We start from the raw sequence: 57,671 nt of genomic DNA on the forward strand, positions 1-57,671 counted from the left end.
TCAGAAGTGATTTTTGAAGGACCGCAAGAAAATTTAACATTAACGACAAATGCGCAGCCGGCACTATTAACAACGAGCTTTGCAATTTTAACAGCTTTGAAGGAGTATGATATTACACCTGATTTTGTCGCAGGACATAGTTTAGGTGAATATAGCGCTCTTGTAGCTGCTGGTGCATTAACATTCGAAGACGCTGTATATGCTGTAAGGAAACGTGGGGAATATATGGAAGAAGCTGTTCCAGGCGGGGAAGGTGCAATGGCAGCTATTTTAGGTGCGGATCCGGATATGCTGAAACGAGTTACAGAAGAAGTAACAAGTGAAGGATACGCAGTACAAATTGCTAATATGAATAGTACGAAGCAAATTGTTATTTCTGGAACAAAGCAAGGAGTAGAACTTGCTTCTCAAAGAGCGAAAGAAAATGGTGCTAAAAGAGCAATTCCGCTCAAAGTAAGTGGACCGTTTCATTCCTCGCTTATGAAACCAGCTGCTGAGAAATTCCAAAGTGTTTTAAATGAAATTACAATTCAAGACACGAATATTCCTGTTATTGCAAATGTTACGGCAGATGTTATTACGCGTGGTACAGATATTCAAGAAAAGCTAATTGAACAGCTCTATTCGCCTGTATTATGGTACCCATCTATTGAGTATATGGTGAATCAAGGGGTAGATACATTTATTGAAATCGGACCTGGAAAAGTACTTGCTGGTCTTATGAAGTCGATTGATTCTTCAGTGAAAGCATATGCGGTATATGATGAAGAGACATTAAAAGATACCATTTCAAATTTGAGAGGAGAAAGCTGATGTTAAAAGGGAAAGTAGCATTAGTAACTGGTGCTTCACGTGGGATTGGTCGTGCGATTGCTATTGATTTAGCGAAACAAGGGGCAAATGTTGTAGTAAATTATGCTGGTAATGAGCAAAAGGCGAATGAAGTAGTTGATGAAATAAAGAAATTAGGTTCAGATGCCATTGCAGTAAGAGCAGATGTTGCAAATGCTGCTGATGTTACTGCAATGGTGAAACAAACTGTAGATACGTTTGGACAAGTTGATATTCTTGTAAATAACGCTGGTGTAACAAAAGATAATTTATTAATGCGTATGAAAGAAGAAGAATGGGATACAGTTATTAATACAAACTTAAAAGGTGTTTTCTTATGTACGAAAGCAGTATCGCGCTATATGATGCGTCAACGTCATGGACGTATTATTAATATCGCTTCTGTTGTTGGTGTAACAGGAAACCCAGGACAAGCAAATTATGTTGCTGCTAAAGCTGGTGTAATTGGATTAACAAAAACATCAGCAAAAGAATTAGCGAGCCGAAATATTACTGTAAATGCAATTGCTCCAGGGTTTATTGCGACTGATATGACGGATGTATTAGATGAAAATATAAAAGCCGAAATGTTAAAATTAATTCCTGCAGCTCAGTTTGGAGAAGCACAAGATATCGCAAATACTGTAACGTTTTTTGCTTCTGATCAAAGTAAATATGTTACAGGTCAAACGTTAAATGTTGATGGCGGTATGGTAATGTAATAAAAGAATCGATTTCACCTAGTTTTTTTGGACAATATTTTATATAATATTTGAGGGGAGGTGAATAGAATGGCAGATGTTTTAGAGCGTGTAACCAAAATTGTCGTTGATCGTTTAGGAGTAGAAGAAACTGAAGTAGTACCAGCTGCAAGCTTCAAAGAAGATTTAGGCGCAGACTCCCTAGATGTAGTAGAACTTGTAATGCAATTAGAAGATGAATTTGAAATGGAAATTTCTGATGAAGATGCTGAAAAGATTGCTACTGTTGGCGATGCTGTGACTTACATAGAGAGTCATCTATAATGCTTAAGTGAAGTCCCGTTTTTTAACGGGGCTTCTCGGCTTATATCTGGAGGGACCTATGCCGTACCGAAAACATAAAGAAAAAAAATACGAAGCAAAATATCGTGAAGCTTTTAAAGTATTTCAAGAAAAGATAGGTATTACGTTTACAGATGAAAAATTATTGATTCAAGCATTTACGCATTCATCGTATGTGAATGAGCATCGAAAAAAACCGCATGAGGACAATGAGCGTCTGGAGTTTCTTGGCGATGCTGTATTGGAACTCACTGTATCACAGTATCTGTTTCAAAAATATCCGACAATGAGCGAAGGAGAGTTAACAAAACTACGTGCAGCTATTGTATGTGAGCCATCTCTTGTTCGTTTTGCAAACGAAATGTCATTTGGTAGCCTTGTTTTATTAGGGAAAGGTGAGGAAATGACGGGTGGACGTGAACGACCAGCTTTATTAGCGGATGTCTTTGAAGCGTTTATTGGTGCCCTTTATCTTGATCAAGGGCTAGAAACAGTTTGGGGATACTTAAAAGAAGTTGTATATCCAAAAATTAATGAAGGTGCTTTTTCTCATGTGATGGATTATAAGAGTCAATTGCAAGAATTGATTCAGCGTGATGGTAGTGGCAATATTGAGTATCAAATTTTGCAAGAAAAAGGACCGGCCCACAACCGAGAATTTGTGTCCCGTGTAACTTTAAATAATGAGGCATTAGGTCTTGGTAGTGGTAAGTCAAAAAAAGAGGCAGAGCAACAAGCTGCTGCAGAAGCATTGAAAAAATTAAAAGAACAATCATGAGGAATCCCCCTTTGAATGAGGGGGATTCCTTATGCATAGAATGAAACTTTCCTTTTATTTATAAATAAAAGGAGTGGGAAATCCGTATAGTAGTTTGTTTTCGTACAGACAACGTTTACAACAACGGAGAATAGGAGGAAGGCCTTTCGTGTTTTTAAAAAGATTAGAAATAGCAGGATTTAAGTCTTTTGCTGAGCGTGTATCTGTCGATTTTGTTCCAGGTGTAACTTCTGTAGTAGGACCTAACGGGAGCGGGAAAAGTAATATTACTGATGCAATTCGCTGGGTACTTGGTGAACAATCTGCAAAGTCATTACGCGGTGCAAAGATGGAGGATATTATTTTTGCCGGCAGTGATACGAGAAGAGCGGTTAATGTTGCTGAAGTTACATTAACTTTAAATAATGAAGACCAACGCTTACCGATTGAGTATAACGAGGTGTGTGTAACGCGTCGTGTATCTCGTTCGGGTGATAGTGATTTTTATATTAATAAACAATCTTGTAGATTAAAAGATATTATTGATTTATTTATGGACTCTGGTATGGGAAGGGAAGCTTTTTCGATTATTAGCCAGGGGAAAGTCGAAGAGATTTTGAGTAGTAAATCAGAAGAACGTCGTGGTGTATTTGAAGAAGCTGCGGGTGTGCTGAAATACAAACTTCGTAAAAAGAAAGCTGAAGGGAAATTGGCGGAAACACAAGAAAACTTAAATCGTGTACAAGATATCATTCACGAATTAAGTAGTCAAGTAGAACCACTAGAAAGACAAGCTTCTATTGCGAAAGATTATCTTGAGAAAAAAGAAGAATTAGAGAAAGTAGAAGCTGCGCTTATTGTACATGAAATTGAAGAATTACATGAAAAGTGGGAAGCGCTTCGAAATCAATTTGGGCATAATAAAGATGAAGAAGCTAAAATGTCGGCGAACTTACAAAAAAGTGAAGAAGAGCTTGAGGAATTACGCGGGCAATTACAAGCCGTTGATGAATCTGTAAATTCCTTACAAGAAGTTCTACTTCTGTCTAGTAAAGAACTAGAAAAACTAGAAGGGCAACGCGAGCTGTTAAAGGAAAGAAAGCAAAATGCAACGACACATTGTGCGCAGCTTGAAAAGCTAATTGTTGAGTTAACAGAGAAAACTACAAGTTATGATGGCGAAATTGAAACAAGTACAGAAGCTTTAATGCAATTTGTGAATCAAGTAAAAGAATTGGAGAAGAAATTGCATGATAACGAGCAATTACTTGCGACTTTTGCTGAGAATTTAGAGGAACAAATTGAGAATTTAAAAGGTGACTATATTGAACTTTTAAATCAACAAGCAAGTCTTCGTAATGAATTATCTATGATTGAAGAACAATCAAAACAGCAAAACTCTAAAAACGAACGACTTGATGAAGAAAATGAAAAGTATGTACAGATGCGTGTGGAAATTACAGCGAAAAAGGCGAAACTTGTAGACAGTTATGAGCAAGCGAGGGAGAAAATAGCTGACATTATTTCTAACATACAGAAGACAGAAACGGCACTTGGGAAATGTAAGTCACAGTATAGTGAAAATGAAACGAAACTGTATCAAGCGTATCAATTTGTGCAACAGGCGCGCTCTCGGAAAGAAATGTTAGAAGAGATGCAAGAGGACTACTCTGGCTTCTATCAAGGGGTACGTGAAGTATTAAAGGCTAGAGAAAATAGACTACAAGGTATTGAGGGAGCTGTTGCAGAACTTCTGACTGTGCCGAAAGAATATGAAATCGCAATGGAAATCGCCCTTGGGGCAGCGATGCAACATATCGTAGTACAAACAGAAGAGCATGCTCGTAATGCAATTGCATTTTTAAAGCAAAATAAACATGGACGTGCAACGTTTTTACCTCAAGCTGTTATTAAAAGCCGATCGCTATCATTTGATCAATTACGCATTGTGAATCAGCATCCATCGTTTGTCGGTGTAGCGGCAGAACTTGTGCAGTACAATAATAAATATGAGAATGTAGTTTCAAGTTTATTAGGTACAGTTGTTGTTGCGAAAGATTTACGCGGAGCAAATGAGTTAGCGAAACAACTGCAATACCGCTATCGTATTGTAACACTCGAAGGTGACGTAGTGAACCCGGGTGGTTCTATGACGGGTGGAGCTGTAAAACAGGCGAAATCCTCTTTATTGGGACGTCAACGTGAACTTGAAGAGTGGACTAAAAAACTAACTGACATGGAAGAAAAAACAACAAAGCTAGAAAACTTTGTTAAAGCAGTAAAGCAAGAGATTCAAGAAAAAGAAGTACAAATACGAGAGCTACGCCAAGGTGTAGAGACCGAACGTGTAGATGAACAGAAGCTAAGAGAAGAAATTAATCGTTTAGAATTAGATGAACATCGTATTAATGATCGTTTATCGATTTACGATTTAGAGATTGAAGGATTTTTACAAGATCAAGTAAAAATGCAAGGGCGCAAAGAAGAGTTAGAAAAGATTTTAGCGAATCTTCAAGCTGAGATTGGGGAATTAGATAGTAAAATCGTCGTTTTAACGAAACAAAAAAGTGAACAATATTCTTCAAAAGAAAAAGTTCAGAAGGAAATGACGGAGCTAAAAGTACAAGCTGCTGAACAACAACAACGATTGTCTAATCAAAAAGAAAAAGTCGAACGATTGACGAAGGAAAAAGAAGAGACTGATGCGACGCTTGTAAAAACGAAAGAAGATTTAGCGTTCTTAAAGCAAGAGATGACATCTAATTCAAGTGGCGAAGAACAAATTACGAATATGATTGAGAAGAAAGCGTATGATCGTAATCAAACTTCGGAGTTAATTCGTTCTCGTCGTGAACAACGCGTATCATTGCAAGAAAGAGTCGAGCATTTAGAGCGCGGTGTGAAAGAAACAATAGGTAAACATAAATATATTCTTGAGATGCTGAAAGATCAAGAAGTGAAAATTAACCGACTTGATGTAGAGCTGGAAAATAGATTGCAACATTTACGTGAAACATATACTATTTCATTTGAAGCAGCAAAACTTAAGTATACAATGATGATGCCTGCAGAAGATGCACGTAAAAAGGTGAAACTAATTAAACTATCCATTGAAGAATTAGGCGCAGTAAATTTAGGGGCAATTGATGAGTATGAACGTGTAGCAGAGCGCCATACATTCTTATTAGAGCAAAGAGATGACCTAGAAGAAGCGAAATCGACATTGCATCAACTTATTACGGAAATGGATGAAGAGATGAAAAAACGCTTTTCTACTACGTTCGAAGGGATTCGAACAGAGTTTCAATCTGTATTCTCTGAATTATTCGGAGGTGGAAGAGCGGATTTAGTAATGACAAACCCAGAAGATTTACTAAATACGGGTATTGATATTGTAGCGCAACCACCAGGGAAGAAACTACAAAATTTAGGTTTACTTTCAGGGGGAGAGCGTGCTTTAACTGCAATTGCGCTCTTATTTGGTATTTTAAAAGTACGCCCAGTTCCATTCTGTGTTCTAGATGAAGTGGAAGCAGCTCTTGATGAGGCAAACGTTGCTCGTTTTGCGCAGTATTTAAAGAAATTTAGTGATGAAACGCAGTTTATTGTAATTACACACCGAAAAGGTACAATGGAAGAGTCTGATGTATTGTACGGTGTAACAATGCAAGAATCAGGGGTGTCGAAGCTTGTTTCTGTTCGTTTAGATGATGGCGAAGAACTTGTTGCAAGTAGATAGGAAGGATGGGAAGTATGAGCTTTTTAAAAAAATTAAAAGAAAAAATTTCAAAACAAACGGATACGGTAACAGAGAAGTTTAAACAAGGATTAGAAAAAACGAGAAATTCATTTGCTGATAAAGTAAATGAATTAGTGTACCGTTACCGCAAAATAGACGAAGATTTCTTTGAAGAATTAGAAGAAATTTTAATTAGTGCGGATGTCGGAGTTTCGACAGTGATGGAATTAATTGATCAGTTGAAAGAAGAAGTGCAACGTCGTAACATTCAAGATCCGAAAGAAGTACAGGCTGTTATTTCTGAAAAGCTAGTGGGCATTTACAAAGGTGACAGCGATTTTAGTAATGAAGTTAATATACAAGAGGATCAATTAACAGTAGTTTTATTTGTTGGTGTGAATGGTGTGGGGAAAACGACGACGATTGGTAAGCTTGCACATAAATTTAAATCAGAAGGTAAGTCTGTCCTATTGGCGGCAGGAGATACATTCCGTGCTGGGGCGATTGAGCAATTAGAAGTATGGGGCGACCGTGTTGGTGTAGAAGTAATTAAGCAAGGATCAGGATCTGATCCAGCGGCTGTTATGTATGATGCTGTACAAGCGGCAAAGGCCCGTAAAGTGGATGTATTGCTATGTGATACAGCGGGACGCTTACAAAATAAAGTAAACTTAATGAATGAGTTAGAGAAAGTGAAGCGTGTAATTGAGCGTGAAGTACCAGGGGCTCCTCATGAAGTATTACTTGTTATTGATGCAACAACAGGGCAAAATGGTTTAAGCCAAGCGAAAACATTCCGTGAAGCAACGAATGTTACTGGTATTGTTTTAACGAAGTTAGATGGAACTGCTAAAGGTGGTATCGTCTTAGCGATTCGTAACGAAATGGATGTTCCGGTGAAATTTGTTGGGCTAGGAGAGCAAATGGATGATCTGCAACAGTTTGATCCAGAACAATATGTTTATGGTTTGTTTGCGAACGTAGTAGAAACAGAAGAAGTGTAAGTGAAAGAAGTGGTATTTCCGCTTCTTTTTTTATAAAAATATGTGATGTTAAGAAAAAAACTTGACACTCTTTTATACTCCATGTAAACTAAGTCATGTAAAGGGAAATCACTTAACAAAGGATGATCCAACATGCTCGAGAAAACAACGAGAATGAACTATTTATTTGATTTTTATCAATCGTTGTTAACGCAAAAACAAAGAAGTTATATGTCGCTTTATTATCTAGATGATTTATCTCTTGGTGAAATTGCGGAAGAATTTGATGTAAGTCGCCAAGCCGTGTATGATAACATTAAACGGACTGAAGCGATGCTTGAAGAATATGAAGATAAATTAGTATTACTTCAAAAGTTTCAAGAGCGACAGCGACTTGTTGCAAAGCTAAAACAGCTACTCAGCGAAGAAGAGCATGTGAATGAAGAAATGAAACAAGTTGTTGAAGCTATCGAAAAATTAGATTAGGAGGGCGGCAATATGGCATTTGAAGGATTAGCCGACCGACTTCAACAGACAATGCAAAAAATCCGCGGCAAAGGAAAAGTTTCTGAAGCCGATGTAAAAGAAATGATGAGAGAAGTTCGTCTAGCTCTTTTAGAAGCGGATGTTAACTTTAAAGTAGTAAAAGATTTTATAAAGCGTGTGTCTGAGCGTGCTGTCGGACAAGATGTAATGAAAAGTTTGACACCTGGACAACAAGTAATTAAAATCGTACAGGAAGAACTTACAGAACTTATGGGCGGAGAGCAAAGCAAAATTGCTGTTGCTAATAAGCCACCTACTGTTATAATGATGGTTGGTCTGCAAGGTGCGGGTAAAACAACGACGACAGGTAAGCTTGCAAATTTGCTTCGTAAAAAGCATAATCGTAAACCGATGCTTGTTGCAGCGGATATTTACCGTCCAGCAGCGATTAAACAGCTTGAAACATTAGGGAAGCAATTGGACATGCCTGTTTTCTCTTTAGGAGATCAAGTAAGTCCGGTTGAAATTGCGAAACAAGCGATTGCGAAAGCAAAAGAAGATCATCACGATTACGTTTTAATCGATACAGCGGGTCGCCTGCATATTGATGAAGAACTAATGGGTGAATTAGCGAAAGTCAAAGAAGTTGCGAAGCCGGATGAAATTTTCCTTGTTGTCGATGCGATGACAGGACAAGACGCGGTAAATGTAGCACAAAGTTTCCATGAACAGTTAGGATTAACAGGTGTTGTACTAACGAAATTAGATGGTGATACGCGCGGTGGTGCGGCATTATCTATTAAGGCTGTAACAAATACACCAATTAAATTTGCTGGTATGGGTGAAAAACTAGATGCAATTGAAGCGTTCCATCCAGAACGTATGGCATCCCGTATTTTAGGGATGGGCGACGTCTTAACATTAATTGAAAAAGCGCAAGCTACAGTTGATGAAGAGAAAGCAAAAGAACTTGAGCAAAAAATGCGTACGCTTTCGTTTACGCTTGACGATTTCCTAGAACAACTTGGACAAGTGCGTCAACTTGGACCACTTGACGAATTGTTAGGAATGCTTCCTGGTGCAAATAAAATTAAAGGGCTGAAAAATGCACAAGTTGATGAAAAACAAATTGGGCATATTGAGGCAATTATTCGTTCTATGACTAAAGTAGAACGAGAACAACCGGAAATAATCAATGCTAGTCGTAAAAAGCGCATTGCCAAAGGTAGCGGTACAACGGTACAAGAAATCAATCGTCTAATCAAGCAATTTGATGATATGAAAAAAATGATGAAGACGATGACGGGAATGCAAAAAGGTAAGAAAAAAGGACTAGGTGGATTGAAGTTTCCATTCATGTAAGGAAAAAAGATGGCTCTGTTAAGAAAAAATACTTTACAAAGCAATAGTCTTTTTGCTAATATAATTATCTGTGTGAAATAAATTCGGAGGTGCTTTATAAATGGCAGTTAAAATTCGTTTAAAACGTATGGGAGCTAAAAAAACTCCTTTCTATCGTGTAGTTGTTGCAGATTCTCGTTCTCCTCGTGACGGACGTTTCATTGAGGAAATCGGTACTTACAATCCGGTTGCTCAACCAGCGGAAGTTAAGATCAACGAAGAAGCAGCATTAAAATGGTTAGGAAATGGTGCTAAACCATCTGATACAGTTCGTAACCTTTTCTCTAACCAAGGTATCATGGAGAAATTCCACTTATCTAAACAAGGTAAGTAATTGAGGCAATGACAATGAAAATGTTAGTCGAGACAATTGTTAAACCTCTTGTGGATCATCCTGGAGATGTAAAAGTTACACAGGAACTTTGCAACGGAGAAATAAAGTATCGATTAACTGTACATCCTGAGGATGTTGGAAAAGTCATTGGAAAGCAAGGGAAAGTTGCGAAAGCGATTAGAATGCTCTTGTATTCAGTGGGACATCATAATGATGAGAACGTCACACTGGAAATTCAATAAACGTAAAAAGGGCGAGGAGTTATTTCCTCTCCCTTTTTTAACATTTAAAGAGAAATTGCATGTTCCATATATAAAATGGAAATGCTTAATTTATATAGAAACCAGGGGTGACATACTATTTATGACAAAGTGGTTTAATGTAGGGAAAATTGTAAATACTCATGGCGTAAAAGGAGAAATTCGTGTTATTTCTCGTACTGATTTTCCAGAAGAGCGATATAAAGTAGGGAACACGTTATACATATGGGATGAGAAAGGTACAGACTATCTTACAGTGAAGGTAACTTCTCATCGTCAACATAAGACATTTGATTTATTAACACTTGAAGGATACAACAATGTAGATGAAGTAGAGAAGTTAAAAGGTTCTTTAATAAAAGTACCAGAAGAGCAGTTAGGCGAACTAGCTGAAGGCGAATACTACTACCATGAAATTATTGGTTGCAACGTTGTAACGGAAGAAGGAGAAGCGTTAGGGACAATCAAAGAGATTCTATCTCCTGGTGCGAATGACGTTTGGGTGATTAAACGTCCAAAGGGTCAAGATTTGTTAATTCCTTATATTGATGACGTTGTACTTCAAGTTAACATTGAAAATAAATTAGTAACCATTCATGTAATGGAAGGGCTATTATAATGAAAATTGACATTTTAACATTGTTTCCAGATATGTTTACGGGTGTATTTGGGTCTTCAATTTTAAAGAAAGCACAAGAAAAAGAAGCGGTAGAGCTTCGTGTTGTCAATTTTCGTGAGTATACAACTAGTAAGCATAATAGTGTAGATGATTATCCGTATGGTGGGGGCGCTGGTATGGTATTAACCCCACAGCCTATCTTTGACGCAGTAGAAGAGTTAACGAAGGAAACAGACCGTAAGCCGAGAATCGTCTTAATGTGTCCACAAGGAGAGCGTTTCACGCAGAAGAAGGCAGAAGAGCTTGCTGGAGAAGAGCATGTTATTTTTGTATGTGGCCATTATGAAGGATACGATGAACGAATTCGTGAGCATCTTGTAACAGATGAGATTTCTATTGGGGATTACGTATTAACGGGTGGAGAATTGGCTTCTATGGTAGTCACTGACAGTGTTGTACGTCTTTTGCCAGGAGTGCTTGGGAATCAAACGTCACAAGTGGAAGACTCTTTTAGCACAGGTTTGTTAGAACACCCACATTATACACGTCCTGCTGATTTTCGTGGTATGAAGGTACCGGATGTACTAATGTCAGGAAATCATAAAAACATTGATGAATGGCGCCATAAAGAGTCACTACGTCGTACGTACACACGTAGACCGGATTTACTGGAAGAACGAGAATTATCTAAGCAAGAAGAGAAATGGCTGGAACAGATTAAAGAAGACCGATAAGGGCTTGATATATTTTCTATTGCAACAGTCCTAGCAATATGCTATTATAACATTTGTGCTACTGAAATCAGTAGCCGTATTAACGATGTTCCGCTGTAATTTAATAAGACTTTATAAGAGCATCTGTTTAAAGGAGAGAATTTAATATGCAACAATTAATCACAGAAATCACAAAAGGCCAATTGAAAACTGACCTTCCTTCATTCCGTCCTGGAGACACTTTACGTGTACACGTAAAAGTAGTTGAGGGAACTCGTGAAAGAATTCAGCTTTTCGAAGGTGTTGTAATTAAACGTCGTGGTGGCGGAATCAGTGAAACATTCACAGTTCGTAAGATTTCTTACGGTGTAGGTGTTGAGCGTACATTCCCAGTTCACACGCCAAGAATCGCGAACATCGAAGTACTTCGCCGTGGTAAAGTACGTCGTGCTAAGTTATACTACTTACGTAACCTTCGCGGTAAAAAAGCACGTATTAAAGAAATTCGATAAGACATGTATGGGAGCTTGTAAATACACAAGCTCCCTTTTTCCAATCTATATGAAATTTTGGTATAATACGAGCAGCTTACATAACAGTGGAGGGGAAAGCATGAAGAAAGAGAAGAGCTCACTTTGGGAATGGATCAAAGCAATTTTGATTGCTGTTGTATTAGCGGGCGTAATTAGACAGTTTTTCTTTGCCCCAATTCTCGTAGACGGTGTATCGATGTCGCCGACTTTACATGACCGTGATCGAATGATTGTTAATAAAATTGGCTATCACATAGGTGATCCGAAACGCTTTGATATTATTGTATTCCGAGCGACGGAAGAAAAAGATTATATTAAGCGTATTATTGGCCTGCCAGGCGACGAAATCGAATACCGTAATGATAAACTATATGTTAACGGGAAACCTTATGAGGAGCCGTATTTAGATAAGCAGAAAAAACAACTTGCTGACGGACCGCTTACATATGATTTTACTCTTGAAGAAATGACAGGAAAGAAAACTGTTCCAGAAGGTCAATTATTTGTTTTAGGCGATAATCGTCGTTTTAGTAAAGATAGCCGTTCGATTGGTACAATTTCAATGGACCAAATGATAGGTAAAGCAAATATGCTATATTGGCCGTTAAAAGATGCACGTATTGTGAAATAAAAGAAAAAGAAGGTGGCAACATGGTAATTCAATGGTTCCCAGGACATATGGCAAAGGCTAGACGCCAAGTAACAGAAAAATTAAAGTTAATTGATGTTGTAATTGAGCTTGTAGATGCTCGATTACCTTTATCTTCTCGTAATCCAATGATTGATGAAATTATTACACATAAACCAAGGCTTGTTGTTTTAAATAAAGCGGATATGGCGGATGATCGTCTTACAAAGCAGTGGATTGCATATTTTGATGAAAGAGGTCAAAAGGCAATTTCAATTAATGCGCAAGCTGGACAAGGTATGAAAGAAATTGCAGCAGCTTGTAAAGTTCTTGTCAAAGAAAAATTCGATAAAATGGTTGCTAAAGGTATTAGACCAAGAGCAATTCGTGCTTTAATTGTAGGTATTCCAAACGTTGGTAAATCTACACTGATTAATAAATTAGCGAAGAAAAATATAGCAAAAACAGGAGATCGTCCTGGTGTGACAACGGCCCAGCAGTGGATTAAAGTTGGGAAAGAAATGGAATTATTAGATACACCAGGTATTTTGTGGCCTAAATTTGAAGATGAATTAGTTGGTCTTCGTTTAGCGACGACTGGTGCAATTAAAGATTCTATATTAAATTTACAGGATGTAGCTATTTATGCGTTACGTTTTATGGAAAAACATTATCCAGAACGTTTAAAAGAGCGATATAATTTAAATGACATTCCAGAAGAAATTGTGGAGTTATTTGATGCGATTGGAAAAAACAGAGGTTGCTTAATGGGCGGCGGAATGATTGATTATGATAAAACATCTGAGCTTATACTTCGTGAGCTTCGTGGTGGAAGATTTGGAAAAATGACGTTTGAAACACCAGAAGAGTTTGCAGAGCAGGTAGAAGATGTGGAAAAAGTAGAAGAAGTATAAGACGTGCGTTTGTACGTCTTTTCTTTTTGGTTACGTTTAAAAGGAGTGTAAATAGATGCAAAAAATGACTATTCAAGAAACTGAATGTTTGCTGCAAGAAATTATGAATGAAGAAGACGAGCGTTTTCAAATGTTAGTGAAAGATGAGCGAAAAGGTGTTCAAAAACTAATTTTGAAGTGGTATAAACAAAAAGAGTTAGCGCAAAAAGAAAGAGAAAAATTTCTAGAAATGTCAAAGTACGAAAATGAGTTACGTGAAAAAGGGCTCACATACATTGCTGGTATTGATGAAGTGGGTCGTGGGCCGTTAGCAGGACCGGTTGTGACGGCGGCTGTCGTCCTTCCGGAAGATTTTTATATTCCAGGATTAAATGACTCGAAAAAATTAAGTGAAGCGAAACGTGAGCGTTTTTATGATGAAATTAAAGAGCATGCAATTGCGATTGGAGTTGGAATTATATCACCACAAGTTATTGATGAAATAAATATTTATCAAGCGACGAAGCAAGCGATGTTAGATGCGGTTGCTAATTTATCGTGTACACCAGAATATTTATTAATCGATGCGATGAAGCTTCCTACATCAATTCCGCAAACATCAATCATTAAAGGTGATGCGAAAAGTGTCTCTATTTCAGCTGCATCTATTATTGCGAAAGTGACGAGAGATCGTATGATGAAAGAGTTAGGAGGAAAGTATCCTGCATATGGATTTGAACAACATATGGGATATGGGACGAAACAGCATTTAGAAGCGATTGAAGTACATGGAGTATTAGAGGAACATCGAAAATCATTTGCGCCAATTAAAGATATGATTAAAAAATAAGCTGTATATTCACAGCTTATTTTTTATTTTGGTATATAAACATTATTATTTTCGAAAAAGAATAAAGCGATTTCAGTTTTCTGACACTTTATTGTAGACAGCGTGCCAATCATCTTATACAATGGCAATGTAATGTTTTTTAAACATTAAAAAACTTTTCGAGTAAAACAGGAAAACAGGGGAGGATGGGACCATGAATATCCATGAGTACCAAGGTAAGGCAGTCCTTAGAAGCTATGGGGTTAGCGTTCCGAACGGGAAGGTTGCATTTACAGTAGAAGAAGCTGTAGAAGCAGCGAAAGAATTAGGAACGGAAGTATGTGTAGTTAAAGCGCAAATTCACGCTGGTGGACGCGGCAAAGCTGGCGGTGTAAAAGTTGCGAAAAATTTAGAAGAAGTTCGTACATATGCAGAAAGCATTTTAGGAACTACACTTGTGACGCATCAAACAGGTCCTGAAGGTAAGGAAGTAAAACGCTTACTTATCGAAGAAGGTTGCGATATTAAAAAAGAATATTATGTAGGTCTTGTATTAGATCGTGCAACTTCTCAAGTTGTTTTAATGGCATCTGAAGAAGGTGGAACAGAAATTGAAGAAGTAGCAGAAAAAACGCCTGAAAAAATCTTTAAAGAATATATTGATCCAGCAGTAGGTTTACAAGGTTTCCAAGCGCGTAGAATCGCGTTTAACATCAATATTCCAAAAGAACTTGTAGGACAAGCTGTGAAGTTTATGATGGGCTTATACAGTGCGTTTATCGAAAAAGATTGCTCTATCGCTGAGATTAATCCACTTGTTACAACAGGTGACGGTAAAGTTATGGCGTTAGATGCAAAATTAAACTTTGATTCTAATGCGTTATATCGCAATAAAGATATTTTAGAACTTCGTGATCTTGAAGAAGAAGATTCAAAAGAAATTGAAGCTTCTAAATATGACTTAAACTACATTCCTTTAGATGGAAATATCGGTTGTATGGTTAATGGTGCAGGTTTAGCAATGGCTACAATGGATATCATTAAACATTACCATGGTGACCCGGCTAACTTCTTAGATGTTGGTGGCGGCGCAACAGCTGAAAAAGTTACAGAAGCATTCAAAATTATCCTTTCTGACAAAAATGTAAAGGGTATCTTCGTTAACATTTTTGGTGGCATTATGAAGTGTGATGTTATCGCAGAAGGTGTTATTGAAGCGACGAAGCAGGTAGGTCTTGAGTTGCCTTTAGTTGTACGTCTTGAAGGTACAAACGTAGAGCTAGGAAAGAAAATTTTAAATGAGTCTGGTTTAAATATTGTTGCAGCAGAATCTATGGCAGACGGTGCACAAAAAATTGTTTCACTAGTGGGCTAATAGAAAGCGGGGGAGAAAAATGAGCGTATTAGTTAATAAAGATACAAAAGTTATTGTTCAAGGTATTACAGGTTCTCAAGGGTTATTCCATACAAAGCAAATGATTGAATACGGTACGAAAATTGTAGGTGGTGTAACACCAGGTAAAGGTGGCACTGATATTGAAGGCGTACCAGTATTTGATACAGTAGAAGATGCTGTGAAAGCAACAGGCGCAAACGCTTCAGTTGTATACGTTCCACCCGCTTTTGCGGCTGATGCAATTATGGAAGCAGTTGATGCAAAGGTTGATTTAGTAGTATGTATTACTGAAGGAATCCCTGTATTAGATATGGTAAACGTAAAGAGATATATGGCGGGTAAACATACACGTTTACTTGGACCAAACTGCCCTGGTGTCATTACACCTGACGAATGTAAAATTGGTATTATGCCAGGATATATTCACAAAAAAGGTCATGTTGGTATCGTATCTCGCTCTGGTACATTAACGTATGAAGCTGTACATCAGTTAACGCAAGAAGGTATTGGCCAATCTACTGCTGTAGGTATCGGGGGAGACCCTGTTAACGGTACGGACTTTATTGATGCGTTAAAAGCATTTAATGAAGATGAAGAAACGCATGCTGTAATTATGATTGGTGAAATCGGCGGTACGGCAGAAGAAGAAGCAGCAGAATGGGTACAAGCTAATATGACAAAACCAGTTGTAGGCTTCATTGGTGGTCAAACAGCGCCTGAAGGCAAACGTATGGGTCATGCTGGGGCGATCATTTCTGGCGGCAAAGGAACTGCTGCTGAAAAGATTAAAACTATGGAAGCTTGTGGTATTAAAGTAGCGGAAACACCAGCTGTTATGGGTGAAACATTAATCTCTGTTTTAAAAGAAAAGGGATTATTTGAGACTTGTAAAAACTACTAATCTTTTTGAAAGACACCTTCTTATTAGAGGGTGTCTTTTTACACATTTTTTGTTTACATAATAAAAATTATGGGTAAGGAGAATTGAGATGAAAAGAGAACGTTTATTGCACCTTCATTACATGTTGGCGGATCATTGGAAGGCGATGGAGAAACTACTATATGTTGATCCAGAACTGAAGGAAATATACACTTTTAGTCCGAAACAATTTGAATATTACGCTGGAATATCCTCGAAAAAATCTTTAGAACTAGTAAATTTTCTTCAAATTTCAAATCTCCAACAATATGTATCCCAGTTAGAAAAAAAGAGAATATTTTATATAACAATATGGGATAAGGACTATCCACAATTACTGCGAGAAATACAAGATCCCCCTTTTGTTTTATACGGAAAAGGAGAAAGAGATTTTCTAAATAAAGTAAATAAATTAGCGATTGTTGGAACGAGAGAACCGTCTTTATATGGAAAGGAGAGTATGAAGTTTATTTTACAACCTTTACTTGAAAAAGAATGGCTTATTGTTAGTGGGTTTGCAAGAGGGATAGATACAATTGCTCATGAAGTTACAGTAAGGCAGCATTGCCCGACCATTGCAATATTAGGACACGGATTATCTTATATGTATCCAAAGGAGAATAGAGGTTTATATGACACGTGGAAAGATTATATATTGTTATTGACAGAGTATCCGCCCCATTATGTGCCGAAAAAATGGTATTTTCCAAAAAGAAATCGAATTATTAGCGGTATAAGTAAAGGTGTTTTAGTTGTAGAAGCAAAAACGAGAAGTGGATCCCTTATTACTGCAGACCTTGCGCTAGAACAAAATAGAGAGGTGTTTGCGCTTCCTGGACCTATATTTATAGAGAGTGCAGCAGGAACGAATCATCTAATTCAACAAGGCGCCAAGCTAGTAAGAAATGCGGAGGATATCCTTGAAGAAATTTTAAATTAATCATATATTTTTATGTTTTTATTAAACAATTATTGACAAATGGTAGATTGTCGCTGTATGGTATATTCATTCTTGATTGACAAAAACAAGAGAAATCAATAAGATTGATGAAGACTTGAATCCACCTCTTAAGGAGGCACTAGCATGTCAGATTACCTCGTAATCGTGGAGTCGCCTTCTAAGGCGAAGACCATTGAAAAATATTTAGGGAAAAAATACAAAGTCGTCGCGTCCATGGGACATGTCCGCGATTTACCTAAAAGCCAAATGGGGATAGAAGTAAAGAATAACTTCACTCCGAAGTATATTACCATTCGTGGTAAGGGTCCCGTTTTAAAAGATTTAAAATCAGCGGCAAAAAAAGCAAAGAAAGTCTATCTCGCGGCCGATCCGGATCGTGAAGGAGAAGCAATTGCTTGGCATTTAGCAAATACGTTAAATGTGGACGTTGGATCAGATTGCCGAGTTGTATTTAATGAGATTACAAAAGATGCAATAAAAGAATCATTTAAATATCCTCGTGCAATTAATATGGATTTAGTAGATGCACAACAGGCAAGGCGTATACTCGATCGTCTTGTTGGTTACAATATTAGTCCTTTATTATGGAAGAAAGTAAAAAAAGGATTAAGTGCAGGACGCGTACAATCTGTAGCAGTTCGTTTAATCATCGAACGTGAAAAAGAAATTCAAAGTTTTGAACCTGAAGAATTCTGGACAATTAAAACAGAATTTGTCAAAGGGAAAGACACATTTGAAGCAAGCTTTTACGGTGTAGATGGTGAAAAAGTTCAATTAACGAACGAAGCACAAGTGAACGAAATAATCGAAAAGATGAAAGATAATGCGTTTTCGGTTGAAAATGTAACGCGAAAAGAGCGAAAGCGTAACCCTGCATTACCGTTTACAACATCTTCCTTGCAACAAGAGGCAGCGCGTAAGTTAAATATGCGAGCAAAGAAAACAATGATGCTTGCACAGCAGCTGTATGAAGGGATAGATCTTGGAAAACAAGGGACTGTAGGTCTTATTACGTATATGAGAACTGATTCAACACGTATCTCAGAAACAGCTCAAACAGAGGCTCGTGATTACATTACTGAGGCGTTTGGTGCGGAATACATAGGAACAGAGAAGAGGAAAGAAACGAAAAAGTCGAAAGCACAAGATGCGCATGAGGCGATTCGTCCTACTTCGGTAATGAGAAAGCCAGAGGAACTAAAAAGTTTCTTAAGTCGTGATCAACTCCGTTTGTATAAACTGATTTGGGAGCGATTTGTTGCAAGTCAAATGGCATCTGCTATAATGGATACTGTTACAGCGAAACTCATTAATAACAATGTTCAGTTCCGTGCAAGTGGATCAGTTGTAAAGTTCCCAGGATTTATGAAAGTGTACGTAGAGTCGAAAGATGATGGTGCGGAAGAAAAGGATAAGATGTTGCCACCGTTAGAAGTAGGTGAAACTGTATTTTCAAAAGATATAGAACCAAAGCAACATTACACACAGCCTCCGCCGCGTTATACAGAGGCTCGTCTAGTAAGAACACTTGAAGAGCTTGGAATTGGGAGACCGTCTACTTATGTACCGACACTTGAAACAATCCAAAAACGAGGATACGTTGCTTTAGATAATAAACGCTTCGTTCCGACTGAGCTTGGTGGAATAGTAATCGAACTTATTTTAGAGTTTTTCCCAGAAATTATTAACATTGAATTTACTGCCAATATGGAGCAAAGCCTTGATGAAGTAGAAGAAGGAAATGCAAATTGGGTGAAAATTGTTGATGATTTCTACGTAGGATTTGAACCGCGCTTAGAAAAAGCGGAAAAAGAAATGCGTGAAGTGGAAATTAAAGATGAACCAGCTGGGGAAGACTGTGAATTATGTAGTCACCCGATGGTCTTTAAAATGGGTAAATATGGGAAGTTTATGGCTTGTTCAAATTTCCCGGAATGTCGTAATACAAAACCGATTGTAAAAGAAATCGGTGTTACTTGTCCGAAGTGTGATAAAGGGCAAATTATTGAACGCCGTAGTAATAAAAAGAAACGTCTTTTCTACGGATGCGGTACGTATCCAGAATGTGACTTTGTATCTTGGGATAAGCCGATTGGTCGTAAATGTCCGAAGTGTGAAGGTATGCTCGTAGAGAAAAAGTTAAAAAAAGGCGTGCAAGTACAATGTATTTCGTGTGATTATGAAGAAGAACAACAAATGTGAGCGTAACTGCTCACATTTTTTTCGGGAAGAAAAGGAAAGGTGATATATATGACAACACAAGTAGTAAACGTCATTGGCGCAGGTCTTGCAGGAAGCGAAGCAGCTTACCAAATTGCAAAGCGTGGTGTCCAAGTAAAATTATATGAAATGAGACCAGTAAGGCAAACACCAGCTCATCATACAGATAAATTTGCTGAATTAGTATGTAGTAACTCACTTCGTGCAAACACATTAACAAATGCTGTTGGTGTTATTAAAGAAGAAATGCGTCTAATGGATTCTGTCATTATTCGTGCAGCTGATGAGTGCTCTGTACCAGCAGGAGGTGCTTTAGCTGTAGACCGTCATGAATTCGCGGCGAAAGTGACTGAATATGTGAAAAATCATCCGAACGTAACTGTAATGAATGAGGAAATCACTGAAATTCCAGAGGGACCAACTGTTATTGCGACAGGTCCACTTACGTCTCCGGATCTTTCTGCACAATTAAAAAAACTAACAGGTGAAGATTATTTTTATTTCTATGATGCTGCAGCGCCAATCGTTGAGAAAGACAGCATTGACATGAATAAAGTATATTTAAAATCCCGTTATGATAAAGGTGAAGCGGCATATTTAAACTGTCCAATGACAGAAGAAGAGTTTGATCGTTTTTATGAGGCTTTAATTGCTGCTGAGACAGTGCCTTTAAAAGAATTTGAAAAAGAAATTTTCTTTGAAGGTTGTATGCCAGTAGAAGTTATGGCAAGTAGAGGAAGACAGACGTTAGTATTTGGACCGATGAAGCCTGTTGGGTTAGAAGATCCGAAAACAGGGAAAACACCGTATGCGGTTGTTCAGTTACGTCAAGATGATGCAGCAGGAACATTATACAATATTGTAGGCTTCCAAACACATTTAAAGTGGGGACCACAAAAAGAAGTGTTACAGCTAATTCCAGGACTAGAAAACGCAGAGATTGTACGTTATGGTGTAATGCATCGTAATACGTTTATTAATTCGCCTAATTTGCTTCGTCCAACATATCAATATAAACAACGTGATGATTTATTCTTCGCTGGTCAAATGACTGGTGTAGAGGGTTATGTTGAATCAGCAGCATCAGGATTATTAGCGGGTATTAACGCTGCTCGACTTGTACAAGGTGAAGAGCCAGTTGTATTACCACCTGTAACTGCAATGGGAAGTATGGCGAATTATATTACTGCGACAAATGCGAAAAACTTCCAGCCAATGAATGCAAACTTCGGTTTATTTACACCGTTAGAGAAGAAAATTAAAAAGAAACAAGAGCGAAATGAAGCATATGCTACACGCGCTTTGGAAACAATTCAAAATTTTGTAAATATTTAATTAAATTTCTTGCAAAGGCTACTAAGTTGTGATACAATTTAGTAGCCTTTATTGAGGTGAATTATATGGATGTGAATGTGAAGAAATTGTTACAATTATTCGTTGGATATTTACAAATTGAAAGAAATTATTCAAAATATACAATTGCAAGTTATCAAAATGATTTAGAACATTTTGTGCAATTTATGGAGCGAGAAGGCATATCCTCTTTTTTAGATGTTACATACGCGGATGTTCGTTTATACTTGACGACGTTGCACGATCAGAAGTTAGCCCGTAAATCTGTCGCAAGGAAAGTATCAAGCTTACGAAGTTTATATCGTTTTTTGATGCGTGAAGGTTATCAAAAAGATAATCCGTTTGCACTTGCGTCACTTCCCAAGAAAGAATTGTCAATCCCAAAGTTTTTATATGCTGAAGAGTTAGAGGAATTGTTTGAAGTTTCTGATACAGGGGCACCATTAGGTCAAAGGAATCAAGCTTTATTAGAGTTGATGTATGCAACTGGGATTCGTGTAAGCGAATGCGTTAATTTGCAACTTACCGACATTGACTTTGCAGTGGGAACAATTTTAGTGATGGGAAAAGGGAAAAAACAAAGATATATTCCGTTCGGAAGCTATGCACAAGATGCTTTAATTACTTATATAGAGAACGGGAGAAAACAGTTAGCTCAAAAGACTGAAGAACAATCTCATATGGTATTTTTAAATGCGAAAGGTAAGCCGTTAACAGATCAGGGTGTACGTTATGTTTTGAACGAACTCATTAAGAAAGCTTCACTTACAATGCGGATAAGTCCCCATATGTTAAGGCATACATTTGCTACACATATGTTGGATGAAGGAGCGGATTTACGTACTGTGCAGGAGCTATTAGGTCATGAGAATTTGTCAACCACACAAATTTATACGCACGTCTCTAAAGAAAGATTGCGTTCTGTGTACATGAAGCATCACCCGCGGGCATAAATTGCTTTTAAGGCTATAAAAACATATAAAGGAGTTTTTTCTATGGGAAATTTCCACGCTACAACGATATTTGCAGTTCATCATAATGGAGAATGTGCAATGGCTGGAGATGGTCAGGTAACGATGGGGAATGCTGTTGTAATGAAACATACAGCTCGCAAAGTTCGCAAACTTTTCCAAGGGAAAGTTTTAGCTGGTTTTGCAGGATCAGTTGCTGATGCATTTACTCTTTTTGAAATGTTTGAAGGAAAATTAGAAGAGTATAATGGCAACTTGCAGCGCGCTGCAGTTGAGATGGCGAAACAATGGCGTGGTGATAAAATGCTACGTCAGCTAGAAGCAATGCTCATTGTCATGGATAAAACAACGATGCTCCTTGTTTCAGGTACAGGAGAAGTGATTGAACCAGATGATGGTATTTTAGCAATTGGTTCAGGGGGACATTATGCACTTGCTGCTGGTCGTGCTTTAAAGCAACATGCAAGTGAACATTTAACAGCGAAACAAATTGCGAAGGCCAGTTTAGAAATTGCAGGCGATATTTGTGTTTATACGAACCACAACATAATTGTTGAAGAATTGTAGAATCGTAAGGGAGGCATTTTATATGCATTTACATTTTACTCCGCGTCAAATTGTGGAAAAATTAGATCAATACATCATCGGTCAAAAAGATGCAAAGAAAGCGGTTGCTGTAGCTCTACGAAATCGATACCGTCGCAGTAAATTAGTTGAAAATTTACGTGATGAAATTGCACCTAAAAACATTTTAATGATTGGACCGACAGGTGTTGGTAAAACAGAGGTAGCACGGCGAATGGCGAAACTCGTTGGAGCACCTTTTATTAAGGTTGAAGCGACGAAATTTACAGAAGTTGGATATGTGGGTCGAGATGTAGAGTCGATGGTCCGCGACCTTGTTGAAACGTCTGTTCGTATTGTGAAAGAGGAAATGGTAGTTAAAGTTCAAGATAAAGCAGAAGAGCAAGCGAATCAACGTCTTGTTGAAATTTTAGTGCCGAGTCCGGAGAAACAATCTGGATTTAAAAATCCATTAGAAATGCTTTTTGGTGGTAATCAAAATTCAAACCAAACATCTGATGCGCAGGAAGATGATGAAATCGAAAAGAAACGTCAAGATGTGGAAAGAAAGCTTGCGGCAGGCCTTCTTGAAGATGAAGTGATATCGATCGAAGTGACGGAACAACAGTCTTCTATGTTTGATATGTTGCAAGGAACTGGCATGGAGCAAATGGGAATGAATTTCCAAGATGCACTAGGAAGTATCATGCCGAAAAAAACGAAAAAACGTAAACTTTCTGTAAAAGAAGCAAGAAAACTCTTGACAAATGAAGAGGCACAGCGCTTAATTGATATGGATGAAGTTACACAAGAGGCTGTTTATCGTGCTGAACAGCTCGGGATTATTTTTATCGATGAAATTGACAAAATTGCTGGTAAGCAGTCGAATAGCGTAGATGTATCGCGTGAAGGTGTGCAACGTGACATTTTACCGATTGTAGAAGGGTCGAATGTAGCAACGAAATACGGATCAGTAAAAACGGATTATATTTTATTTGTTGCAGCTGGAGCGTTCCATATGTCTAAACCGTCGGATTTAATTCCGGAATTGCAAGGGAGATTTCCGATTCGAGTAGAATTAACAAAATTATCGGCGGATGATTTTGTTAAAATATTAATCGAGCCTGACAATGCGCTAATTAAACAGTACACGGCGTTATTAGCGACTGAAGGTATAGAAATTGAATTTTCAGACGAAGCTATTCGTAAGATTGCTGAGATTGCTTATCAAGTTAATCAGGATACAGATAATATTGGAGCGAGAAGACTTCATACTGTTATGGAGAAGCTCCTTGAAGATTTATCGTTTGAGGCATCTGAAATTACGTTAGAGAAAATAACGATAACACCTCAATATGTTGAGGAAAAATTAGCGACAATAGCTAAAAATAAAGATGTGAGCCAGTTTATTTTGTAATAGTGTCATCAGGTGACTCGCCCTAGTTTCCAAGTGATGAAAAAATATGTAAGTAACATGTAGGAGGAAATTTTGAAATGGAATTATTAGCAAAAACGAGAAAATTAAATGCGTTATTACAGAGCGCAGCAGGAAAGCCTGTAAACTTTAGAGAGATGTCTGACACAATGTGTGAAGTAATTGAAGCGAACGTGTTCGTTGTAAGTCGTCGCGGTAAATTATTAGGATATGCGATTCACCAACAAATCGAAAACGAACGTATGAAGCACATGCTTGCAGAGCGTCAATTCCCAGAAGAGTATACGCAAAGTTTATTCAATGTTACAGAAACATCTTCAAATTTAGGTGTGGATAGTGACTACACAGCATTCCCAGTAGAAAATAGAGAATTATTCGGTCAAGGTTTAACTACAATCGTACCAATCGTTGGTGGCGGTGAGCGTCTAGGTACACTAGTGTTAGCTCGTCTTGGTCAAGAGTTCTTAGACGATGATTTAATTCTTGCTGAATACAGCTCAACTGTTGTAGGTATGGAAATCTTACGTGAAAAAGCAGAAGAAATCGAAGAGGAAGCACGTAGTAAAGCTGTTGTTCAAATGGCGATTAGCTCATTATCTTACAGTGAGTTAGAAGCAATCGAGCATATCTTCGAAGAATTAAATGGAACAGAAGGTTTACTTGTTGCAAGTAAAATTGCTGATCGCGTAGGAATTACTCGTTCGGTAATCGTAAATGCACTACGTAAATTAGAAAGTGCTGGTGTTATTGAGTCTCGCTCTTTAGGTATGAAAGGAACATACATTAAAGTGCTAAACGACAAGTTTCTACAGGAACTTGCTAAATTAAAAACAAACTAATTTATAAAAAAACTCTCCTCGCTTGAGGAGAGTTTTTTTGTTTTTTCAAGTGAATGATTTTGCTTACGTAAGGCGTCATGACAACATTCATTAGAAAACTATTAATTAACCTTCAATTCCTTGCTTAAAGGAATTGAAGGTTGGTAATACTAGGATTTGAGCGTGAAAAAAAGAAAGTTTTACATTGTTCGCATTTTCGACTTGATTGTAATATTTCAGTATGATATAGTAAGCAGTGGTGTCAGTACAAAGTACACACGTTTACTGATTTAAGTGTTGGTGCTACGTTCGTAGTTTCGCTTAGAGATGAAGTAAACGGAGGATATCAAAAAAACCATTTAGGAGGAACTAAATTATGTCAGTAATTTCTATGAAACAATTGCTTGAAGCTGGTGTTCATTTCGGACATCAAACTCGTCGTTGGAACCCAAAAATGAAGCGTTACATCTTCACAGAGCGTAACGGTATCTACATCATCGACTTACAAAAAACTGTGAAAAAAGTTGAGGAAGCTTACAGAACGATGCGTGACATCGCTGCTGAAGGTGGAGACATTTTATTCGTAGGTACTAAAAAACAAGCACAAGAAGCTATTAAAGAAGAAGCAACTCGTGCTGGTATGTACTTCGTTAACCAACGTTGGTTAGGTGGAACTTTAACAAACTTCCAAACAATCCAAAAGCGTATCAAGCGTCTTAAAGATATCGAAAGAATGCAAGAAGATGGTACTTTCGAAGTACTTCCTAAGAAAGAAGTTGTTCAACTTAAAAAAGAGTTAGAGCGTCTTGAGAAATTCTTAGGCGGTATTAAAGATATGAAAGGTCTTCCAAGTGCATTATTCATAGTAGACCCTCGTAAAGAGCGTATTGCAGTTGCTGAAGCACGCAAATTACACATTCCAATCATCGGTATCGTTGATACAAACTGTGATCCGGACGAAATCGATCACGTTATTCCAGCAAACGATGATGCAATTCGTGCTGTAAAACTTCTTACATCTAAAATGGCAGACGCGATCCTTGAAACAAAACAAGGTGAAGAAACTGTTACTGCGTAACAAATTTGGAAAGGTGATAAGGGGTTCGGCCTTTTATCACCTTTTTTAAGGTATAAACACCTTTATAAAAGGTATAAATACATATTTTAGGAGGATGAAAAATATGGCAATCACTGCACAAATGGTAAAAGAACTTCGCGAAAAAACTGGCGCAGGTATGATGGACTGCAAAAAAGCTTTAACAGAAACTAACGGCGACATGGAGAAAGCAATTGACTTCTTACGTGAAAAAGGTATTGCGAAAGCTGCTAAAAAAGCAGATCGCATCGCTGCTGAAGGTTTAACTTTCATCGAAACAAACGGTAACGAAGGTTTAATCTTAGAATTAAACTCTGAGACTGATTTCGTTGCGAAAAACGAAGGTTTCCAAGCGTTAATTAAAGAATTAGCTGCTCACTTATTAGCTAACAAACCTGCTAACGTTGAAGAAGCTATGGCTCAAACAATCGAAGGCGGCAAAACAGTAGAAGAGCACATCAACGAAGCAATCGCTAAAATTGGTGAAAAACTTACACTTCGTCGTTTCGAAATCGTATCAAAAACTGATGCTGATGCATTCGGCGCTTACCTACACATGGGTGGACGTATTGGTGTATTAACAGTTCTTGAAGGTTCTACTGACGAAGCAGCTGCTAAAGATGTAGCAATGCACATCGCAGCAGTTAACCCTAAATACATCGACCGCGATGCTGTAACAGCTGAAGAAGTTGAGCATGAGCGTCAAGTATTAACACAACAAGCTTTAAACGAAGGCAAGCCTGAAAAAATCGTTGCGAAAATGGTAGAAGGCCGTCTTGGCAAATTCTTTGAAGAGATTTGCTTACTTGACCAAACATTCGTTAAGAATCCTGACATGAAAGTTCGTCAATTCGTTGAGTCTAAAGGCGGAACATTAAAAGGATTCGTTCGCTACGCTGTTGGTGAAGGTATCGAAAAACGCGAAGACAACTTTGCTGAAGAAGTAATGAACCAAGTAAAAGGTAACAACTAATACAGATTAGGGAACACATTGTGTTCCCTTTTTTAAAATAAAGATGTAAGCAATTGGAGGTTCATTATGAATAAACCGAAATATAATCGTGTCGTTTTAAAGCTGAGCGGAGAAGCTTTAGCTGGCGAGCAAGGATTTGGAATTAACCCAGCTGTTATTAAGTCAGTTGCGGAACAAGTGAAAGAAATTGCAGAACTTGATGTAGAGGTTGCTGTTGTTGTTGGTGGCGGTAACATTTGGCGTGGGAAAATTGGAAGCGAAATGGGCATGGATCGTGCAGGAGCAGATTACATGGGCATGTTAGCAACAGTTATGAATTCATTAGCTCTTCAAGATAGCTTAGAGAATATTGGAATTCAAACTCGCGTACAAACTTCAATTGAGATGCGTCAAGTGGCAGAGCCTTACATTCGTCGTAAAGCAATTCGTCACTTAGAGAAAAAACGTGTTGTTATCTTTGCTGCAGGTACAGGTAACCCATACTTCTCTACAGATACAACAGCAGCATTACGTGCAGCTGAAATCGAAGCGGACGTTATTTTAATGGCGAAAAATAATGTGGATGGCGTATATAGTGCAGATCCATCTATTGACCCAACAGCTACGAAATACGAAACACTTACTTACTTAGATGTATTAAAAGCAGGTTTAGGTGTAATGGATTCTACAGCTTCTTCTTTATGTATGGATAATGATATTTCATTAATTGTATTCTCGGTTATGGAAAAAGGTAACATTAAACGTGCCGTTTTAGGCGAAAATATTGGAACAGTTGTAAGGGGGAAATAAATTATGGGACAACAAGTATTGAAGTCTTCAAATGAAAAAATGGAAAAAGCAGTTGCTGCTTATTCTCGTGAATTAGCAACAGTTCGCGCTGGTCGTGCAAGCTCGTCTGTATTAGATAAGGTACAAGTTGATTACTATGGTGCACCAACACCAGTTGTGCAATTAGCGAACATTACAGTTCCAGAAGCACGTTTGCTTGTAATTCAACCTTATGATAAAACTTCTATCGGTGATATTGAAAAAGCAATTTTAAAAGCAGATTTAGGCTTAAACCCTTCTAATGATGGAACTGTAATTCGTATTGCATTCCCTGCATTAACAGAAGAGCGTCGTCGCGATCTTGTAAAAGTTGTGAAAAAATATGCTGAGGAAGCAAAAGTTGCTGTTCGTAACGTACGTCGTGACAGTAATGATGACCTTAAGAAGCTTGAAAAAGCTGGCGACATTACAGAAGATGATTTAAGAGGATATACTGAAGATATCCAAAAAGAAACAGATAAATATATTGCAAAAGTTGACGAAATCGCAAAAAACAAAGAAAAAGAAATTATGGAAGTGTAATAGCGATAATTTCGCAAATATGACCCTCTTCTTAAGGGGGTCTTTTTACACTTTTAGGCATACGTCTGCTTGTTGGAGGGTATGAATGATGTTTAAAAAGTTTCCTTTTTTTAAAAGTAAAAAGGTCACATCGTTTGATCATCTCATTGAAAAAGTGAAAAAAGGATATATCCCAGAACATATTGCTATTATTATGGATGGTAATGGAAGATGGGCAAAGAGAAGAGCCATGCCTCGCATTGCTGGTCATCATGAAGGTATGCAAGTTGTGAAGAAAATCACAAAATTTGCAAGTAAGCTTGATGTGAAAGTATTAACTCTTTATGCTTTTTCGACTGAGAACTGGAAAAGACCGAAAAAAGAAGTTGATTATTTGATGAAGCTTCCAGAAGAATTTTTAGGTGCATTTTTACCAGAGTTGATTGAAGAAAACGTACAAGTCCGAGTAATAGGGCAAAAAGATCGTCTTCCTACGCATACGCGCAGAGCGATGGAAAAAGCCATGGAAGATACGAAAGAGAATACGGGATTAATTCTTAATTTCGCGTTAAACTATGGAAGTCGAGATGAAATCGTTTCTGCTGTGCAACATATGATGAAAGATAGTGAGGAAGGAAAAATTCGTTCGGAAGAAATAAGTGAAGAAAAGATTTCTTCTTACTTAATGACGAGTTCTTTACCTGATCCAGAGTTGTTAATCCGTACAAGCGGAGAGCTACGTATTAGTAATTTCATGTTATGGCAAATTGCTTATTCGGAATTTTGGTTTACAGATGTGTATTGGCCAGATTTTACCGAGGAACATTTGCTAAATGCGATTACAGACTTTCAACATAGAGGGCGCAGATTCGGAGGCGTGTAGAAAGAGAGGGTTTGGTAGTGAAACAGAGAATTATTACTGGAGTGATTGCTGCCGCGCTATTCATTCCCATCGTAATTTACGGTGGCGTGCCTTTTACAGTTTTAGTGTATGCACTTGCTTCTATAGGTTTATATGAATTAATTCGTATGAACAAGCTTACGCTTATTTCGGTACCAACAGTTTTAGCTGCAGTATTATTGTGGATTATTTTAATTCCGAGTAGTGCATCAGAACTGTTTACGTGGATTGGATTAGGTAAATTAGAAATCACATTTGTGATTGTTTTATTACTTTTATCATATACAGTCCTTTCTAAGAATACATTTACTTTTGACAATGCTTCATTTTTACTTATGGCAACGACATATGTTGGAATGGGATTCTTATATTTAAATGAAACGAGAATATTAGGAATCAAATATGTGTTCTGTGCACTATTTGTCATATGGGCAACTGATTCAGGTGCATATTTCATAGGGAAAGCATTTGGAAAAAGAAAATTATGGCCAGAAATTAGTCCGAATAAAACGATTGAAGGTTCATTAGGCGGTATTGTTTGTGGAATTGTTGTTGCACTTGTTTACAATATGTTCTTCCCAGTTGAAGCGAATGTAGGAGTTTTAATCGTTCTGACGATTATCATTTCTATTTTTGGACAAATTGGTGATTTAGTGCAATCTGCATTTAAACGCCATTATTGTGTAAAGGATTCAGGTACAATTTTACCTGGACATGGTGGTATTTTAGATCGAACAGATAGTTGGTTATTTGTGTTACCAATTCTATACTTCTTATTACAATACAATTAATAAATGAACGAGGGGTTGGAGTCATGAAAAACATTAGTTTACTAGGTGCAAGCGGATCAATCGGTACACAAACATTAGATGTGTTACGCTCGCACCCAGACCAATTCCGTCTCGTTGCTTTTTCTGTAGGGAAAAATGTTGATTATGCAGTAAAGGTAATTCAAGAATTTTCCCCGCAAATTGTCTCTGTGCAAAGAGAGGAAGATGTTTTAAAATTACAAGCTGTTTCTGGTAATACAAAAGTAGTATATGGTAGCGAAGGCTTATTAGAAGTAGCGCTGCACCCAGATACAGAAATTGTAGTGAATGCTGTTGTAGGTAGCGTAGGGTTGTTACCGACACTCCGCGCAATTGAGGCGAAAAAAACAATTGGAATTGCAAATAAAGAAACGTTAGTAACTGCAGGGCATCTTGTAATGGAAGCAGCACGAAAACATAATGTATCGTTACTTCCAGTAGACAGTGAACATTCAGCTATTTTTCAATGCTTGAATGGTGAAAATGAAAAAAGAATCTCTCGCTTAATTATAACTGCTTCAGGCGGAAGTTTTCGTGATAAAACGAGAGATGAATTGCATCAAGTGACCGTAGAAGATGCACTTCGTCATCCAAACTGGTCAATGGGTTCGAAAATTACAATTGATTCTGCTACAATGATGAATAAGGGGCTAGAAGTAATTGAAGCACACTGGCTTTTTGGTATCCCTTATGAGCAAATCGATGTTGTTCTACATAAAGAAAGTATTATTCATTCTATGGTTGAATTTGAAGATCGTAGTGTAATGGCACAGCTTGGCTCACCTGATATGCGAGTACCGATTCAATACGCGCTTACATATCCTGATAGATTACCTCTTTCAGACACGAAACAGTTAAATTTATGGGAAATGGGAACATTGCATTTTGAGAAAATGAATCAAGAGCGTTTCCGTTGTCTACGTTTTGCGTATGAAGCTGGAAAGACAGGTGGAAGTATGCCGGCTGTAATGAACGCGGCAAATGAAGTAGCTGTTGAAGCTTTTTTACAAAAGAGAATTGGTTTCTTAACAGTGGAAGACCTCATTGAAAAAGCAATGCACCATCACACTGTCATTGCACGTCCGAGCTTAGAGGAAATTCAGGAAATTGACGCAGCCACAAGACGGTTTGTGATGGAACAAATTTAGCAAAGGTGGTTATGGAATTGAATACAGCGATTGCCTTTATATTAATTTTCGGTGCACTCGTATTTTTCCATGAGCTAGGGCATCTATATTTCGCAAAAAGAGCAGGTATTTTGTGCCGCGAGTTTGCGATTGGTTTTGGTCCGAAAATATTCTCATTTGAAAAGAATGAAACGGTGTATACGATTCGATTACTGCCCCTTGGTGGCTATGTAAGAATGGCTGGCGAGGATGCGGACACAGTTGAGTTAAAACCTGGAAAAAAGGTTGGACTTGTATTAAATGAAAAAGACGAAGTTGTGAAATTAGTTTTTGATGGACATGAAAAATATCCAAATGTTCGTGTCATTGAAGTCGAACAAGCTGATTTAGAGCATAATCTTACAATTTTGGGTTATGAAGAGTACGAGGAAGAGCTGCAAACATTCCGAGTGAATGAAAAAGCTCGTATCATTTCTGCGGGAGAAGAAATTCAAATCGCTCCGTACAATAGACAATTTGGCTCTAAAAAATTGGGCCAACGTGCTCTAGCAATCTTTGCAGGTCCTGCAATGAACTTTATTCTAGCATTTGTTATTTTTGTGATTCTTGGATTTGTACAAGGAGTTCCTGTTGACAAACCGATGGTCGGAAAAGTAATGGAGAATAGTGCTGCAGAACAAGCTGGATTAAAAGAAAATGATACAATTCAAGCAATCAATGGGAAGAACACTAGTACATGGAAAGATGTTGTAACGATTGTACGTGAAAACCCAAATAAAGAAATTACGTTACATGTAAAGCGTGATAGTGAGCAATTTAATGTGAAAGTAACACCAACGCTTGATAAAGAAGGAAAAGACGAAGTTGGTAGAATTGGTGTTTATTCTCCTGTAGAGAAAACAGTGATGGGTTCTATTAAATCAGGGTTTGAACAAACATACGAATGGACGAAACTAATTTTTGATTCTCTTGTGAAATTAGTAACGGGTCAATTTTCTATTAATGAGTTGTCAGGTCCAGTAGGAATTTATAATCTAACAGATCAAGTTGTAGATTATGGATTTACGCGTGTACTAAGTTTAGCGGCAGTTTTAAGTATTAACCTTGGTTTATTTAATTTATTACCAGTCCCAGCTTTAGACGGTGGACGTTTGTTCTTCTTCTTAATTGAAGCGTTACGAGGAAAACCAATTGATCGTCAAAAAGAAGGAATGGTTCACTTTATTGGGTTTGCATTATTAATGTTGCTTATGTTAGTTGTAACATGGAATGACATCCGTAAGTTTTTCTTGTAAAATAAGAAGAAGGTTATAATGAAATAGAGCTCATAGAATAAAATCCCTCACCTAACTCGAGGTGAGGGGTTTTATTGCGTGTAAGAGTAAAATGAAGAGGTGCGAATAAATGAAACAAAGTATGGTATTCAGTCCTACATTACGTGAAGTTCCAGCAGATGCTGAAATTAAGAGTCATCAATTATTACTTCGCGCAGGGTTTATGCGTCAAAATGCTTCTGGTATTTATAGTTTTCTACCATTTGGTTTAAAAGTGTTACACAAAGTAGAACGTATTGTTCGTGAAGAAATGGAGCGCGCAGGGGCAGTAGAACTATTAATGCCAGCTATGCAAGCTTCTGAATTATGGCAAGAATCAGGCCGTTGGTATTCTTACGGATCAGAATTAATGCGTATGAAAGATCGTAATGCTCGCGAGTTTGCGCTAGGGGCAACTCATGAGGAAGTAATTACAGATCTTGTACGTGATGAAATTAAATCATACAAAAAATTACCATTAACATTATATCAAATTCAAACAAAATTCCGTGATGAGCAAAGACCACGTTTCGGTTTATTACGCGGAAGAGAATTTTTAATGAAAGATGCGTATTCTTTCCATGCAACACAAGAAAGTTTGGATGAAGTATATAGCGGTTTATACAAAGCGTATTCTAATATCTTTGCTCGTTGTGGTTTGAATTTCCGTGCAGTTATAGCTGATTCTGGAGCAATGGGTGGAAAAGATACACACGAATTTATGGTGTTATCTGATGTAGGTGAAGATACAATTGCGTATTCTAATACATCTGATTATGCGGCAAATATTGAAATGGCTCCTGTTGTTGCTACGTATACGAAGAGTGATGAAGCCGAAAAAGCACTTGAAAAAGTAGCAACTCCAGATCAAAAAGCTATTGAAGAAGTATCTGCATTCTTAAATATCGCAGCGGAAAAATGCATTAAATCTATGGTGTTTAAAGTAGATGCGAAATTAGTAGTAGTACTTGTTCGTGGCGATCATGAAGTCAATGATGTAAAAGTGAAGAATGTATACGGAGCTTCAGTCGTTGAGCTTGCTTCACATGAAGAAATAAAAGAGTTATTAAACTGTGAAGTGGGTTCTTTAGGACCGATTGGTGTTACAGGGGATATCGAAATTATCGCTGACCATGCTGTAGCATCAATTGTCAACGGATGTTCAGGAGCGAACGAAGAAGGGTTCCATTATGTAAATGTAAATCCAGAACGTGACTTTAAAGTAAGTCAATATACAGATTTACGCTTCATCCAAGAAGGAGACCAATCTCCAGATGGAAATGGAACAATTCTTTTCGCACGTGGAATTGAAGTTGGTCATGTATTCAAATTAGGAACTCGTTATAGTGAAGCGATGAACGCAACGTTCCTAGATGAAAACGGAAAAACAAAACCACTTATTATGGGTTGTTACGGTATCGGTGTATCTCGTACAGTGGCAGCAATTGCAGAGCAGTTTAATGATGAGAATGGTTTAGTTTGGCCAAAATCTGTTGCACCGTTCCATGTGCATGTAATTCCAGTGAATATGAAATCTGATGCACAACGTGAAATGGGTGAAAATATCTATAACTCATTACAAGAGCAAGGATACGAAGTATTACTAGATGATCGTGCAGAACGTGCAGGTGTTAAATTTGCAGATGCAGATTTATTCGGCCTTCCAGTTCGTGTTACAGTTGGTAAAAAAGCAGATGAAGGTATTGTAGAAGTGAAAGTACGTGCTACAGGCGAGTCTGAAGAAGTGAAAGTAGAAGAACTTCAAACATATATTGCTAATATTTTAAAATAAGAAGAGGTACCTCGTAATGAGGTACCTTCTCTTTCTTTGTAAACGTATTTTGTAAAAGAAGAAGGAAGAAATCTTTCTTTGTAGTACGTTTCAATTTATAATAGCAAATGGAAGGAGAGTGCTTATGTCATTAACAAATGAACACCAAGAGCGATTTCAAATTTTGCTCCAACAGTTGCAAATACCAGAAGACCTTATAAATCAATATTTACATGGCGGTGGTATTGAAAAGCTAGTTATTGATAAAGCGAATAAAAGTTGGCATTTTGACTTACAAGTGCCACGTATTTTGCCGACAGAATTATATGAGTTGCTAGAAACAAAGCTTAAGCAATCATTTTCTCATATTGCAAGAACAACATTTGCATTAGAAGCAGAGAATAAACAATTTACAGAAGAAGAAGTGAAGGCATATTGGCCGCTTTGTACAGAACGAATTACATTTTCACCTATGTTCGCGTACTTAAAGAAGCAACTTCCGCAGGTCAATGGCGTGAAGTTGCTATTAAATGTGAATAATGAGCTGGAATCTACTACTTTAAAGAAAAACGTTGCGAAACCAGTAGGTGATCAATACGAAGCTTTTGGATTCCCGCGTTTTCAGTTAGACACACATATAAAGCAAAATGCAGAAGAAATGCAAAAGTTTCGTGAGCAAACACAGGAAGAAGATCGTCAACGAGTTATACAGGCTATGGAAGAGATGGCTAAAAGGCAAGCTGAAGAAAGTGATGTTGTTCATGAAGGACCAGTTGTGCTTGGTTATCTTATTAAGCCAGATGAAGAGATTACGCCGCTGCGTGAAATTCAAGATGAAGAAAGAAGAAAAACCGTTCAAGGGTATGTTTTCCATGTAGAGACGAAAGAACTTCGTAGTGGACGTACATTATTAACTTTAAAGATAACTGACTATACGGACTCTATTATGATTAAGATGTTCTCACGTGATAAAGAAGATATCCCGATGTTACAATCCTTGAAAAAAGGAACTTGGGTAAAAGCGCGTGGTTCAGTTCAAAATGATACATTCGTGCGCGATTTAGTTATGATCGCAAATGATATAAATGAAATAACGGGACCTTCTCGTAAAGATAAAGCAAAAGAAGGGGAAAAAAGAGTAGAACTTCATCTTCATACTCCAATGAGTCAAATGGATGCTGTTACTTCTGTTTCTAAGCTCGTTGCCCAAGCCGGAAAATGGGGGCATGAGGCTATTGCAGTTACAGACCATGCTGTTGCACAGTCGTTCCCAGAAGCATATTCTGCTGGTAAAAAGGCTGGAGTTAAAGTTCTATATGGTGTAGAAGCAAATTTAGTTAATGATGGTGTGCCGATAGCATATAACGAAGCGCATCGTCTACTTGCAGAAGAAACATATGTTGTCTTTGACGTTGAGACAACAGGGTTATCTGCTGTATATGATACAGTCATTGAGTTAGCTGCTGTAAAGATAAAAGGTGGAGAAATTATTGATCGCTTTGAATCTTTCGCAAACCCTCATCAACCATTATCGGCGACGATTATTGAATTAACAGGCATTACAGATGATATGTTAACTGATGCACCAGAAGTGGACGAAGTGTTTAAAAAGTTTGAGGAATGGATGGGTGACCATACACTTGTTGCTCATAACGCAAGCTTCGATATGGGCTTTATTAACGTAGGTTTTAAAAAGGCTGGGATAGAAAAAACGAAAAATCCAGTTATTGATACGTTAGAACTTGCACGGTTCTTATTCCCAGAAATGAAAAATCATCGATTAAATACGATGTGTAAAAAGCTTGATATTGAATTAACGCAACATCACCGTGCGATTTATGATACAGAAGCAACGGGATATTTACTTGTGAAGATGTTAAAAGATGTGATTGAAAAGGGATTTGAATATCACGATCAACTAAACGATAGTATGGGACAAGGGGATGCGTATAAACGTGGGCGTCCAAGTCATATGACGTTACTTGCCACATCAGATGTTGGGTTGAAAAACTTATATAAACTTGTTTCATATTCTCACCTGAATTACTTTTATCGTGTACCACGTGTACCACGATCACTATTAAAAAAATATCGCGAAGGCATTTTAGTAGGAACAGCTTGTGACAAAGGTGAAGTATTTGAAGCTATGATGCAAAAAGCGCCTGAAGAAGTAGAAGAAATTGCACAGTTTTATGATTACATTGAGGTTATGCCTCCAGAAGTGTTACGTCATTTAGTGGAACGTGAACTCGTTCGAGATGAAGGACAGTTAAAAACAATAATTTCTAACTTAGTAAAACTAGGTGAGAAGTTAGATAAGCCAGTTGTTGCTACTGGGAATGTGCATTATTTAGATCCAGAGGACGCGATATATCGGAAAATTTTAGTCAGTTCGCAGGGAGGAGCTAATCCGTTAAATCGCCATTCATTACCGCCTGTACATTTCCGTACAACAAATGAAATGCTAGATTGTTTTTCATTCTTAGGTGAAGACAAAGCAAAAGAAATTGTTGTGACAAATACAAACAAGATCGCATCATTAATTGGTGATGTTCGTCCAGTAAAAGATGATTTATACACACCGAAAATTGAAGGTGCTGATGATGAAACACGTGATATGAGCTATGTAATGGCACGAAGTATCTATGGAGATGAACTACCGGAAATTGTAGAAGCTCGTTTGGAAAAAGAATTGAAAAGTATTATTGGACATGGATTCGCTGTTATTTATTTAATTTCACATAAGCTTGTGAAAAAATCGTTAGTGGACGGTTATCTAGTAGGTTCGCGTGGATCGGTAGGTTCATCATTTGTTGCAACGATGATGGAAATTACAGAAGTAAACCCATTACCACCGCACTATGTATGTCCAAAGTGTAAACAATCAGAGTTCTTTAATGACGGTTCTGTAGGTTCTGGTTTTGATTTACCAGATAAAGAATGCCCAACATGTAATGTTCCATATGTGAAAGATGGGCATGACATTCCTTTCGAAACGTTCCTTGGATTTAAAGGGGATAAGGTACCGGATATCGATTTGAATTTCTCCGGAGAATACCAACCACGCGCCCATAACTATACGAAATTACTGTTCGGTGAAGATTATGTATACCGCGCAGGAACAATTGGTACGGTTGCGGAAAAAACCGCTTATGGGTATGTGAAAGGTTATGCTAATGATCATAACTTAACAATTCGAAATGCAGAGATTGATCGCTTAGTTGCGGGATGTACAGGTGTAAAGCGTACGACCGGACAGCATCCAGGTGGTATTATCGTTGTACCAGATTACATGGATATTTTTGACTTTTCACCAATTCAGTTTCCGGCTGATTCAATAGGTGCTGAGTGGAGAACAACGCACTTTGACTTCCACTCAATTCATGATAATTTATTGAAACTTGATATATTAGGACACGATGATCCGACTGTTATTCGTATGCTTCAAGATTTAAGTGGTATTGACCCGAAAACAATCCCAACGGATGATCCAGAAGTAATGAAAATTTTCTCTGGTCCAGAATCTTTAGGGGTAACGGAAGAACAAATTAACTGTAAAACAGGTACACTTGGTATACCAGAGTTTGGTACGAAATTCGTAAGACAAATGTTAGAAGAAACGAAACCAACAACGTTTTCAGAGCTTGTCCAAATTTCTGGACTGTCCCATGGTACAGATGTATGGTTAGGTAATGCGAATGAATTAATTTATAATGGTACGTGTACACTGAGTGAAGTTATCGGTTGTCGTGATGACATCATGGTATATTTAATTTATCAAGGCTTGGATCCATCATTAGCCTTCAAAATCATGGAGTCGGTGCGTAAAGGTAAAGGTGTACCAGAAGAATGGGAAGAGGAAATGAGAAATAACAATGTACCAGGTTGGTATATTGATTCATGTAAGAAGATTAAGTACATGTTCCCTAAAGCCCATGCGGCTGCTTACGTACTTATGGCTGTGCGTATTGCATACTTTAAAGTACATTTCGCACTTTTATTCTATGCGGCATATTTTACAGTTCGTGCAGATGACTTTGATGTAGAGGCGATGGCGAAAGGTTCAGCATCCATACGTGTAAAAATTGATGAAATTGCACAAAAAGGATTGGATGCAGCACCGAAAGAGAAGAGTTTATTAACGGTACTAGAAATGACACTTGAAATGTGTGAGCGTGGTTATTCATTCCAAAAGGTTGATTTATACCGCTCGCATGCAACCGAATTTATAATTGATGGGGATACTTTAATTCCTCCATTTAATGCAGTTCCTGGTCTTGGTACAAACGCAGCTTTCAGTATTGTTGAAGCTCGTAAAAATGGTGATTTCTTATCAAAAGAAGACTTACAGCAGCGCAGTAAGGTTTCTAAAACGATTATTGAGTATTTAGATGGTCAAGGTTGTCTAGGAGATTTACCGGATCAAAACCAATTGTCACTGTTCTAATAGGTAGGAAAAATCTTTGCAAATCAACATTTGCTATGGTATACTATAAACCGAGATAACCATGTCATGTATATTTTGTGAAAAAGAGAGTGGGGAAACCCACTCTTTCGTGTTACTATCTACATTTTGCTTATGTAGATAGTAATGATATTTCTGTCGTATATACATATTTTGTTACAAGTTTTACTTCTTAAATTTGGTAATACTAAGACAGATATTCCCTGCTTAACGGCAGGGGCTTTTGTTAGCTAACGAGAAAGAATAAGATAGACCGTCTTTATGAACGGGATCTTTTCTTGTAAATGGTACATGGCGGCAGGAAGGAGGCTGTTTATGGATAAGAAAGTCACAGAAATTGTAGAAGCATTTGCGCAGCCAATCGTTGAAGAGTTAAATCTTGAACTTGTAGATGTAGAGTATGTGCAAGAAGGACAAGACTGGTTCTTACGCGTATTCATTGATTCTGAAAAGGGAGTCGAAATTGAAGAATGCGGTGCGGTAAGTGAACGTTTAAGCGAAGCTTTAGATAAAGAGGATCCAATTCCTCATCTTTACTTTTTGGATGTATCATCTCCTGGAGCGGAACGCCCATTAAAGAAAGAGAAAGACTTCCAGCAAGCGGTAGGAAAACAAGTGGCAATTAAAACATATAAGCCGATTGATGGTGAGAAGATGTTTGAAGGAAAGCTACTTTCCTACGACGGTACTACAATTACACTACTATTAACAATTAAAACACGTAAAAAAGAAATCCAAATTCCAATGGATAAAGTTGCAAATGCGCGACTTGCTGTTACGTTTTAGTAAGAAGGGGGATCTTCATGAGCACTGAGTTGTTAGATGCTTTGCTCGTATTAGAGTCAGAAAAAGGTATTAGCAAAGATATTATTATTGATGCGATTGAAGCAGCATTAATCTCTGCTTATAAACGCAATTTTAACCAAGCACAAAACGTTCGTGTGAGCTTTAACCCAGAAGTGGGAACAATTCAAGTTTTAGCACGTAAGGACGTTGTAGATAATGTGTTTGATCCACGTCTTGAAATCTCTGTAGAAGAGGCAAGACAAATTAATCCAAACTACCAAGATGGTGACGTACTAGAAATTGAAGTAACGCCAAAAGATTTTGGTCGTATTGCAGCACAAACTGCAAAACAAGTTGTAACACAACGAGTTCGTGAGGCGGAACGTGGTGTAATTTATTCAGAATTTAGTGATCGTGAAGAAGACATTATGGTTGGTATTGTACAGCGCCAAGATGCTCGTTTCATCTATGTAAGCTTAGGTAAAGTAGAAGCTTTATTACCTGTAAGTGAGCAAATGCCAAATGAGCAATATAAACCACATGATCGTATTCGCGTATTTATTACAAAAGTAGAAAAGACAACAAAAGGACCACAAATTTACGTATCACGTACACATCCTGGTCTTTTAAAACGTTTATTCGAAATGGAAGTTCCAGAAATTTATGATGGAACTGTAGAAATTCGCTCTGTAGCACGTGAAGCAGGCGACCGTTCTAAAATTTCTGTATATGCAGAGAATATCGATGTTGATCCAGTAGGTTCTTGTGTAGGACCGAAAGGACAACGTGTACAACGCGTTGTAGATGAACTAAAAGGTGAAAAGATTGACATCGTTCGCTGGTCGAATGACCCAGTTGAATATGTTGCAAATGCTTTAAGTCCATCACAGGTTGTTAAAGTACTTGTAGATGAAGCAGAGAAAGCAACAACTGTTGTTGTTCCAGACCACCAGCTTTCATTAGCGATTGGTAAGCGTGGACAAAATGCGCGCCTTGCAGCTAAATTAACAGGCTGGAAAATTGATATTAAAAGTGAGTCTGATGCGAAACAACTTGGTATTGTGACAGAAGAAGATAGCGTAATCGCATTCGGATTCGATTCAGCTGAAGACGAAATCGAATAGAGGTGATGAGTATGAGCAATCGAAAAGTTCCGTTACGAAAATGTATTGCGACGCAAGAGATGAAATCAAAACGAGAGCTAGTTCGCATTGTTCGTTCCAAAGAGGGCGAAGTGTCTATTGATTTATCAGGAAAAAAATCAGGACGAGGTGCATATTTATCAAAAGATAAAGAAAGCATTATTCAAGCCCAAAAGAAAAACATTTTGGAACATCATCTAAAAGCGAAAATCGACAGTTCTCTGTACGAAGAGCTTCTTGAGCTTGTTGAGAAGGAGTCGAAATAAGTGTCTGATTGGAAATCATTTTTAGGACTAGCAAACCGCGCTCGAAAAATTATTTCGGGTGAAGAACTCGTTTTAAAAGAAGTACGAAGTGGCAAAGCAAAGCTAGTATTGCTTTCTGAAGATGCGTCAGCGAACACTACAAAACGTATCATTGATAAAACCACGTACTACAACATACCAATGAGAAAAGTCGAAAATCGACAACAATTAGGGCATGCGATTGGGAGAGACGAGCGAGTCGTTGTAGCTGTTTTAGATGAAGGCTTTGCGAAAAAGCTACGTAGCATGCTCGATACAAATTACCGGGGGTGAAGGTATGAGTAAAATTCGAGTACATGAATATGCAAAAAAAAATAATATCTCAAGTAAAGATCTTATGACAAAACTAAAAGAGATGAATATCGAGGTTTCGAATCATATGACAATGTTAGAAGATGAAGTAGTAAACAAATTAGATAATCAATATAGCGCTGGAGCGGAAAAACCTTCTGTTGCAGATGAGTTTGAAGTAGAAGAGAAAGTTGTTCGCAGTAAAAAGAACAGCAATAAGAATAAGAAAAAAGGCAAAGCAAATGAAGATAAACGTCAAGATAACTTTGCTGGAAGACAACAAACACCAATAGTAGAAACACCAGATAAAATCACTTTCTCTGGAAGCCTTACAGTAGGTGACCTTGCTAAAAAGTTAAGCAAAGAGCCATCTGAAATTATTAAAAAGCTCTTCATGCTAGGAATTATGGCGACAATTAACCAAGACTTAGATAAAGATACAATTGAGTTAATTGCTACTGATTACGGTATTGAAGTAGAAGAAGAAGTAGTTGTAAGTGAAACTGAATTTGAAACATTCATCGATGAGCAAGATGATGAAGAAAACTTAAAAGAACGTCCAGCTGTTGTTACAATTATGGGACACGTTGACCATGGTAAAACAACATTGCTTGACTCTATCCGTAATTCAAAAGTAACTGCTGGCGAAGCTGGTGGAATTACTCAGCATATCGGTGCATACCAAGTTGATGTAAATGATAAGAAAATTACGTTCTTAGATACACCAGGTCACGCGGCATTTACAACAATGCGTGCTCGTGGTGCACAAGTAACAGATATTACAATTCTTGTTGTTGCAGCTGATGACGGTGTTATGCCACAAACAGTTGAAGCGATTAGCCATGCGAAAGCAGCTGGAGTACCAATTATTGTTGCTGTGAATAAAATGGATAAACCAGCGGCAAATCCTGATCGTGTAATGCAAGAATTAACAGAATATGAATTAGTTCCAGAAGCTTGGGGCGGAGACACGATTTTCGTACCAATTTCTGCGATTCAAGGCGAGGGAATTGACAACTTACTAGAAATGATCCTTCTTGTGAGTGAAGTAGAAGAATATAAAGCAAATCCAAATCGCTATGCAGCTGGTACTGTAATTGAAGCACAGCTTGATAAAGGTAAAGGAACTATCGCGACATTACTTGTTCAAAACGGTACACTTCGAGTTGGAGATCCAATTGTTGTTGGAACATCATTCGGTCGTGTTCGTGCAATGGTAAGTGATATTGGTCGTCGTGTAAAAGTTGCTGGTCCGTCAACTCCTGTTGAAATTACAGGTTTAAATGAAGTGCCACAAGCGGGAGATCGTTTCATGGCATTCGCTGATGAGAAGAAGGCTCGTCAAATCGGTGAATCACGTGCACAAGAAGCGTTAGTTGCACAACGTGGTGAGAAATCTAAATTCAGCCTGGAAGATTTATTCCAACAAATCCAAGAGGGCGATGTAAAAGAAATTAACTTAATTGTGAAAGCAGACGTACAAGGTTCTGTAGAAGCAATGGCAGCATCACTTCGTAAAATTGATGTTGAAGGCGTAAAAGTGAAAATTATCCATACAGGCGTAGGTGCGATTACAGAATCTGATATTATTTTAGCTTCTGCATCTAATGCAATTGTAATTGGATTTAACGTACGCCCAGATGTGAATGCGAAGCGTACAGCTGAATTAGAGAAAGTTGATGTTCGTTTACACCGTATTATCTATAAAGTAATCGAAGAAATTGAATCAGCAATGCAAGGTATGCTGGATCCAGAATTCGAAGAAAAAGTAATCGGTCAAGCGGAAGTTCGTCAAACATTCAAAGTAACAAAAGTTGGAACAATCGCAGGTTGTTACGTAATAGACGGTAAAATTACACGTGATAGTGGCGTTCGTATTATCCGTGATGGCGTAGTAGTCTTCGAAGGAAAACTTGATACGTTAAAACGTTTCAAAGACGACGTAAAAGAAGTTGCACAAAACTATGAGTGTGGTATTACAATTGAGAGATATAATGATCTTAAAGAAGGGGACATCATTGAAGCATACGTTATGGAAGAAGTGAAGCGATGATTATCGCTTCACTCTCATTCGAGTGTATGATTTACGATGTGCATTCTTTAAAAGAGAAACGAGCAATTTTGCAACGTGTGTTAACTCGTGTGAAACAGCGCTATAATGTAGCTGTTTCTGAAGTTGGGCATCAAGATGTATGGCAACGTACAGAAATTGCAATTGTTTCCGTATCCTCAAATCGTGTTGTCTGTGAAAAAGAAATGAATCGTGTACTTGAGTATATCGATTCATTTCCTGAAATTGAACGTACGATAACACATTTGGAATGGTATTGAATGAGGTGAAGAGTTATGAAATTACGTGCGAACCGTGTGGGCGAGCAAATGAAAAAAGAATTAGGCGACATTATCAGTCGTAAAATTAAAGACCCACGTATTGGATTTGTTACAGTAACAGATGTACAGGTAAGTGGAGATTTACAAATTGCTAAAGTATATATTTCTGTTTTAGGTGACGAAGAACAGAAAGAAAATACATTAAAAGGTTTAGCGAAGGCAAAAGGCTTTATTCGTTCAGAAATTGGCCAACGTATTCGTCTTCGTAAAACACCGGAAATTTCCTTCGAGTTTGATGAGTCTATTGGATATGGTCATCGAATTGATACACTTTTACATCAAATTAATAAAGACGGTAAACGTGAAGAATAATGGATAGACATTTGTCTATCCATTTTTTCAATGTAAAATAAGTTTTGCATAATTGCAATTACTATAAAAGAATAACGATGAGGTGAGTATATGGAAGGTGTAGTATTATTACATAAGCCAAAGGGAATGACATCACATGATTGTGTGTTCAAATTAAGAAAGATATTGCGTGAGAAACGAATTGGTCATACAGGGACACTGGATCCAGATGTAACAGGAGTATTACCTATTTGCGTTGGGCGTGCAACAAAAATTGCGCAATTTTTAACAAGTGAAACAAAAACATACGAAGGTGAAGTGACATTAGGATTTTCAACAACAACAGAAGATGCTTCTGGTGAAGTTGTGGAGAAACAAGATGTAAATCGTGTCATTACACGTAAAGAAGTAGAAGAGGTACTAGCGGAATTAACAGGGACAATTGAACAAATGCCGCCGATGTTCTCAGCTGTAAAAGTTAACGGGAAAAAACTATACGAATATGCAAGAGCAGGACAAGAAGTTGAACGTCCAGTTCGTACAATTACAATTCATGAATTTGTATTACTTGATGAACGTGAAGTTTTTGAAGGGGAAAATATTTCATTTCGTTTCCGTGTAACGTGTAGTAAAGGAACATATGTAAGAACACTAGCAGTAATGATAGGTGAAAAACTTGGATTTCCATCACATATGTCTCACCTTGTAAGAACAGCATCTGGTGAATTTTTACTAGAAGATTGCATATCATTTGAAGAAATTGAAGAAAACGTGCAAAATGGAACAGTAGAGTCTATTTTCATCTCAATTGATGAGGCGCTAAGTAAGTTTCCAAAAATGGTTGTAGATGAAAAGCAAGCTGAAAAAATAAAGAACGGTATGTTCTTAAAGAATGAATTAGAAACAACAGCACCATTTATTACAGTATTTGATAAAAATGATCGTTGCTTAGCAATTTATGAGCATCACCCAAAACACCCTGGAATGCTAAAGCCAATGAAAGTACTTGTGAATAATCAAGAACTAAAGCTATAATGAATTATTGGAAGGATTATTACAGAAAAAGGTGAATTCAAGCGTGAAACTTATTCATTTAACTCATCCACATGAACAAAATAAAATAGAATTACCACCTACTGTAATGGCATTAGGATATTTTGATGGCATTCATTTAGGACATCAACGTGTGATTCGAACAGCGAAAAAAATAGCGGATGAAAGAGGATGTAAAAGTGCTGTCATGACGTTCCATCCACACCCATCTGTTGTATTAGGAAAAAAAGAAGCGCATGTGGAGTATATTACACCGATGCGCCTTAAAGAAGAAATCATCGCAAGTTTAGGAATTGATATCTTATATGTGGTGAAATTCGATGAGCCATTTGCTGGATTATTACCACAGCAGTTTGTCGATGAGTATATTATTGGTTTAAATGTAAAGCATGTAGTAGCAGGCTTTGATTATTCATATGGACGTTTAGGAAAAGGGAAGATGGAGACTTTACCATTTCATGCAAGAGGGGAGTTTACACAGACCGTGATCGAAAAAGTTGAATATCAAGAAGAAAAAGTAAGTTCTACTTCATTACGAAAGTTAATTCGAAACGGTGAAATGGAACAAATTCCATCTATTTTAGGGAGAGCTTACACGGTAGAAGGAACAGTTGTACACGGTGATAAGCGTGGACGTCAAATTGGTTTTCCAACTGCAAATGTAGGTTTAAATGATGAATATTTGTTGCCACCTGTAGGTGTATATGCGGTAAGGTTGAAGGTTCATGATGAATGGTATGATGGTGTGTGTAATATCGGATATAAACCAACTTTCAAAGAGAATGAGCGTCAATTATCTATTGAAGTGCATCTATTTGAATTTAATAAAGACATATACGATCAAAGTGTTACAGTGGAATGGCACATGCGTATAAGAGAAGAAAAAAAGTTTAATGGAATTGATGAGTTAGTTGCGCAAATCGCTCAAGATAAAAAGGTTGCCGAAGAATATTTTGCGAGCGTAAAGAATATACTTGCTTTTTCAAATGAAAAGTAGTATTCTATGTTATGTACTTTATGACAACCATTACTTGGCATTGCGACTCACCGATGTTTGCTAGGTAACTGGGGGTTTAATTATTAGGAGGTGAAATAGGATGGCTTTAACACAAGAGCGTAAAAACGAAATCATTGCACAATTTAGAACTCATGAGACTGATACTGGTTCTCCAGAGGTTCAAATTGCTGTCCTAACGGAGCAAATTAACACTCTAAACGAGCACTTACGTACTCACAAGAAGGATCATCATTCACGTCGTGGTCTATTAAAGATGGTTGGTAAACGTCGTAACTTACTTACTTACCTTCGTAATAGCGATATCACACGTTACCGTGAATTAATCACAAAGCTTGGCTTACGTCGATAGTCAAAGAAGCGGGAATATTCCCGCTTTTTTGTTAGGTAAAAATATATCTTCTACTCTTTATAGCTTACTTAATTTTCGGCAATACTAGAGGAAAGAATATTGTGATATACTACCCATTTACATAGAAGAATTGAATATTTTAAATTGAGAGGGGTACTTAAATGAGTCAGGAAAAGCAAGTCTTCTCGATAGATTTAGCTGGTCGTCAGCTAACAATTGAAACAAGTCAGCTTGCAAAACAAGCAAACGGAGCAGTATTAGTAAGATATGGCGACACAGCAGTTCTATCTACAGCAACTGCATCAAAAGAGCCAAAAAATGTAGATTTCTTCCCGCTTACAGTAAACTATGAAGAGCGTTTATATGCAGTTGGAAAAATCCCAGGCGGTTTTATTAAGCGCGAAGGCCGTCCAAGTGAAAAAGCAATTTTAGCAAGTCGTTTAATTGACCGTCCAATCCGTCCACTTTTCGCAGATGGTTTCCGTAATGAAGTACAAGTTGTCAGCATCGTAATGAGTGTTGATCAAGACTGTTCTTCTGAGATGGCAGCTATGCTTGGTTCTTCATTAGCATTATCTATTTCAGATATTCCATTTGAAGGTCCAATCGCAGGTGCGACAGTTGGTCGTATTAATGGCGAGTTCGTTATTAATCCAACAGTAGAACAGCAAGAACAAAGTGATATGCACCTTGTTGTAGCTGGTACGAAAGATGCAATTAACATGGTTGAAGCAGGAGCGGATCAAGTACCTGAAGAAACAATGTTAGAAGCAATTATGTTTGGACACGATGAAATTAAACGTCTAATTGCATTCCAAGAAGAGATTGTACAAGCTGTCGGTAAAGAGAAAACAGCAGTGAAACTTTATGAAGTGGATGCTGATTTGAATCAAGCTGTACGTGAAATGGCTGAGACAGATATGCATTCTGCAATTCAAGTGCACGAAAAACATGCACGTGAAGATGCAATTAGCGTAGTGAAAAAGCGTGTAATTGAGCATTACGAAGCTCAGGAAGCTGATGCTGATACATTAGGACAAGTAAGTGAGATTTTATATAAAATTGTAAAAGAAGAAGTACGTCGTCTTATTACAGTTGAAAAAATCCGCCCAGATGGTCGTAAAGGTGACGAAATTCGTCCTTTAGCATCAGAGGTTGGCATTTTATCTCGTACACATGGTTCTGGTCTATTCACACGTGGACAAACGCAAGCATTAAGTATTTGTACATTAGGTGCATTAGGCGATGTGCAAATTTTAGATGGTCTAGGTGTAGAAGAGTCAAAACGCTTTATGCACCATTATAATTTCCCTTCATTTAGTGTTGGTGAAACAAGACCAATGCGTGGACCAGGTCGTCGTGAAATTGGTCACGGTGCACTAGGAGAACGTGCTCTTGAACCTGTACTTCCATCTGAAAAGGATTTCCCATATACAGTTCGTCTTGTATCTGAAGTATTAGAATCAAATGGTTCAACTTCACAAGCGAGTATTTGCGGTAGTACATTAGCGATGATGGATGCGGGTGTACCACTTAAAGCACCAGTTGCTGGTATTGCAATGGGTCTAGTGAAATCTGGTGAGCATTACACAATTTTAACAGATATTCAAGGAATGGAAGACCATTTAGGTGATATGGACTTTAAAGTAGCAGGTACTGCAAAAGGTGTAACTGCACTACAAATGGACATTAAAATCGATGGTTTATCTCGTGAGATTTTAGAAGAAGCATTACAACAAGCGAAAGTTGGTCGTATGCACATTTTAAATCACATGTTATCTGTTATCGCGGAACCTCGCATTGAGTTATCTGCGTATGCTCCGAAGATTATTACAATGGCAATTAACCCAGATAAAATTCGTGATGTTATTGGACCAAGTGGTAAACAGATCAATAAAATCATTGAAGAAACTGGCGTTAAAATTGACATCGAGCAAGATGGTACAGTATTCATTTCATCAATTAATCAAGAGATGAATGAAAAAGCGAAGAAAATTATCGAAGATATCGTTCGCGAAGTACAAGTAGGCGAAATCTACTTAGGAAAAGTTAAACGCGTTGAAAAATTCGGTGCGTTCGTTGAATTATTTAGCGGTAAAGATGGACTTGTTCACATTTCTGAACTTGCACTTGAGCGTGTAGGTAAGGTAGAAGACGTTGTGAAAATCGGTGATGAGATTTCAGTTAAAGTTATCGAGATTGACAAACAAGGTCGTGTAAACTTATCTAGAAAAGTATTGCTAAAAGAAGAGCAAGAAAAAGAAGCAGCTAAAGAAGAAGCAGCTAAAGAAGAAAACGCACAAGAGCAACAATAAGTGAAAGCCAGTTTAGCTGGCTTTTTTTGTTATGTAAAAAATGTGATTCATTTAGATTTTTATGTGAGTATAGGTATAGTTTTCATCATAACGCTCAAATTAACAAAGATAAGAAGAAAATGGTTTCTTTTTTATAGTTAATGGGAGGGTTTATATGAAAGCTCGTATATTAGCGTACATATTTATATTTTCTTTATATATGGGTTGTGGCTCTTATTCCGTTTTTGCGCAGGATAACTTGCATGAAGAGATTCAAAAGCATGTAAAACAGTATGAGATTATGCCGCAAAATGCGATGATTGATAAGATTTGGAAGGCGACGCCTGGGTATAATGGAAAACAAGTGGATATAGAAGCGTCCTATAATAATATGAAGAAAATCAAGAAGTTTGATCAAAAACAACTTGAATTTAAGGAAGTATCACCGAGTGTTCACTTAGAAGATTTACCACCAGCTCCCATTTATCGAGGACATCCACATAAAAAGATGGTGGGATTAACAATTAATGTGGCCTGGGGTAATGAGTATTTGCCACGTATATTAGAGATATTGAAAAAACATGATGTGAAGGCGACTTTCTTTTTAGAAGGACGCTGGGTGAAAGAAAACTTACGATTTGCCAAAATGATTGTTGATGCAAATCAAGAAGTAGGAAATCATTCTTACACACACCCTAATATGAAAACGCTGTCTACAGATGAAATACGAGATCAATTACAAAAAACGAATCGAATGATAGAAGCAGCTACAAATCAGAAAGTGAGATGGTTTGCTCCGCCAAGTGGAAGCTTTCGGGATGAGGTAGTAAAAATAGCGGATGATTTCCAAATGGGGACGATTATGTGGACTGTAGATACAATTGATTGGAAGCGGCCAGAACCGGGTGTGCTATTGCAGAGAGTAATGCGAAAAATACATCCAGGTGCTATTGTGCTAATGCATCCTACTTCATCTACAACAGAAGCGCTAGATACTATGATTAAAAATTTAAAGGAACAAGGATATAAAGTGGGGAATATTACAGAATTACTAGATGAAAAACGTGTGGATTAAATACATTTGCATGACATTCATCTCTAAACTTGTTATCATTAAATAATAGCAATTATTTAGAGAAACTGGCATTAGGAGGAAAGTTTTTGATTAAAAAATATACGTGTAAAAATGGTGTAAGAATTGTTATGGAGAATATACCAACTGTACGCTCGGTTGCGATTGGTATATGGATCCACGCAGGTTCAAGAAATGAAAATGAAAAAAATAATGGGGTTTCGCACTTTTTGGAACATATGTTCTTTAAAGGGACAGAAACGCGAAGTGCAAGAGAGATTGCAGAATCATTTGATAGCATTGGTGGACAAGTAAATGCTTTTACTTCAAAAGAATATACATGTTACTATGCGAAAGTGCTAGATGAGCATGCTAAATATGCATTAGATGTTTTAGCAGATATGTTCTTTAATTCAACATTTGATGAGGAAGAGCTGAAAAAAGAGAAGAATGTTGTATGTGAAGAAATAAAAATGTACGAAGATGCGCCAGATGATATTGTGCATGATATGTTAACGAAAGCGACATATGAAACGCATCCGCTTGGATATCCTATTTTAGGAACAGAAGAAACGCTTGAAACATTTACAGGTGATACGTTACGTCAATATATGAAAGATCATTACACACCTGAAAATGTTGTTGTATCAATTGCAGGGAATATTGATGAAGCATTTTTACAAACTGTAGAGCAATATTTCGGTAGTTACGAAGGGACAACAAATCGTGAACAAGTACATAGCCCAATTTTCCATTTCAATAAAGTAGCACGTAAGAAGGAAACAGAACAAGCTCATTTATGTTTAGGATATAAAGGCTTGCAAATGGGACACGAAGATATTTATAACTTAATTGTATTAAATAATGTTTTAGGCGGTAGTATGAGTAGCCGTTTATTCCAAGAAGTACGTGAGCAACGTGGGTTAGCGTACTCAGTATTTTCTTACCATTCTTCTTATGAAGATACAGGTATGTTAACACTTTACGGTGGAACAGGTAGTAAACAATTAGATACACTGTATGAAACAATGCAAGAAACGTTAAATACGTTGAAAAATACAGGTATTACAGAAAAAGAGCTTGTTAACAGTAAAGAACAATTAAAAGGAAACTTAATGTTAAGTTTAGAAAGTACGAATAGTCGTATGAGCCGTAATGGTAAAAACGAATTGCTTCTTCGTAAACATCGTTCTCTTGATGAGATTATTGAAAGTGTAAACACTGTAACAAAGCAAAATGTAGACGAGTTAATTCGCAATATGTTTACCGATGAATTCTCTGCGGCACTTATTAGTCCGGATGGAAAACTGCCAAAAGGAATGAAAATTTAATCGATCTTGTAATTCATTCGCTTTCGGAAATAACCGTATCTCTTTTATATGAGATACGGTTATTTTTTTTATATATGCAGAATAGGTACTTATTATAGGATAACCTTCATAAAAAGTAGGATAGGGGGAGATTTAATGCGTTTAAGTGAATTAAGTGGCAAAGAGATTGTGGATTTAGAAAGAGCAGAAAAAATGGGAGTTTTAGGTCATGTAGATTTAGAAATTGATGAGAGAGATGGAAAAATACAAGCGCTTATTATACCTGCTGGGAAATGGGGAGGTTTTAAAAGAGAACAGCAAGAAGTGAGAGTAGAATGGAGCAAAATAAAGAAGGTTGGAAATGATATGATACTTTGCGATCTTACGAACCATTCAAGATCATAGTGAAAGATGACCATTTTGGTTGTCTTTTTTTTATCTTTATATAAAGAAAATAAATCACGTGTGCTTTTTGTTTTTCAATCACCTCAAACGCGTACATTACATATGATGTGGAGGAAAAAGAAAAAGTAGGCATTTTTCTTATAAATGAAAGAAAAAGAAGGTGAATTAGGGAATGTTGACTGAGATGCATATTGCTGTCATAGGAGGAGATGCACGGCAGCTAGAAGTAATTCGCAAGCTAGTCGAACTGGACGCGAAACTTTCATTAATAGGGTTTGAACAGTTAGATCATGGCTTCACAGGGGCAGCAAAGGAAAGTATACAAGATTTAAATTTCACTTCTTTAGATGCGATTATTTTGCCGGTTGCAGGGACGAATGCCAGAGGAGAAGTAGATACTATTTTTTCAAATGAAAAAGTTTCCATAACGAAAGAACAAATTGAAAAGACGCCAGAAAACTTCACTATATATTCAGGTATTGGTACACCTTACTTGGAAAATCTCGTAGCTACTACAAATCGCAAACTTGTAAAATTATTTGATCGTGATGATGTTGCAATCTATAACTCTATTCCGACCGTAGAAGGTACACTAATGATGGTTATTCAACATACTGATTACACAATTCATGGATCGAATGTAATGGTTTTAGGATTTGGTAGAACTGGTATGAGTGTTGCAAGAGCCTTTCAATCATTAGGAGCACATGTCAAAGTTGGAGCGAGACGTTCGGAACATATTGCTCGTATTACAGAAATGATGTTTTCTCCTTTTCATATGCAAGACATAGAGAAAGAAGTAGGTAATATCGATATTGTTATTAATACAATTCCGCATCTCGTTGTGACAGCGAATGTTATTTCAAAAATGCCAGCTCATACGCTAGTTATTGATTTAGCTTCTAAGCCAGGTGGCACGGACTTTCGCTATGCGGAGAAGCGTGGAGTGAAGGCACTATTAGCACCTGGTCTTCCTGGGATTGTTGCACCGAAAACAGCAGGACAAATATTAGCGAATGTTCTTTCTCAGTTATTAATAGCAGATGCAATCGCAAAGGAGGATGATGAGAAATGAGTTTGAAGGGAAAACGAATTGGTTTCGGATTTACAGGCTCACATTGTACGTATGAAGAAGTTATGCCACATTTAGAGAAGTTAATTGCAGAAGGTGCAGAAGTACGTCCCGTTGTTTCTTATACTGTCCAATCAACAAATACTAGATTTGGCGAAGGGGAAGAATGGATTAAAAAGATCGAAGAAATAACCGGTTTTAAGGCAATTAATTCAATCGTTGGCGCAGAGCCACTAGGACCGAAAATTCCACTAGATTGCATGGTGATTGCACCACTAACAGGGAATTCGATGAGTAAATTTGCAAATGCAATGACAGACTCTCCAGTATTAATGGCAGCAAAAGCGACGCTTAGAAATGGGAAGCCTGTCGTGTTAGCTGTTTCGACGAATGATGCTTTAGGGCTTAATGGAGTAAATCTAATTACACCAACAAGGTGACGACAAAGCACGAACGCTTATATGTCGCCATCTTGAGGGAGCTTAGGGTAAAGCACAAGTTCGAAATCATCAAGTCTTTGCCACTTTTCTTTCTTATAAACAGCCTTTTCTAAAACCGATTTTAGGAGGCTGTTTTTCTTTTTCGGATCATCTGTTTTGAGGTACAGATCAAGAACATGCTCCACTTGAGGTATTGTATCTTTCTTCACCTTTTCCTTTTTGATTTCTGTTTTAATTTCTTTCTTTAATTTTTCCATCGTTGTAGTAATTTCATTAATACGATCAGAAACTACATTCGAACGTTCTAAAAACATATCGACAGTGTAAACACCACGCTCTAATAAATCATGCAAATTATTTTTTTGTTTTTGGACATCCACCAATTCTTTTTCAAGCTTTCGTAATGCAACCTCATTCATTTGAATAACTTGCGTTTCTTTCAATTTATCATCTTGCTTATGTTTTTCAAAATCAGCTTTATAATTGATGTACCATTCTTTTAAAGCCTCGAGTAAACGCTTCTCAATTAACTCAGTATAACTTGATTTATTTTCACAACCACGGTGTTTACAATCCATAGCTTCTTTTCGGTTTTTCGGATAACGTTGGACCATACTGTAACCACATTTACCGCATTTAATAATACCAGCCAGTGGATTCTTTATTCCGTTCGTATTGTAAGGAACGTGATACCTTGAATTTAATTTTTCTTGTACTTGTTCAAATAAACTTTCTGAGATAATAGGCTCATGCTTTCCATCAGCAATAATCCAATCTGATTTATCTTGCCTTGCACAACTACGTTTCACAGCATCAGGGCGTTTTACTTCTTTTCGTTTTTGCCACGTTACTTTTCCGATGTACACATTGTTTTTTAATATATCCAAGATGCTATAAGGGTTCCATTCATTTCCTAACTTACTTTTGTAGCCAAGATCATTTAACTTGCCCCTAATTGCATTCGCACCCATATCCTCATTTGCATACCAATCAAATATCATTCTTACGACAGAAGCTTCTTCTGAATTAATTGTTAACGTACGCTCTCGCTTATTTAAACGATGAATATCATATCCGAATGGTGCATGTGTGCCGAGGTAATTTCCAGCCTCTACGCTTGCGATACGTCCTCGTTGCATACGACGAGTAATAATCTTTAACTCCTTACGCGCCATAAACGCTTCAAATTCGCTGTATTCTTCGTCCCACTCATCATTAAGGTCATAAGTCTTCCTAGGCGTCATAATCTTCGTATTCGAGCGTTTAAACGTCTCTAAAATGATTCCTTGCTCTTTCATACCACCACGACCTAAACGGTCCATATCCATACAAAGAACAACATCATATTTATTATCTTCAATTTCTTCAAGCAGTGCTAACATCTCAGGCCGTTTCACTAAGCTCTCACCTGAAACGATTTCCTCGCGGACAGAAAGAACATTTAAATTCATTTCCTTGGCAATTTTCAGCAGGGTAGTGCGGTGCTTTGCTAAAGTTTCGCCTTCGCCACGTGCTTCGGCTTCGAGGTCGGCGCGGGACTTACGTAGGTAGATAGCGGTGTTCATAATAGGGCAGTCCTCCTTAAATAATATTAATTATACGAAAAGGAATTAGGATAAAGAAGTAAGTATGTTTAATTAAAAAAGAAAAAGCTCCAATGAATGGAGCTTTTATGCATAATTTGTAATTGCTATATTCTCATTTGGATTTATGATTTTAATCTTGTTGATGATGGATTGAATTTCTGCATTTCTATCATAAATTATACTCTCTTTGCCAAATTCATTCATAATAGCTTTTTGTAAGAAATCCTTAGAGTCAAAGTAGTAAGTTGCTCTTATTATTTGATTAAGATCTTTAAAAGTTAAATCTACTTTCGTCCCATTTTCATTATAAGAAAAATTCACACCAACATAATCGGGGTCTTTAGCATTTTCTAATAAGTCTTTAGGGAATACAGGATTAAGATAAATTGCTTTCCACAATTGATTACGCAATTGATTGATCATTTATTTCACCTCATATTATTGATTCTATTAATTTACACAGATAAGGAATTAAATCATTATCTAGGTAATTGTCCGCAAAATTATAATCATTAATTGTCCATAAATCTCTGTCACTAAATCTCTTCTTCAATTCGTTATTAAGGAAAATAACAATTATAGCATCATTTGTTCCTTTATCCAATATCCATTTATCTTTAAATGGAAGCTTAGTCAGTTCTGTTCCTTTTGTGTCCAAATCATATTCTTGAAGCAAAGAAGCTGGTAAATCATATTGGATCTTTTGATTAAATTCTTCTCGTAATGTTAATCTATACTTTTTAGGATTATTAATCAATGGATTAAACTCATAATCTTGAGTCTCTTCATTAATTAAACGTCGTAATTCAGACTCACTTGCTTTTTTGAATGTTTTTCTAAGATCTGCAATTTTTTGTTGTATTTCTTTCTCATGCTCTTCATACTTTTGAGCAGCTAATGTGTATTCGTAGTATTCCGTACTAAAATACAGTTCTCCTTCAGCTGCAATTTTTCCTACATCTTTTGTATTTTTAGATATTTCTTTTTCTAATTTTTTTTCTTTAGATTCGTGTTTTTTTACAGCCTCTAGGATAGCGCAATATTCTTTTTCTTTCTTGTATTCCTCCCATAATTTATCTAAGCCTAGCTCTTTATGAGCAATAACCACACCAATATTATCTGAAGGATTTGTACTTTCTTCGTCAGGTATTCTTCTTAAGATTCTACCTATGAATTGTGAATATGGTGCTAAGCTTCTATATGGTCTAAAAATAGCCGCAATAGATAAGTAAGGGTGGTCATATCCTTCTCCTAGCATTGCAACGTGTATTACAACATCAGTCTGATGACTCTCAATCATACGAAATGCTTCAATTTTATCGCCTTTTTTCATTTTACTATGGACAATAACTGTTCTTAATCCTGTTTGTTCATATAATTTTTTTACATCTTCAGCATGTTTTATACTACAACAAACAGCAATGATTTTATGTGGCACTTTATCTTCTTGTGTTTTTTCTTTCCAGTGTTCTATGCTGGAATCTACAATTTGTTGATTACATGCATCAGAAAGGGCTACACTACGTGAGATATAATCTTCATCTCTAATGCCGAGCTCTCTAATTTCTTCTAACGTATATGTTTGTGATGGATCATTATCTAAAGTTAAATATAACTTTTCTGGTTTAAGTACAAAGTTTTTTAAAGTTTTTACAATGCCTTCATTCATTGCTTGTCCTAAACGATAATTTACAATAATTTTACCTTCAATTTCTTTACGGTCAGTTCGGAATGGCGTACCCGTAACTTTTAGTACCTTGGCATTTTTAAAGTAATTTAATGCATCTTGCCAGGTCTTAGCTGGAGAATGGTGTGCCTCATCGATGATAATCATGTCAAAGAAATTTTCATCAACTTTATTTAATAAAGATTTTCTATAATGGGCTGATAGTTTGTGAATGTTCAAAATTACAATGTTACTATTATGTAATTCTTCATCTAGAGTTTTATTATCGTACTCAAGAACTACAGGAAGATTTGGAAAATCCTTAAACACATGATGTTTCAACCAAAAATTACTTGGTGAAGATGGATCAAGAGAATCTACTACATGATCTTTAATGACTAATTGAGGAGTTATAATAAGCACTCTTCCCTTTGATATACCGAATGGAGCTATTGCCATAACACCGGTTTTACCTGATCCAGTAGGTAAAATAGCTACAGCCGGTTGTTTGGATTTTTCCAATAAAAAGTGATTGGCAATTTTTGCATATGACTGAATTTGTGCTTTTCTTAAGCTAGAATTATCTAAAATATTTGGTTCAGGTATTACCTCAGTAAAATAACGTTCATTAAATTTCATGGTTACTTCCTCCTAAGTAGTTTGTGTAAAAATTATATTAAATCGAAAACTATTAAATATTTAAAAAATAGTTCCGATGAAAATATTCGTATAATTTCGAAATATAAAATGGTAAATTGAATGGATTTTTAAAACGGTGTTAATAGGTTTTTAGGCGAGCAAATCCTTTTGGGATACCGTGAATTTCTGCAATTTCTTGAATAGATAGTTGTGTGTTTTGGTAAGTAGAAATCATTTCATCAGTAAGTAACAACTCAACTGCAAATGTATTTGCTTCAATTTCTAAGCAATCTATAGAAAAAAATGTTTGGTTACGCAAGAAGGGGGTATTTGCTTTAGGATGAAGTAAAGCATGCCCTAATTCGTGCGCGCAAACAAAGCGTTGGATGATTTCCTCAATTTGATTATTAATATGAATGAATTTAAAGCGTTTATATGTGTTGTAAAAACCAAGAGTATTCCCAAGGTCTTCAAACAACACTATAATATTTTTTCGTTTAGCGATTTCGAATGGATTTATTGTTTCATGTTTTTTTGCGATTTTGAGTACATATTCTTTAATGTCCATTTCTCGCTCCGTTCAATCTTTTTTATACTTGTTTGGAGCGAATTTTTGCTTGGCAAGTTGTTTTGCCATGCGCATAGAATTTTCCAGAGAGATACGAATCATTTCCTTTGTATGTTCATCGATAGGTTCACCATCGAACATAAGAGCATCCTCACTATTTTCTAGGTCTTCTAAAGTTTTTTCCAAGTCCCTTGCAATATCACGTTCCTCTTTAATCGATAAATTAGATGGCTTATTAGATACCATTTCTTTTGTTTGTGTCCTATCTAATAAATAATCTGTTGATACTTCAAAAAAATCTGCGATTTTCTTTAAGGTATCATAATCTGGTTCACGCTGACCTTGCTCATAATTAGCTAATTTTCCTCTTGAAAAGCCCAAGCGATCAGCGAGCTCATATTGACTTAGTTTTTGTTTTTTCCTAAGTTCCGAAATCTTTTTTCCAAGCATAAATTCTTCCTTCTTTCTAAATAAGAATAGGTGCTTTTTTCTTAATTATAGAAACGTTTAGTTTCTAAATCTA

55 protein-coding genes and 1 pseudogene (1 of these 56 cut by a window edge) are annotated in these 57,671 nt (G+C 37.1%); 51 read left to right on the forward strand and 5 right to left on the reverse strand.

The features are described 5' to 3' along the window. The 51 genes and pseudogenes from fabD to dpaB all read left to right on the forward strand — a co-directional run. Positions 1-813 carry the 3' portion of an ACP S-malonyltransferase gene (gene fabD / locus ABH960_RS11055; protein WP_404445060.1) on the forward strand. Its footprint begins 132 nt before the window's first position, so only the last 813 of its 945 coding nucleotides appear in the window; the start codon falls outside the window, past its left edge; it ends in the stop codon at positions 811-813. Then, a complete protein-coding gene (gene fabG, locus ABH960_RS11060) occupies positions 813-1,553 on the forward strand; it encodes a 3-oxoacyl-[acyl-carrier-protein] reductase (RefSeq protein ID WP_241875729.1) in 741 nt (246 codons plus the stop codon). The genes fabD and fabG overlap by 1 nt, the downstream gene beginning before the upstream one ends. A 69-nt stretch (positions 1,554-1,622) precedes the next feature. Beyond that, entirely contained in the window at positions 1,623-1,856 is a 234-nt protein-coding gene (gene acpP / locus ABH960_RS11065) for an acyl carrier protein (RefSeq protein WP_002014515.1), read from the forward strand. Between the two features lie 58 nt (positions 1,857-1,914). After that, the gene (rncS, locus tag ABH960_RS11070; protein ID WP_113936793.1) at positions 1,915-2,652 is read left to right on the forward strand and encodes a ribonuclease III; all 738 of its coding nucleotides are present in this window, start codon (positions 1,915-1,917) and stop codon (positions 2,650-2,652) included. Positions 2,653-2,800: 148 nt separating this feature from the next. Then, positions 2,801-6,370 (forward strand): chromosome segregation protein SMC, encoded by a 3,570-nt coding sequence (smc, locus tag ABH960_RS11075; protein ID WP_404445065.1) that lies wholly within the window; start codon positions 2,801-2,803, stop codon positions 6,368-6,370. Between the two features lie 14 nt (positions 6,371-6,384). Next, a complete protein-coding gene (gene ftsY / locus ABH960_RS11080) occupies positions 6,385-7,374 on the forward strand; it encodes a signal recognition particle-docking protein FtsY (RefSeq protein ID WP_002185064.1) in 990 nt (329 codons plus the stop codon). 132 nt (positions 7,375-7,506) lie between these two features. Next, on the forward strand, positions 7,507-7,839 hold the full coding sequence (locus ABH960_RS11085) for a putative DNA-binding protein (RefSeq protein WP_002033794.1): 333 nt from the start codon (positions 7,507-7,509) through the stop codon (positions 7,837-7,839). 12 nt (positions 7,840-7,851) lie between these two features. Next, the gene (ffh, locus tag ABH960_RS11090) at positions 7,852-9,201 is read left to right on the forward strand and encodes a signal recognition particle protein (RefSeq protein ID WP_002014519.1); all 1,350 of its coding nucleotides are present in this window, start codon (positions 7,852-7,854) and stop codon (positions 9,199-9,201) included. A 100-nt stretch (positions 9,202-9,301) separates the two neighbouring features. Next, positions 9,302-9,574 (forward strand): 30S ribosomal protein S16, encoded by a 273-nt coding sequence (gene rpsP, locus ABH960_RS11095; RefSeq protein ID WP_000268750.1) that lies wholly within the window; start codon positions 9,302-9,304, stop codon positions 9,572-9,574. 14 nt (positions 9,575-9,588) lie between these two features. Beyond that, a complete protein-coding gene (locus tag ABH960_RS11100; RefSeq protein WP_002088196.1) occupies positions 9,589-9,816 on the forward strand; it encodes a KH domain-containing protein in 228 nt (75 codons plus the stop codon). A gap of 121 nt (positions 9,817-9,937) precedes the next feature. Continuing rightward, complete coding sequence (rimM, locus tag ABH960_RS11105; RefSeq protein WP_002014521.1) at positions 9,938-10,453, forward strand: ribosome maturation factor RimM; 516 nt, start codon at positions 9,938-9,940, stop codon at positions 10,451-10,453. Beyond that, on the forward strand, positions 10,453-11,187 hold the full coding sequence (gene trmD / locus ABH960_RS11110; protein ID WP_002014522.1) for a tRNA (guanosine(37)-N1)-methyltransferase TrmD: 735 nt from the start codon (positions 10,453-10,455) through the stop codon (positions 11,185-11,187). The genes rimM and trmD overlap by 1 nt, the downstream gene beginning before the upstream one ends. A 146-nt stretch (positions 11,188-11,333) precedes the next feature. Next, positions 11,334-11,678, forward strand: coding sequence for a 50S ribosomal protein L19 (gene rplS, locus ABH960_RS11115; protein WP_002014524.1), 345 nt, complete (start codon positions 11,334-11,336; stop codon positions 11,676-11,678). A 100-nt stretch (positions 11,679-11,778) separates the two neighbouring features. Continuing rightward, positions 11,779-12,330 (forward strand): signal peptidase I, encoded by a 552-nt coding sequence (gene lepB / locus ABH960_RS11120; RefSeq protein WP_002088189.1) that lies wholly within the window; start codon positions 11,779-11,781, stop codon positions 12,328-12,330. 20 nt (positions 12,331-12,350) lie between these two features. After that, positions 12,351-13,241, forward strand: a complete 891-nt coding sequence (gene ylqF / locus ABH960_RS11125; RefSeq protein WP_002088188.1) for a ribosome biogenesis GTPase YlqF — start codon at positions 12,351-12,353, stop codon at positions 13,239-13,241. Between the two features lie 55 nt (positions 13,242-13,296). After that, a complete protein-coding gene (locus tag ABH960_RS11130; protein WP_404445076.1) occupies positions 13,297-14,070 on the forward strand; it encodes a ribonuclease HII in 774 nt (257 codons plus the stop codon). 193 nt (positions 14,071-14,263) lie between these two features. Further along, positions 14,264-15,424 carry an ADP-forming succinate--CoA ligase subunit beta gene (gene sucC, locus ABH960_RS11135; RefSeq protein ID WP_002014529.1) on the forward strand — a complete coding sequence of 387 codons (1,161 nt, stop codon included), beginning with the start codon at positions 14,264-14,266 and terminating at the stop codon, positions 15,422-15,424. A gap of 19 nt (positions 15,425-15,443) precedes the next feature. Beyond that, positions 15,444-16,346, forward strand: coding sequence for a succinate--CoA ligase subunit alpha (gene sucD, locus ABH960_RS11140; protein ID WP_002033796.1), 903 nt, complete (start codon positions 15,444-15,446; stop codon positions 16,344-16,346). Between the two features lie 88 nt (positions 16,347-16,434). Continuing rightward, on the forward strand, positions 16,435-17,304 hold the full coding sequence (gene dprA / locus ABH960_RS11145) for a DNA-processing protein DprA (protein WP_404445080.1): 870 nt from the start codon (positions 16,435-16,437) through the stop codon (positions 17,302-17,304). A gap of 144 nt (positions 17,305-17,448) precedes the next feature. After that, positions 17,449-19,527 carry a type I DNA topoisomerase gene (gene topA, locus ABH960_RS11150; protein WP_404445083.1) on the forward strand — a complete coding sequence of 693 codons (2,079 nt, stop codon included), beginning with the start codon at positions 17,449-17,451 and terminating at the stop codon, positions 19,525-19,527. Positions 19,528-19,575: 48 nt separating this feature from the next. Further along, positions 19,576-20,880, forward strand: a complete 1,305-nt coding sequence (trmFO, locus tag ABH960_RS11155) for an FADH(2)-oxidizing methylenetetrahydrofolate--tRNA-(uracil(54)-C(5))-methyltransferase TrmFO (protein ID WP_002066796.1) — start codon at positions 19,576-19,578, stop codon at positions 20,878-20,880. Positions 20,881-20,951: 71 nt separating this feature from the next. Further along, the gene (gene xerC, locus ABH960_RS11160) at positions 20,952-21,851 is read left to right on the forward strand and encodes a tyrosine recombinase XerC (protein ID WP_078175468.1); all 900 of its coding nucleotides are present in this window, start codon (positions 20,952-20,954) and stop codon (positions 21,849-21,851) included. 42 nt (positions 21,852-21,893) lie between these two features. Beyond that, positions 21,894-22,436 carry an ATP-dependent protease proteolytic subunit HslV gene (gene hslV, locus ABH960_RS11165; RefSeq protein ID WP_002014538.1) on the forward strand — a complete coding sequence of 181 codons (543 nt, stop codon included), beginning with the start codon at positions 21,894-21,896 and terminating at the stop codon, positions 22,434-22,436. Between the two features lie 22 nt (positions 22,437-22,458). Beyond that, positions 22,459-23,850, forward strand: a complete 1,392-nt coding sequence (gene hslU, locus ABH960_RS11170; protein WP_002014539.1) for an ATP-dependent protease ATPase subunit HslU — start codon at positions 22,459-22,461, stop codon at positions 23,848-23,850. Between the two features lie 77 nt (positions 23,851-23,927). Continuing rightward, positions 23,928-24,707, forward strand: a complete 780-nt coding sequence (gene codY / locus ABH960_RS11175; RefSeq protein ID WP_002014541.1) for a GTP-sensing pleiotropic transcriptional regulator CodY — start codon at positions 23,928-23,930, stop codon at positions 24,705-24,707. A 355-nt stretch (positions 24,708-25,062) separates the two neighbouring features. Next, on the forward strand, positions 25,063-25,764 hold the full coding sequence (rpsB, locus tag ABH960_RS11180) for a 30S ribosomal protein S2 (RefSeq protein WP_002088178.1): 702 nt from the start codon (positions 25,063-25,065) through the stop codon (positions 25,762-25,764). A 103-nt stretch (positions 25,765-25,867) separates the two neighbouring features. Then, positions 25,868-26,755 (forward strand): translation elongation factor Ts, encoded by an 888-nt coding sequence (tsf, locus tag ABH960_RS11185; RefSeq protein WP_002088177.1) that lies wholly within the window; start codon positions 25,868-25,870, stop codon positions 26,753-26,755. A gap of 66 nt (positions 26,756-26,821) precedes the next feature. Then, positions 26,822-27,544, forward strand: a complete 723-nt coding sequence (gene pyrH, locus ABH960_RS11190) for a UMP kinase (protein WP_404445090.1) — start codon at positions 26,822-26,824, stop codon at positions 27,542-27,544. A gap of 3 nt (positions 27,545-27,547) precedes the next feature. Then, positions 27,548-28,105, forward strand: coding sequence for a ribosome recycling factor (gene frr, locus ABH960_RS11195; protein ID WP_000531506.1), 558 nt, complete (start codon positions 27,548-27,550; stop codon positions 28,103-28,105). Between the two features lie 85 nt (positions 28,106-28,190). Next, a complete protein-coding gene (locus ABH960_RS11200; protein WP_002014545.1) occupies positions 28,191-28,967 on the forward strand; it encodes an undecaprenyl pyrophosphate synthase in 777 nt (258 codons plus the stop codon). A 17-nt stretch (positions 28,968-28,984) separates the two neighbouring features. Then, entirely contained in the window at positions 28,985-29,776 is a 792-nt protein-coding gene (gene cdsA, locus ABH960_RS11205; RefSeq protein WP_404445095.1) for a phosphatidate cytidylyltransferase, read from the forward strand. A gap of 23 nt (positions 29,777-29,799) precedes the next feature. Further along, the gene (dxr, locus tag ABH960_RS11210) at positions 29,800-30,942 is read left to right on the forward strand and encodes a 1-deoxy-D-xylulose-5-phosphate reductoisomerase (RefSeq protein WP_002014547.1); all 1,143 of its coding nucleotides are present in this window, start codon (positions 29,800-29,802) and stop codon (positions 30,940-30,942) included. Between the two features lie 17 nt (positions 30,943-30,959). Further along, entirely contained in the window at positions 30,960-32,216 is a 1,257-nt protein-coding gene (gene rseP, locus ABH960_RS11215; RefSeq protein WP_404445099.1) for an RIP metalloprotease RseP, read from the forward strand. 109 nt (positions 32,217-32,325) lie between these two features. Continuing rightward, complete coding sequence (locus ABH960_RS11220; protein WP_002014550.1) at positions 32,326-34,026, forward strand: proline--tRNA ligase; 1,701 nt, start codon at positions 32,326-32,328, stop codon at positions 34,024-34,026. Between the two features lie 124 nt (positions 34,027-34,150). Next, positions 34,151-38,452, forward strand: coding sequence for a PolC-type DNA polymerase III (locus tag ABH960_RS11225; protein WP_404445102.1), 4,302 nt, complete (start codon positions 34,151-34,153; stop codon positions 38,450-38,452). Positions 38,453-38,785: 333 nt separating this feature from the next. After that, on the forward strand, positions 38,786-39,256 hold the full coding sequence (gene rimP / locus ABH960_RS11230) for a ribosome maturation factor RimP (protein ID WP_002146103.1): 471 nt from the start codon (positions 38,786-38,788) through the stop codon (positions 39,254-39,256). A 17-nt stretch (positions 39,257-39,273) separates the two neighbouring features. Continuing rightward, entirely contained in the window at positions 39,274-40,380 is a 1,107-nt protein-coding gene (gene nusA / locus ABH960_RS11235) for a transcription termination factor NusA (RefSeq protein ID WP_002014554.1), read from the forward strand. Positions 40,381-40,391: 11 nt separating this feature from the next. Continuing rightward, positions 40,392-40,664, forward strand: coding sequence for an RNase P modulator RnpM (rnpM, locus tag ABH960_RS11240; RefSeq protein WP_002088161.1), 273 nt, complete (start codon positions 40,392-40,394; stop codon positions 40,662-40,664). After that, complete coding sequence (locus ABH960_RS11245) at positions 40,665-40,976, forward strand: YlxQ family RNA-binding protein (protein ID WP_001286519.1); 312 nt, start codon at positions 40,665-40,667, stop codon at positions 40,974-40,976. It abuts the gene before it with no gap. A gap of 4 nt (positions 40,977-40,980) precedes the next feature. Beyond that, on the forward strand, positions 40,981-43,047 hold the full coding sequence (gene infB / locus ABH960_RS11250; RefSeq protein ID WP_002014558.1) for a translation initiation factor IF-2: 2,067 nt from the start codon (positions 40,981-40,983) through the stop codon (positions 43,045-43,047). Next, the gene (locus ABH960_RS11255) at positions 43,044-43,325 is read left to right on the forward strand and encodes a DUF503 domain-containing protein (RefSeq protein ID WP_002088157.1); all 282 of its coding nucleotides are present in this window, start codon (positions 43,044-43,046) and stop codon (positions 43,323-43,325) included. Before infB ends, ABH960_RS11255 begins: the two co-directional genes overlap by 4 nt. A 15-nt stretch (positions 43,326-43,340) precedes the next feature. Next, a complete protein-coding gene (gene rbfA, locus ABH960_RS11260) occupies positions 43,341-43,697 on the forward strand; it encodes a 30S ribosome-binding factor RbfA (protein ID WP_002146104.1) in 357 nt (118 codons plus the stop codon). A 90-nt stretch (positions 43,698-43,787) separates the two neighbouring features. After that, a complete protein-coding gene (gene truB / locus ABH960_RS11265) occupies positions 43,788-44,711 on the forward strand; it encodes a tRNA pseudouridine(55) synthase TruB (protein ID WP_002033681.1) in 924 nt (307 codons plus the stop codon). Positions 44,712-44,754: 43 nt separating this feature from the next. Further along, a complete protein-coding gene (gene ribF / locus ABH960_RS11270; RefSeq protein ID WP_404445110.1) occupies positions 44,755-45,726 on the forward strand; it encodes a bifunctional riboflavin kinase/FAD synthetase in 972 nt (323 codons plus the stop codon). Positions 45,727-45,826: 100 nt separating this feature from the next. Then, the gene (gene rpsO, locus ABH960_RS11275; protein ID WP_001229392.1) at positions 45,827-46,096 is read left to right on the forward strand and encodes a 30S ribosomal protein S15; all 270 of its coding nucleotides are present in this window, start codon (positions 45,827-45,829) and stop codon (positions 46,094-46,096) included. Positions 46,097-46,257: 161 nt separating this feature from the next. Continuing rightward, positions 46,258-48,411: a polyribonucleotide nucleotidyltransferase gene (gene pnp / locus ABH960_RS11280; protein ID WP_113936805.1), complete on the forward strand. Its 2,154-nt coding sequence runs from the start codon at positions 46,258-46,260 to the stop codon at positions 48,409-48,411. Between the two features lie 154 nt (positions 48,412-48,565). Beyond that, positions 48,566-49,465 carry a polysaccharide deacetylase family protein gene (locus ABH960_RS11285; protein ID WP_113936806.1) on the forward strand — a complete coding sequence of 300 codons (900 nt, stop codon included), beginning with the start codon at positions 48,566-48,568 and terminating at the stop codon, positions 49,463-49,465. 86 nt (positions 49,466-49,551) lie between these two features. Next, on the forward strand, positions 49,552-50,793 hold the full coding sequence (locus tag ABH960_RS11290) for a M16 family metallopeptidase (protein ID WP_404445116.1): 1,242 nt from the start codon (positions 49,552-49,554) through the stop codon (positions 50,791-50,793). 135 nt (positions 50,794-50,928) lie between these two features. Further along, the gene (locus ABH960_RS11295) at positions 50,929-51,177 is read left to right on the forward strand and encodes a YlmC/YmxH family sporulation protein (RefSeq protein WP_404445119.1); all 249 of its coding nucleotides are present in this window, start codon (positions 50,929-50,931) and stop codon (positions 51,175-51,177) included. Between the two features lie 172 nt (positions 51,178-51,349). Further along, positions 51,350-52,252 carry a dipicolinic acid synthetase subunit A gene (gene dpaA / locus ABH960_RS11300; RefSeq protein ID WP_002128797.1) on the forward strand — a complete coding sequence of 301 codons (903 nt, stop codon included), beginning with the start codon at positions 51,350-51,352 and terminating at the stop codon, positions 52,250-52,252. Further along, positions 52,249-52,674: pseudogene (dpaB, locus tag ABH960_RS11305) on the forward strand (dipicolinate synthase subunit B); the annotation flags it as partial. The gene dpaA and the pseudogene dpaB, both read left to right, overlap by 4 nt. 32 nt (positions 52,675-52,706) lie before the next feature. Here the strand turns inward: dpaB and ABH960_RS11310 are convergent. From ABH960_RS11310 to ABH960_RS11330, 5 genes are all read right to left on the reverse strand, one after another. After that, positions 52,707-54,254, reverse strand: a complete 1,548-nt coding sequence (locus ABH960_RS11310) for a recombinase family protein (protein ID WP_404445122.1) — start codon at positions 54,252-54,254, stop codon at positions 52,707-52,709. A gap of 105 nt (positions 54,255-54,359) precedes the next feature. Next, complete coding sequence (locus tag ABH960_RS11315) at positions 54,360-54,698, reverse strand: hypothetical protein (RefSeq protein WP_404445125.1); 339 nt, start codon at positions 54,696-54,698, stop codon at positions 54,360-54,362. A gap of 10 nt (positions 54,699-54,708) precedes the next feature. Then, entirely contained in the window at positions 54,709-56,580 is a 1,872-nt protein-coding gene (locus tag ABH960_RS11320; protein ID WP_404445128.1) for a DEAD/DEAH box helicase, read from the reverse strand. A gap of 139 nt (positions 56,581-56,719) precedes the next feature. Beyond that, on the reverse strand, positions 56,720-57,148 hold the full coding sequence (locus ABH960_RS11325) for an ImmA/IrrE family metallo-endopeptidase (RefSeq protein WP_404445131.1): 429 nt from the start codon (positions 57,146-57,148) through the stop codon (positions 56,720-56,722). 12 nt (positions 57,149-57,160) lie between these two features. Further along, positions 57,161-57,598, reverse strand: coding sequence for a helix-turn-helix domain-containing protein (locus ABH960_RS11330; RefSeq protein WP_404445134.1), 438 nt, complete (start codon positions 57,596-57,598; stop codon positions 57,161-57,163). Positions 57,599-57,671: the final 73 nt, after the last annotated feature.

The sequence above is a fragment of the Bacillus sp. RC252 genome (assembly GCF_044909215.1).
Lineage (GTDB): Bacteria > Bacillota > Bacilli > Bacillales > Bacillaceae_G > Bacillus_A > Bacillus_A mycoides.

What these genes read in the sequence shown, in the direction of transcription:
- fabG (WP_241875729.1), top strand. Translation starts at nt 813, where the DNA reads ATGTTAAAAGGGAAAGTAGCATTAGTAACTGGTGCTTCACGTGGGATT.
- acpP (WP_002014515.1), top strand. Translation starts at nt 1,623, where the DNA reads ATGGCAGATGTTTTAGAGCGTGTAACCAAAATTGTCGTTGATCGTTTA.
- rncS (WP_113936793.1), top strand. Translation starts at nt 1,915, where the DNA reads ATGCCGTACCGAAAACATAAAGAAAAAAAATACGAAGCAAAATATCGT.
- ftsY (WP_002185064.1), top strand. Translation starts at nt 6,385, where the DNA reads ATGAGCTTTTTAAAAAAATTAAAAGAAAAAATTTCAAAACAAACGGAT.
- ABH960_RS11085 (WP_002033794.1), top strand. Translation starts at nt 7,507, where the DNA reads ATGCTCGAGAAAACAACGAGAATGAACTATTTATTTGATTTTTATCAA.
- ffh (WP_002014519.1), top strand. Translation starts at nt 7,852, where the DNA reads ATGGCATTTGAAGGATTAGCCGACCGACTTCAACAGACAATGCAAAAA.
- rpsP (WP_000268750.1), top strand. Translation starts at nt 9,302, where the DNA reads ATGGCAGTTAAAATTCGTTTAAAACGTATGGGAGCTAAAAAAACTCCT.
- ABH960_RS11100 (WP_002088196.1), top strand. Translation starts at nt 9,589, where the DNA reads ATGAAAATGTTAGTCGAGACAATTGTTAAACCTCTTGTGGATCATCCT.
- rimM (WP_002014521.1), top strand. Translation starts at nt 9,938, where the DNA reads ATGACAAAGTGGTTTAATGTAGGGAAAATTGTAAATACTCATGGCGTA.
- trmD (WP_002014522.1), top strand. Translation starts at nt 10,453, where the DNA reads ATGAAAATTGACATTTTAACATTGTTTCCAGATATGTTTACGGGTGTA.
- rplS (WP_002014524.1), top strand. Translation starts at nt 11,334, where the DNA reads ATGCAACAATTAATCACAGAAATCACAAAAGGCCAATTGAAAACTGAC.
- lepB (WP_002088189.1), top strand. Translation starts at nt 11,779, where the DNA reads ATGAAGAAAGAGAAGAGCTCACTTTGGGAATGGATCAAAGCAATTTTG.
- ylqF (WP_002088188.1), top strand. Translation starts at nt 12,351, where the DNA reads ATGGTAATTCAATGGTTCCCAGGACATATGGCAAAGGCTAGACGCCAA.
- ABH960_RS11130 (WP_404445076.1), top strand. Translation starts at nt 13,297, where the DNA reads ATGCAAAAAATGACTATTCAAGAAACTGAATGTTTGCTGCAAGAAATT.
- sucC (WP_002014529.1), top strand. Translation starts at nt 14,264, where the DNA reads ATGAATATCCATGAGTACCAAGGTAAGGCAGTCCTTAGAAGCTATGGG.
- sucD (WP_002033796.1), top strand. Translation starts at nt 15,444, where the DNA reads ATGAGCGTATTAGTTAATAAAGATACAAAAGTTATTGTTCAAGGTATT.
- dprA (WP_404445080.1), top strand. Translation starts at nt 16,435, where the DNA reads ATGAAAAGAGAACGTTTATTGCACCTTCATTACATGTTGGCGGATCAT.
- topA (WP_404445083.1), top strand. Translation starts at nt 17,449, where the DNA reads ATGTCAGATTACCTCGTAATCGTGGAGTCGCCTTCTAAGGCGAAGACC.
- trmFO (WP_002066796.1), top strand. Translation starts at nt 19,576, where the DNA reads ATGACAACACAAGTAGTAAACGTCATTGGCGCAGGTCTTGCAGGAAGC.
- hslV (WP_002014538.1), top strand. Translation starts at nt 21,894, where the DNA reads ATGGGAAATTTCCACGCTACAACGATATTTGCAGTTCATCATAATGGA.
- hslU (WP_002014539.1), top strand. Translation starts at nt 22,459, where the DNA reads ATGCATTTACATTTTACTCCGCGTCAAATTGTGGAAAAATTAGATCAA.
- codY (WP_002014541.1), top strand. Translation starts at nt 23,928, where the DNA reads ATGGAATTATTAGCAAAAACGAGAAAATTAAATGCGTTATTACAGAGC.
- rpsB (WP_002088178.1), top strand. Translation starts at nt 25,063, where the DNA reads ATGTCAGTAATTTCTATGAAACAATTGCTTGAAGCTGGTGTTCATTTC.
- tsf (WP_002088177.1), top strand. Translation starts at nt 25,868, where the DNA reads ATGGCAATCACTGCACAAATGGTAAAAGAACTTCGCGAAAAAACTGGC.
- pyrH (WP_404445090.1), top strand. Translation starts at nt 26,822, where the DNA reads ATGAATAAACCGAAATATAATCGTGTCGTTTTAAAGCTGAGCGGAGAA.
- frr (WP_000531506.1), top strand. Translation starts at nt 27,548, where the DNA reads ATGGGACAACAAGTATTGAAGTCTTCAAATGAAAAAATGGAAAAAGCA.
- ABH960_RS11200 (WP_002014545.1), top strand. Translation starts at nt 28,191, where the DNA reads ATGATGTTTAAAAAGTTTCCTTTTTTTAAAAGTAAAAAGGTCACATCG.
- dxr (WP_002014547.1), top strand. Translation starts at nt 29,800, where the DNA reads ATGAAAAACATTAGTTTACTAGGTGCAAGCGGATCAATCGGTACACAA.
- ABH960_RS11220 (WP_002014550.1), top strand. Translation starts at nt 32,326, where the DNA reads ATGAAACAAAGTATGGTATTCAGTCCTACATTACGTGAAGTTCCAGCA.
- ABH960_RS11225 (WP_404445102.1), top strand. Translation starts at nt 34,151, where the DNA reads ATGTCATTAACAAATGAACACCAAGAGCGATTTCAAATTTTGCTCCAA.
- rimP (WP_002146103.1), top strand. Translation starts at nt 38,786, where the DNA reads ATGGATAAGAAAGTCACAGAAATTGTAGAAGCATTTGCGCAGCCAATC.
- nusA (WP_002014554.1), top strand. Translation starts at nt 39,274, where the DNA reads ATGAGCACTGAGTTGTTAGATGCTTTGCTCGTATTAGAGTCAGAAAAA.
- rnpM (WP_002088161.1), top strand. Translation starts at nt 40,392, where the DNA reads ATGAGCAATCGAAAAGTTCCGTTACGAAAATGTATTGCGACGCAAGAG.
- infB (WP_002014558.1), top strand. Translation starts at nt 40,981, where the DNA reads ATGAGTAAAATTCGAGTACATGAATATGCAAAAAAAAATAATATCTCA.
- ABH960_RS11255 (WP_002088157.1), top strand. Translation starts at nt 43,044, where the DNA reads ATGATTATCGCTTCACTCTCATTCGAGTGTATGATTTACGATGTGCAT.
- rbfA (WP_002146104.1), top strand. Translation starts at nt 43,341, where the DNA reads ATGAAATTACGTGCGAACCGTGTGGGCGAGCAAATGAAAAAAGAATTA.
- truB (WP_002033681.1), top strand. Translation starts at nt 43,788, where the DNA reads ATGGAAGGTGTAGTATTATTACATAAGCCAAAGGGAATGACATCACAT.
- rpsO (WP_001229392.1), top strand. Translation starts at nt 45,827, where the DNA reads ATGGCTTTAACACAAGAGCGTAAAAACGAAATCATTGCACAATTTAGA.
- pnp (WP_113936805.1), top strand. Translation starts at nt 46,258, where the DNA reads ATGAGTCAGGAAAAGCAAGTCTTCTCGATAGATTTAGCTGGTCGTCAG.
- ABH960_RS11285 (WP_113936806.1), top strand. Translation starts at nt 48,566, where the DNA reads ATGAAAGCTCGTATATTAGCGTACATATTTATATTTTCTTTATATATG.
- ABH960_RS11295 (WP_404445119.1), top strand. Translation starts at nt 50,929, where the DNA reads ATGCGTTTAAGTGAATTAAGTGGCAAAGAGATTGTGGATTTAGAAAGA.
- dpaA (WP_002128797.1), top strand. Translation starts at nt 51,350, where the DNA reads ATGTTGACTGAGATGCATATTGCTGTCATAGGAGGAGATGCACGGCAG.
- ABH960_RS11310 (WP_404445122.1), bottom strand. Translation starts at nt 54,254, where the DNA reads ATGAACACCGCTATCTACCTACGTAAGTCCCGCGCCGACCTCGAAGCC.
- ABH960_RS11315 (WP_404445125.1), bottom strand. Translation starts at nt 54,698, where the DNA reads ATGATCAATCAATTGCGTAATCAATTGTGGAAAGCAATTTATCTTAAT.
- ABH960_RS11320 (WP_404445128.1), bottom strand. Translation starts at nt 56,580, where the DNA reads ATGAAATTTAATGAACGTTATTTTACTGAGGTAATACCTGAACCAAAT.
- ABH960_RS11325 (WP_404445131.1), bottom strand. Translation starts at nt 57,148, where the DNA reads ATGGACATTAAAGAATATGTACTCAAAATCGCAAAAAAACATGAAACA.
- ABH960_RS11330 (WP_404445134.1), bottom strand. Translation starts at nt 57,598, where the DNA reads ATGCTTGGAAAAAAGATTTCGGAACTTAGGAAAAAACAAAAACTAAGT.